A 55,885-nucleotide genomic window follows, 5' to 3' on the forward strand; every position below is an offset into this window, starting at 1 on the left:
CGCACTTTGGTGCCTTTTCCCGGCGCTGAAGTGATTTCCACCTGGTCCATAAAGTTTTCCATAATCGTGAATCCCATACCCGAACGTTCAAGTTCAGGTTTGGAGGTAAACAGCGGTTGACGCGCCAATTCCACATCGTCGATTCCTACGCCTTCATCTTCAATAATCAGTTCGACCATCGTATCCTTGATGATACAGTGGATGTTCACCATTCCTTCCTGATTTTCATACCCGTGAATGATCGCATTCGTCACCGCTTCAGAAACGACAGTCTTGATTTCCGTCAACTCTTCCATCGTCGGATCCAATTGCGAGACAAAGGCCGCAACGGCCACACGCGCGAACGATTCATTTTCCGACTTACTACTGAAACAAAGATGCATTTCATTGTGAGTGCTCATAATTTCACCTCCCCTATTTCTGCCAAGGCATGAGTTTCACTGTCATAGATTCGTAAAATCTTTTGAATACCCGATAATTCAAATAATCGCAACAACGTGTCATTGACAGAGCAAAGGGCCATTCTCCCTCCCATTTGTGAAACACGTTTATACCGTCCCAAGATTACCCCGAGCCCGGAACTGTCCATAAAGGAAAGACCCTCCAAGTTCATGATGAGGTGGGGAGTCAAATCTTTATTTAATTCCCCTTCCACCCGCTCGCGTACAATTTCGGCGGTGTGGTGATCCAATTCCCCTTGTAAACGAACGACCAGCGTGGATCCAATTTTTTTCGTTTGCACTTGTAGACTCAACGGTCTCACTCTCCTATCCCTTGCTTACTCGTACTTGGGGTATTCGATTGAGAAGAAAGCTTTTCCTGCATCTCGACAAAACTACAGGATTTTCGTGGAAAAACGACAAAAAAAGAGGGCGAACGCCCTCTTTCAGGATGTATCACGATGCTTGACCGAATGTCAACCAACTATCCACCGTTCGTTTAAACATCTTCCAAAAGCCCGCTTTGCCGATGTCATTAGCTGCCACGATACTCGTGCGTCCCACTTCTTTTCCGTCTTTGTATATGACGACCGCCCCTAATACTTGCCCCTTTTTCACGGGAGCCTTACATTCTTTGAACGTAATCTGTTTCGTGTAGGCGTCCGATTTCTCGCCTTTTTTCATCACAACTCCCAGTGTATCGGCCGCGACTAACTGTACACTCGGTTCGTTGCCTTTGTCCAGCTTCACCTTTTCAACGACTTGACCGGCTTTGTAGAACGTTTTGCTGGTAAACTGGGAGAATGCCCAATCCATCATTTGCGAGATTTCCGCGTTTCGCTGAGGGGAAGTCGGTTCTCCCATGACCACTGTGATCACGCGAAAATCGCCTCGTTTCGCCGTTGCCGACAGACAGTATTTCGCCTCGCCCGTAAAACCTGTTTTCAATCCGTCCATTCCCGGATAGTAACGGATCAACTTGTTGGTGTTCACCAACCAAAAAGGTTTTTCGCTGTCTTTGCGCAGATAATCGCTGTAGATCGACGTCCACTTCAATATCTGTTCATGTTTTAACAATTCACGCGACATGAGCGCAATATCGTAAGCGGAGGTGTAATGACCAGCGACAGGAAGTCCGTTCGAATTCTTAAAATGGGTGTTCTTTAAGCCCAATTGTTCCGCTCTTTCGTTCATCATTTTTACAAATTCCTCTTCCGACCCGGCGATATGTTCAGCCATTGCGACAGTCGCATCATTGGCTGAGGCGACGGCGATGCCTTTCATCATCTCATCCACCGTCATTTGTTCACCCGGCTCGAGAAAGATCTGCGATCCACCCATGCTGGCGGCATGTTCACTCGCACGCACCCTGTCAGTTAATTTGATCCTACCGCTTTCAAGTGCTTCCATGATCAAAAGCATGGACATGATTTTGGTTATGGAGGCGGGAGGCAACTTTTCGTGCATGTTTTTTTCAAAGAGTACCTGTCCGGTCGCCGCATCCATAACGACTGCGGAGACCGCACTTTTGGCTAAATCCACTCCCGCTTTCTGCTCGGCTTTTCCCTTAGGTCTGTGTTCGGCAGCCCACGTACTCGGAATCGATATTACGGAAGACAGGAGCAACATAAAAATAAGGACAACGGATTTGAGCATTCTATTATGTACAGCGCTCCTCATTGTCTTTTCCTTCCCTCCTTCGTGTTGAAACACTCATAGTGTGCCCTAGGAATAGGAAGATATGACAATAAATCGAAGCTTCCATTACAAACTGCTCGATCCCGTTTGTCCTTTTTTAAACCTGTTCTTACACGTAACGTTCTTCTCTCTCGTCTGTGACTACACCGTAAATAAAGGGTTGTTTCTGCAGTCTTTCACTGGTGATTTGGATGGACTGAGACATTCTCTTTTTCACCTCGTCGAGGCGGGTTTCGTCATTCACATGCAACACGCATAAAGTGTCACCTTTTCTTACCGGATCCCCGACTTTTTTCGTCAACACGATTCCCACCGCGAGGTCGATTGTGGACTCTTTGGTTTCCCGTCCGGCCCCTAAAAGCATGGCACATGTGCCGACTTCTTCCGCATGGATCTTCGCTACATAGCCATCCTCTTGTGCATACACGGGAATCTGTTTCTTTGCTTGAGGCAACAATCGCGTATCATCGATGATGCGCGAATCCCCGCCTTGCGCTTCCACGAAACGTTTGAACGTCTCCAGCCCTTTTCCGGAGTGGATTAATTCTTGCAACTGTTCTCTCGCCCTTTGCGAGTCGGATGCGGCGCCTGCCAACATCAACATGTGCGACCCGAGGACTAGACAGAGTTCCGTGAGATCTTCCGGACCTTCCCCACGCAACGTATCGATAGCTTCTTTTACTTCAAGGGAGTTACCGACGGCGAATCCGAGCGGCTGATCCATATCGGAAACGATCGCAACCGTTTTTCTTCCGACTGCCGCTCCGATTTTCACCATGGCGCGTGCCAATGCGAACGACCCTTCAAGCGTCTTCATGAACGCTCCTGCTCCCGTTTTCACATCGAGCACGATCGCGTCCGCCCCTGCGGCGATTTTCTTGCTCATGATCGAGCTGGCGATCAGAGGAATCGTATCGACGGTGGCCGTCACGTCCCGTAATGCATATAGCTTTTTGTCAGCGGGAGCGAGATTGCCTGTCTGACCGATGAGAGCCATTTTGATTCGGTTCACTTGTTCGATGAAGTCCGTTTGACTGAGTTCAACAGAAAACCCCGGAATTGACTCCAGTTTATCGATCGTTCCTCCCGTATGCCCTAATCCGCGCCCAGACATTTTTGCGACCGGTACACCCGCAGCTGCCACGAGAGGAGCCAAAACCAGACTGGTTTTATCCCCTACACCTCCTGTCGAATGCTTATCCACTTTCGTTCCTGCGATCGCAGATAAATCCAGGATCTCACCCGTATGTACGATCGCCATGGTGAGATCGGCCGTTTCACGGTCGGTCATCCCTCGTAAGAAAACGGCCATCGCCCATGCAGACATTTGATAATCGGGAATGGAACCATTCACGTACCCTTGAATGGCAAACTCGATTTCCTCTTTCGTTAATTCCTCTCCGTCACGCTTCTTGCGAATGATGTCATACATACGCATACGAATTACACCTCGGCAATGATACCTTTGACCAGATTGATAAATTTCGGACGCGTTCGTTCCGCCACTTCCACCACGCGATCATGCGTCAAGGGCTCCAGCTCCTCGCCGATCGCCATATCGGTGATACAAGCGATGCCTAACACCCGTAGGCCCGCATGGTTCGCGACGATCACTTCAGGTACGGTCGACATGCCAAGCGCATCGGCCCCCAAATTGCGCAGCATGATTAACTCGCTCGGCGTACAATACGTGGGACCAGAAATGCCAATGTAAACCCCTTTTTGCACGTTCACTCCCTGTTTCAATGCAACCGTTTCTGCCAAACGGACCAATTCCCGATCGTACGCTTGCGACATATCGGGAAAACGAGGACCCAGTTTCGGATCGTTTACACCGATAAGCGGATTGTCCCCTGTAAAATTAATGTGATCGGTGATCAACATCAAGTCGCCCGGTGCGAACGCACGGTTCATCCCTCCGCATGCGTTTGTTACCACGAGCGTTTTACATCCCAAAAAGCGCATGACATATACGGGCATCGTGATCTCTTTTTGCGAATAGCCTTCATAAAAATGAAAGCGACCTTGCATGGCGATGACGACCTTGCCGCAAAGCGTGCCAATTACAAGTTTTCCCGCATGACCTTCGACCGTTGATACGGGGAAATGAGGAATATCCTTATAATCGATGATCACGGGATTTTCGATCTCGTCAGCCAATACACCGAGACCCGAGCCAAGGATCAGCCCTACTTCAGGCACCAGATCGGTCTGCTTTTGTATGTATGAAACGGCTTCTTCAATCTTAGCGACGTAATTCAAAATGATACCTCCTTACTTCAACCTGGATACGATTTCACGTACCAAAGCGACGAATTGGCTGCGAATCCGCTTTGTAATTTCGATCACTTCATCATGGCTGAGAGGCGTATCCAAAATTCCGGCCGCCTTATTGGCGATGCAAGAAATCCCCAATACGCGAATTCCCATATGGTTCGCCACGATCACTTCAGGAACAGTTGACATCCCGACCGCATCCCCGCCCAGTAAACGGAGCATACGGATCTCTGCCGGCGTCTCATAGGAGGGGCCGGTCAATCCCACGTAAACGCCCTCGCGCAATTCGAGCCCTTGTTCTCGCGCCACTTCATGCGCGAGTGTGCGCAATTCAGGTGCGTATGCGTTTGACATGTCGGGAAAACGAGGACCCAAGCGATCGTCGTTCGGACCGATCAATGGATTACGGAACATCAGATTCAAATGGTCTCTGATCACCATTAAATCGCCTGCTTCCCATTCCGGGACAATGCCTCCCGCCGCGTTGGTAACTACGATCGTCTCGATACCGAGCGCCTTCATCACACGAACTGGGAATGTCACCTGTGAAAGCGTATACCCTTCATAGTAGTGAAAGCGACCTTTCATGACAGCAACCGGTGTTCCCGAAAGCTTTCCGAAAACGAATGTACTCGCGTGCCCTTCGACCGTAGAAACAGGAAAATGCGGAATTTCGCTGTACGGAATTTCTACAGCATCCTCTACTTCGTCCGCCAATACACCGAGTCCTGATCCCAGTATAAGGCCTACTTTCGGAGCGATTTGAATTTTGGATGCAATGTAGGAACGTGCCTCTTCCATTTGTTTGGCCAGCTCGATTGACATATGGATCCCTCTCATTCCTTGATGATTTCTTTATAAAAACTCGTCCCTATTCCAGGATTCGGGACACCGAAGTTTTCTGCAATGGTGGCCCCAATATCGGCGAACGTCTCACGCGTTCCAAGGTCAACCCCCTGTTTCGTTTGTTTGCCGTAAACGAGAAGCGGAACAAACTCACGCGTATGATCTGTACTTTCCGTCGTCGGATCGCACCCATGATCGGCAGTCAAGATCAGAAGATCATCCTTCCGCAGCATGGCTTCTATCTCCGGCAAACGTGCGTCAAAATCTTCGATCGCTTTCGCAAACCCCTTGGGATCATTGCGATGTCCGTACAACATGTCAAAATCCACGAGATTTGTAAATATTAATCCTCGTTCTACTCGATTCATATAATCGAGTGTTTTATCAACACCGTCCATATTTCCATTCGTATGCGTGCCGCCCGTGATGCCAGATCCTCCGTAAATATCTTCGATTTTACCGATCCCGATAACATCCAACCCCGCTTCTTGCAACTCATTCAGTACTGTGCGGCCGAAATTTAATGAATAATCGCGCCGGTTTGCCGTACGCGCATAATTCCCTTTCTTACCGACGAATGGGCGAGCAATTACCCGACCTACTCCATGTTCTCCAACGAGGAGTGCTCGGGCAACTTCACACATGTGATAGAGCTCTTCGAGAGGAATGACTTCCTCGTGCGCAGCGATCTGGAAGACAGAATCGCCCGACGTGTAAACGATTGGATAGCCCGTTCGTACATGTTCATCACCAAGCTCCTTGATGATCTCAGTACCTGACGCCGGTTTATTTCCGAGGGTCTTACGTCCGATTCGCCGTTCAAATTCATCCATAATCACGCGTGGAAATCCGTCCGGATACGTAGGCAACGGTTTTTCCAAACGGACGCCCACCATTTCCCAGTGCCCGTTCGTAGTATCTTTTCCGGCAGATTGTTCCGCCATTTTCCCGTAACAGCCCATCGCAACATCTGCCGAAACACCTTCAATTTCATGGATGCGTCCAAGTCCCAAGCGCGCCAAGTTGGGCACACGAAGCCCGCCAACCGCTTTTGCTATGTTTGCGAGCGTATTCGCTCCGGTATCCCCGTACTCGGCAGCATCATACATTTCACCGATCCCACAACTGTCAAGAACAATGAATATGATCCGGTTGAACCTATACATCAGTCATCACCTTCCGTTTTCGTCCTCTGTCTGCATCGGTCTATTTTTCCTAAAAAAAGCTTACCCTAAACATACTCTAAAGGACAGATGTCTGACAACCTCTTTTTGAAGAAAGATGTTCAAAAAGGCTGCATCTGTATATCATATGATCATCCAAGCTACACACAAATGAATCCTTTTTGAACAGTCTCTATATAAAAGAATCACACGACTTACTTGAAACATTTCTAAGCGCGTGGATGGGTTTGTTCATACACTTCTTTAAGCCTTGTTTTCGTGATATGCGTATAAATTTGCGTCGTCGATATATCGGCATGTCCCAGCATTTCTTGTACGGAGCGAAGATCCGCTCCATTTTCGAGCAGATGCGTAGCAAAAGAATGACGTAACGTGTGAGGCGTAATCTCCTTATCGATCGCCGCCAGTTTCGCATATTTCTTGATAATCTTCCAAAATCCCTGGCGAGAGAGACGACGTCCGTGATGATTCAAAAATAGTGCAGGTTCATGGATATCGCGCACAAGTTTCGTGCGTGATCGAGCCAGATATTGATGAACGTATCTTTCAGCGACAGAACCTAAGGGAATGATCCGTTCTTTGTTCCCTTTTCCTGTACATTTAAGAAATCCCATATTTAAATTCACGTCTTCAACATTTAAGGAAACAAGCTCCGTGACGCGAATTCCCGTCGCATAAAGCAATTCAAGCATCGCTTTGTCGCGCAGACCGGAAACCTTCGAGATATCAGGGCTCTGTAAAAGCGCTTCCACCTCTTCCACGGAAAGGACTTTCGGTAAGCGTTTTTCTATTTTCGGAGATTCCAGATTTGCCGTCGGATCACCGTCGATAAATCCGTCCCGCAAGAGAAATCCGAAGAAGGTACGAATGCTTGCCAAGTTGCGGGAAATGGTGGAATTCGCTTTCCCTTTCCTTTGCAAATCAGCGAGAAATGAAATGATCGTAGCGCGACGCAGTTGATTCACATCTGTAATACTGTTTTGTCTTACATGGTTCGCAAAGTTTGTCAGGTCACGCCGGTAAGACTCAAGCGTATTATTCGCAAGCCCTCGCTCCACGGCGAGATACTGGATAAAGCGGTCGATCAGCTTGTCCATGAATCAAACTCCTTTATACTCGGAACCGTTCTTGCGTTCTGCATAAATGATTCGACGAAACGTTCGCAAATCCTTCCCTCTATATGAAGGAAGGTATTTCGCTCTTTTACGGGGCCCGTTTTCGGTAGCTCGAACTTACGGGTAATGGTAGTTTACTTACGGTGCGAGGGCCTATTCGCCGGTCATGTAAAATTCCACCAAACGCTCCAACCATGATTTCCACCATGGTCCCTGCTGATCGTTTAACGCGTGCACTTTTACAGCGTCTTGACGGGGTTCACGGTAAGGATCAGTGTGTTGAACCATCTCTTGAAAGACGCCGAATAATTTAAAAAGGACAAAACTGAACAGCACGATATAGACGGTCATTCGCAAGTAGCGGATCCATCTGCGAACGGATATGATCATCCGGCCTCTCTCCTTCCTACCCTAATCATATGAAAAAGGTTGGGAGCATATGCTTCCCAACCTTTTTCATTTAAAAGAGAACTGCTACTTTATATATTTTTCAGCGGTGTATACATTTGACCCAAAGCGGCCGCTACCGCTTGATGAGTCACTTTCCCCTCAATGACATTAACTCCTCTTGCAAGTGCCTGATTGTTTGTGATCGCTTCACGATATCCTTTATTGGCAATTTCCGTTACGTAACTCAGCGTTGCATTGGTCAGGGCCATCGTGGCTATACGTGGTACTGCGTCCGGTATATTGGCAACAGCGTAGTGGATCACTCCAAACTTTTCGATCTCCTTTGGAATGCCCACAATCATACGACGGAATCCCCCTTAGTCGCCCAAAGTCGAATCCTCTTGCAAGCAATCCGCACAGTATCCGAGAAAACTCACCCGATGATCGACGATCTTGAAGTTATGCTCCCGTTCCACCTTAGCCTCCAGACTGTCCAGCAAATCTTCGATCTCAAACAGTCGATTGCACTTCAAACAGATCAGGTGATGGTGATGATGCGGATGATCGTCCGAACGAAACTCATAACGCGCGACACCATCACCAAAGTTCAACTTTTCGATAATTTTAAGTTCAGAAAGCAAGTCGAGTGTCCGGTAAACGGTGGCCAATCCGATATCAGGCGCTTTTTGCTTCACAAGCATAAAAATTTCCTCAGCCGATAAGTGGGCTTCCTCATTTTCGAGGAGAACTCGCAAAGTCGCTTCTCTTTGAGGGGTTAGCTTGAACGATTCGGCATGCAATTGTTTCTTGATCCGTTCGAGCTTTTCGTGCATGCAGACCCCTCCTCTGCCGCTGCAAATGTGACTGTCACCATTATATTGTATGCCATTTTGCAGTGTCAAACCCGGCTCATGATCTCCAACATCTTCTCAAAATTATCCGGTTGGACGGGATCTTCCAGCGCCAATTTGTTTTTCACAATATGACCGCATCTCTTGCAACGATGGACGACCATATAGCCTTTTTTCGAATGTTTTTCAATAGCAATCGGTTCCAAAATCCCTTTGCAATCGGACAACCGGTCTCCGGGATTCACATCTAAATGAAGGGAATAAAAACATTCAGGACAATGGTTGCGACACCCTCCCGCGGCGAGCGGCTTCACGTACGCACCGCAATTCAGACAGACGAATGACTCGTTCCGAACCGTAAATTGGCGTGTCTTCCCGCCCATGTAAACACCTCTCACTTACAAATATGGAGTAACTAATTTCATCAAAATCGGTGAGATATATCCTTCTATAAAAGAAGAGATGGTCAGTACAACCGCTACGACGAGCATCAAACCGGAATACGTGAGAAACGAATGGTAGATCGGCAAGTTTCTCTGTGAAAAACGTGAACGCACGAGCATTAATGAAAATGCGATCCCTGCCACGCCTGCAACAATCAACGCGGGCACTGCGATGAGATTTTGCGGAAAAACGGCCAAGATCGCGAACAATAACCCTTTTCCTGAAAATTGTTCCACCAGAAAACCAACGGTGAATCCGATCATGAAACCTTTGAAAAAAATAAGTACGACGATTAAGGGCAACCCGATAATCGATAAGCCAAGAATCCAAATCAACCCCACCATTTTTAGGTTCTTGGCTATAGAATCCCAAGTGACGATGGTGGAATTGGCCAATTGATTATCGTTAACCGCCGTAATAAACCCATGCAATTGATTATAGAGTTCAACTTTTTGATCTTGCGCAAGTGCGTTGACAACGATCGCCCCGAAGATGATGCCCACAAATATTAGAACAATCGTGTAAATATATAGTTTGGCGTGTTCCTGCACATATCTCGTCGCATGGACTTTGAACCTACGGGCCATCACGGCTTCCCCCTCTTGTCCAACTTCAACAACATGTATATGTTGGACAAAAGGAAGTTATCACTCTATCAATGATTTCCTCCCACTCTTCCGTATTTTCCGCCTCCCCCCGTTACCAAAGGCAGACGCCCTGTGCGCGCAAGCACGATATCATTCGCGATCCTCTCTCCGACGATACGTGCCAGGTCGTCCTCTGTCGCCCGGTGGAGAATATTCATCTCCGTCCCAAATTCAGCAAGTAATTTGTCGATGGTGCGTTTACCGATCTTTGGTATGAATTCGAGCGGTACCTGATAATAGTATGGCGGACGATGGGCCGGGTGAACCGGCTTCTTGCGATCGGCGATCTCATGAATGCGATCGATCACCCCGAGAACGACATGCGCACTCTCGCATTTTGGACATTGAATGACAGGAGGTGGATTCGTGGCGATCTGTTTACATTGCAGGCAATACGTACGGTGGTACTTGCCAAGCGCGGGCGTCAATCCGTAATTAGCCGTGACGCTTCTCCCTTCTTGTCGCAGAAGCGATTTTTTCACTTCTTCAAAAGAAGGAGACTGTATGATGATCCTGTTATATTCTCGTCCGATTTTCGCCAATGAATGTGCATCAGAATTCGATACAAATGTGATATCCTGCAGTTCGGATAACAGATCGGCAAGATCCGAATCGGAGGATAGCCCTAACTCCAAGGCGGTTACACGCGAGAGATCAAGCATCTCGCGGGCTGACGCGACACAGTTCCCATATACGCTTTTATGGGGGGTAAAGGCGTGATTGATGATAAACATCCCCCCGAAATCGTCAGCCACGCGTTGAAGTTCACTCGCAGTGGTATTCGCTCTCTGTGAAGACAAGACGGGATTGGTCACCCGATCGGCAAGCCACCGGGAGAACTCTCCCATTCGCTCGAGATCCGGCAACCATATACCGAAATGTGCCGTTCCGCCGGATGGGCCCGATGTCTCTACCTCAGCTCCCAGCAAGATGGTCACTTTTCCTTGGTAACTGAGACCCCCTCTATCCAAAGGAGTTAGTTCTCCACGCTTAACCAGTTCGCGAAACTCATCCAGCACAGGCGGGGATGAAGCGTCAATAATTCCAATGATATCGATGCCTTTTCGTTCTGCTGCTTCCCTAATAATTGAAAAGAGGGTCAGATCGCGGCTGGCCGTTATTTTGACCGCTTGTCCCCCTTTCGTTCGTCCGATATGAATGTGTAAATCCAGAAAATACTCTTTCATTTCAGCCACCTGTACAGCGCGATCAACGTTTTTGCGTCATGAATCATATCCTTCTCAATCATCTGCATCACTTCCTCACGGTCTGCCTCAATGAGGTCAAGAAACTCGTCAGGATCCAATTGTCTCGTTCCTTTCGTCAAATCGCGGGCCATATAGAGATAAATCTTCTCATCGGCAAATCCCGGCGATGTATAAAAACTGTGTACAAATTCCCAAGTACCTGCTGTATAACCCGTCTCCTCGATGAGTTCCCTCTTCGCACATTCCAAAGGCTCTTCCCCTTTTTCCAACTTCCCGGCCGGAATTTCAATCAGTACTTCGTCGCAAGGTTTGCGATACTGTTTCACCAGTATGATTTTATTCTCGGAGGTAACCGCCAACACAGCTACCGCCCCCGGATGCCGAACGATTTCTCTGCTTGTCTTTTTGTTGTTGGGCAGGCGCACCGTTTCGATTTGCAAACGAATGATGCGTCCTTCATAAATCGTTTCCGTTTTACCGTCTCTTCCCGCAGATGTTCATCCATTCTCCCGCCCCCGATTCAATCAAGTATAACTTGTCCCTTCTCTGAATACGCTAGAAACAAAAAGCAAACGATAGGAGATCTGATCATGAAAATATACACCTCAAACCAACAGATTCGGTTAGTAGGAAAAGGGTGGCAGATTCGCGCATATCTTCGACAATTTAAAAACAGTAAAACTACATTACAGAAATATTTGTCCATGAGTCACGCACGTGTGACTTCGCAAAATTAAATGCCCGTCTTTTGCAAAAGCCCCACGCGACCAAGCCAGCAGCGCCGCAAGAAAGGAAAAATTCCGGGTCTTTTTCCGGCGGGCGTCCCATGGTCTTCAAGCTTACATTATATCTTTCCGCTGCCCGTTTGACTACCGATCCATCCGCTGTGACAAGACGATGGCCACGCGTGATACCGGACTCCCGAAGTTGTTTCTCCACGTAACCGGCTTTGTTTTCATCCAATAAAGGTAAGGCGACCCATGCCGGTTTCAACGCTACGCGGGAAAGTGCCGTGAGACTGTGATGGCTCACCCCCCAATGCCGTTCACGCGAATCGGCAAAGCTCATGCGAAGGCATGCGATTGGCCGTCCTCCCAATGAATGGATCGCGTTGAGTACCTGGCCCTGTTCGACTCCCGAATGTCCGAAGCGCGTACCCGTTCCCACGACACCAGGTCCCATCGCTGCAACGATCACATCTGCTTTTAATATGTGACGGGCGGCTAATAACCCCGAATACAGGTTGACCGCTTCCAGATCGCCGCCGAAAGCGTGCCCGACTGTCACTGTACCTGTGAGCAACCCCTTTTCCTTCAAATCTGCGACCGCATGAGAAAGAGCAAGCGGTAACGCAGCTCCGTCAGTCATCACGTAAGCGATCTTTGCTTTTCCGTTACTCAGATAAGCGATCGTGGCAGTAATCGCAGACACCATAGAATGGAGTTCCGCCGCGACAACAGGTATACCTTCCAAAGTGGACGCTTCCTTCATGATTTCATGTGCGGGATGAGCCTCTTCTTCCACAGCCAATATGCGCATTTGATAAGGGGTATAGCGAAGTTTCATGATGTGACCTTTGGGTGATTGGTCAATAAACCCTTTCTTTTCGGGAGCTGCTACAAAATGATAACCACCGGTACCGAGCCCCAGACGCACGGCCGTTGTATTTAGATACACCTGTTCTCCTCTGTGCAGTCTTCGACCGATATTCGGATAATGTACAGCCCTTTCCAGTTCGCCGTTCTCGAGGGAAACGACTATTTCCTGATAACCTTCACGTTCCTGGATAATGGAGACAACTGTTCCACGTTCCCAATCGATCATGATTCATCCACCTTTTGGTTTCTGTTGAAAGACATTGTTATTATTCCCTAATCGAAATGATCTTCAATCCCAGAAGGCATGAAATTGCTCAAACCGGAACCGCAGATGGTTTTTAGGTGGGGTTCTTCTTCTCCGGGAATCGCAGGCATTATGAAGTGAAAAGAGACACGGAAGTGCAATCCCCCCCGTGTCTCATGAGCTCCTAGTAAACGGGCACAGTTTTACATACCCTTGTATAACCTGGAACGAGTAAGAAGAATAAGACGAAAATGATCAGAAATACAACAGCCCAACGTGTATAAGCTCCGAAGACGTACATGTGGCTACCCCCTTTCCTGATTCCCTCAATGGGACAGGGATTCCTTTTTAAACGATACTCTCATCAGGGATCGACAACGCCGGGTGCAGCTCCCGCTCCATAGTAGCCGGGAACAAGCAGGAAGAACAGGACGAAAATAATCAGGAACACAACAGCCCAACGCGTGTAAGCCCCAAAGATACCGTACATGTGACATCCTCCTTTTGTAATCTCGCTTTTAGTTAATGAAATTGAGTACAAATGAGAAACGTACATCCGTCTAAGGGCATTCAAACATTCTCAAATTTGGGCGTCGGTTCTGCAGTCCGTTTCATCGGCTTCCTTAAAGATGGTTGTCGCTTCGCAGCACTTCATAGAACCACAAGGGATCGTCTTCGTCCTTCTTTCTTTCCCTCGCTTCGGTGAGATAAAAGTGGATCAGTAGAAATGCATCCAGTTCATGAATGGAGAAGAATGTATCCAATCCGTAACTCTTCGCAATCTCCAGTCTTTTTTCCTGTCCTTCCCGTTCCCGATTGGAAAGTAACCCTCTAAACAGTTTGGCATGAACGAGATAAGGTGAGACCGTGTATAAAACGATCTTTTTCTTTTCGAGAAAACGAATGAGCTTGCGTTCGAGCGGATGTCCCCGCGTCTTTTCCACGAAAACACAGTCCGGCGGATCCGCGACCATCAACCGTTCGAGGATGATAAAAAGCTCTTTCTCTTTAAAAAAACCGTGTTCCAATAATTTGAATTGATTTCTCTTCCATTCCCCGTATATCAGTCCTGTCGAATATCCCGGATCCAAAGCAAGAAGCTTCATAATCGATAATAACTTCCTTCCGTCAAAATTAACCCCTGGTGTACGCGTCGTTCATCCAGTGAGAAGTGCATCAAATCCAAGCAAAATCGATGATCCAAGCGTTGACTTTGAGAGATACATACAAAAAAGGTGGCCTCCAAGTGCCACCTATCTTTATACCGCTTGCGTGATCGCCACAAGAAAACGAGCCGCATCGATCAGATCCTGAATGCGAATGAATTCTTTGACCGTATGGATATTTTCATAACCGATCGCAATATTGACGGTTGGGATCCCTTTACCGTTCAAAACATTCGCATCGCTTCCGCCTCCGGAAGCCATGGTTTCCGGTTCAAAACCAATGGAACGAGCTGCCCGCATCGCAATCTGCACCACTTCGTCCGATTCCTCATAAGAGATATTCGGATACATGTTTGTTACTTTCACATCGACAGTTGTCTCGAATTTTTTTGCTGCAATCTCAAAGCATTCCCTCATATGAGCGGTCTGATTTTCCAATTTAGCCATGTCGATCGAACGAGCTTCAGCAAGAATTTCCACGCGATCCGTCACAATATTGGTCGCGGTTCCTCCCTTGATTATGCCGATGTTCGCGGTTGTTTCTTCATCGATGCGCCCTAATTTCATCATCGCGATCGCATGTGCGGCTACCTGTATCGCAGATATCCCCGCTTCCGGATTTACGCCGGCATGTGCGGTGCGCCCATGTACAACAACTTCCAACTTATTTTGTGCGGGCGCTTTCGTCACAATTTTACCGATAGGTCCATTGCTGTCGAAAGCGAAACCGAATTTAACATCTTTTACCAGTTCGACATCAAGTGCGCGCGAACCGAGCAATCCGGACTCTTCCCCAATTGTGAAAAGAAGAACAATGGGGCCGTGCGGCAGATTCTGTTCATGTAAAACGCGTACCATTTCGAGAATGCCTGCCACACCCGCTTTGTCATCCGCGCCAAGAATCGTCGTGCCATCTGAAGTAATACGATCCTCCAGAATTTGAGGACGGATTCCTTCCCCTGGTGTAACCGTATCCATATGGCAAGTAAAAAGGATCGTCGGTTTAGAAGGATCTCCTGGTAGACGGCAAATCAGGTTACCGGCATTTCCTCCGACCTTTTCCCCTGCACGGTCTTCATGAATCTCGATCCCATACGGTGTAAGTCTTTCGATCAAAGCATCCGCCATCTTTCTTTCCTGGCGGGAAAGAGAATCAATTTGTACCAATTGTACAAAGTCGTTGATCAAACGCTCCCGATTGATTGATATCGTCATCGTTAAACTCCTTCTCGACATTCTTTGTTACTTCAGCCTTTTTACGAATGCCTTGACGCATCTTTATAAACTGGCATCTCGCATTCCAACTGTCTGTGCTCGCTGTCAACCGACTAGAGCATTGCAAACGTTTGGTGACTATATTCCATGTTGCTTCTTTTCTCTGGGGACAGAATTCCACCTGATAACGCTTCGGTTCCCAAAACAGTTGTTCAGCTAACCAATCGCTTCCATCCGATTTCCTAGTATGCGTCATGATGTCCTCCACTATTTTCCCATAGTATTCCTCTGATGACAACGGGACTCGGCCATGTTTACCTACTGCCCAATCGTATTCTATAGCATGATTAGACTCCAAACGCTCTCTATGTTAAAAAAATTTAAAGGCTCATACCTTATTTTAACACGATCAAACAACTGGACAACTAGCAATTTTTAAACCTTACAAGCTGCCAACTATGAAGCATGGAAACTTATGTACATTTTTTCACTTAATCAAAAATAAAAAGACAAAACTCTTGCAATTACTTCGGATATCTTTCACCCTTTAGATATGTCGGATGAACTTAAAAAAACACTCCCTGAATGTCTGGGAGTAGTCATCATTTAAAACATCTTCTATTGAAAAATCTCCACAACGCCCTGAGGCGCACGCATACTATTTTGGATTGCTCTTATCTGTGCGTTTGTGAGTCTGCGGGCGACAAGCACGAATGAGGACATTTCATCGTTAAAGTTTATCGTTCTTAAGTCTGCAACGTTCTGACTTCCTCGAAACACACGGAAATCACCTTGATAGTTGATATCCTCGAACAGAACTAATGTCACTCGATTAGGGTTCATTCTGTTCTGGACACGGAAACTTGACAATAAATCGTTGAAATCCAAGGCTCGAGCGTCCCGTACGGCTACTTCCCCACCGCGGAATACGATACGCCGTCCCATGAAATTGATATTCTCAAACAATTCAAGCATCAGACCTCGTCCACGTCTCTGGCTGGCCTGCGTATTTGTTTGCACCATGTTCTTCACCTCCTGATAGTAGGAGATGAAAAATAGATTATAATTGAACCGGGCAAGCACCTTAGACGATTCGTTTGTTTTAAGAACGTTCGTTAAGCGAAAGATAGAGTCACAAAAAAAACCGGCGCTTGCCTAATAACAATGGGCTTTTACGAATTCCCAAAATGAGTACCTCCCTTTCCCATTTTTCATGGAGAAGGGAGGTACTGATTACAACGTTTACTCGATAAAATAGGGACGTTCACCTGTCTTTACATTCGAGAAGTTTTTTACAACGGTATATTACCATGTTTCTTCGGCGGTCTGGTCTCCCGTTTGTTGCGCAGCAATTCGAGGCCCTCAAGCAACTTCATTCTTGTCTCGCGCGGGTCGATCACATCGTCGACCATACCAGCCGCCGCTGCCACATAAGGATTCGAGAATTTTTCTTTGTACTCTGCGATCTTTTGCGCACGGGTTGCCGCCGGGTCATTACTTTCCGCAATCTCTTTCGCATAAATAATGTTGGCGGCACCTTCCGATCCCATGACGGCTACCTCACCGGTCGGCCATGCATAGACGAGATCAGCACCGATCGCCTTGGAGTTCATCGCGACATAGGCGCCGCCGAACGCTTTTCGCAAAATGACTGTAATTTTGGGAACGGTTGCTTCCGAGTATGCATAGAGGATTTTCGCCCCGTGACGGATGATTCCGCGGTGTTCCTGCAGAACTCCCGGGATAAATCCGGTAACGTCTTCAAACGTGATCAAAGGAATGTTAAATGCGTCACAGAAGCGGATAAAACGAGCGATTTTATCAGAAGAATCGATATCCAGGCCACCGGCCATAAATTTCGGCTGGTTCGCCACGATGCCAACAGGCTGCCCTGCCATACGTGCAAAACCGACAACCGCATTCTTCGCGAAGTTCGCGTGAATCTCCATGAAGTCTCCATGGTCAACGACTAAATGAATGACATCACGGACATCATACACTTTCGTTCCTTCCACTGGGACTACATGCATGAGTTCATCCCTGTAGTCATCTTCAAAATCGGATGTATAAGGAATTTGCGGCGGATCCTCAAGGTTATTCTGCGGCAAGAAGGAAAGGAGGCGACGTACATCATTCAGCACCTCCTCTTCACTTTTAGCGGTAAAATGAGCCACACCGGAAATACTCGATTGCGCACGGGCACCACCGAGATCTTCACTTGAGATTTTCTCCCCGGTCACCGTTTCAATCACTTTAGGACCTGTGATGAACATTTGCGAAGTTTTTTCCACCATGAAGATAAAATCTGTGATCGCGGGACTGTACACGGCACCTCCCGCGCAAGGCCCCATAATCACAGAAATCTGCGGAATAACACCCGAGTAAATCGAATTGCGGTAAAAGATGTGTCCATATCCGTCTAATGATGCCACACCTTCTTGGATGCGCGCACCGCCGGAGTCATTCAAGCCGATGATGGGCGCCCCCGTCTTCGCAGCGAGATCCATGATCCGCGCGATTTTCAATGCATGCATTTCGCCCAGGGCACCGCCAAACACGGTAAAATCTTGAGCGAACACATATACCGTGCGTCCGTTGATTTTGCCCCATCCCGTAACGACCCCTTCACCGGGTGCTTCTTCGGTAATGTGAGTGCCACGATGTTCGATGAACGTATTGATTTCGCGGAATGTCCCTTCGTCTAGCAGAATATCTAAACGCTCCCGTGCGGTTAATTTCCCTTTTTCATGTTGTTTCATGATCCGCAGATCGCCGCCACCAAGTTCAATCTTGCGACGGCGTTCTTGCATTTCAAGAATCTTGGATTCCACTGCTTTTCCTCCTATCTTGAAAACTAGTGCTTGGGTGGGTGTATCGCTTTCGTCCCGCCCGGATTCTTAACAGAAGTTGCGGGACGACCTTCAACTCACCTCTGCGCTGCAAAGCGATATAACCCACCCAAAAGCCACTCCGATTATTTGGGCAGACTCAATCCTCTATTTCCACTCAAGAAAGTTTTCTTCTTCTCATGGTGACGCTTGGGCATGTGTGGCTTTCTTGATAACTATTACTTAGGTGCGATGAGGTTGGTCTTGTCTGGATTCTTACCAGAAGTTGCGAACGACCTTCCACTCACCTCTTCGCTGCAAAGTGATACAACCCACCCAGAAGCCACTCCGACTATTTAGGAAGACTCAATCCTCTATTTCCACTCAAGAAAGTTTTCTTCTCATGGTGCCGCTTGCGGCATGGGCGGCTACTTGCAAAACTGCTTCTTGGAATAGGTGACTATTCCCCATGTACACGCTGGCAATACTCAGTCAGGACGCCGCCTGTGTCTTTCGGGTGCAAAAAAGCAATCAGTTTACCATGCCCTCCAGGTCGCGGTTCTTCATCGATCAGGCGGATGCCCGCCTCTTTTGCCTCCCGCAATTTTGCGCGAATATCCGCTACGGCGTAAGCGACATGATGAATCCCTTCACCGCGTTTCTCGATAAATTTGGCAATCGGGCTGTCCGCAGAGGTGGGTTCAAGCAGTTCGATCGTACTTCCCCCCACTTGTAAAAAAACGGCACGTACCTGCTGATCGGAAATGACCTCTTCATGTACGACTTGCAAACCAAGTGTACTTTGATAAAAAGGAAGCGCTTTCTCTACGGATGTGACCGCAATTCCCAGATGATCGATCTTTTCCGGGCGCATCGCCCTTACCCCCTTCGTACATGCTCACGAATGAAATCAACCGTCACAGAAATCGGCGTACCGGGCGTAAACACGGCGGCGATACCTTCCTTTTTTAACAGCTCGACATCTTCATCCGGAATCACTCCGCCACCGATGACGAGAATATCATCCGCCCCATGTTCTCTTAATAAGCGAACAACCTGCGGAAACAACTCCATATGTGCACCGGACAACGAGCTCAAACCGATGACATCCACATCTTCCTGGATGGCGGCAGCAACGATCTGGGCCGGTGTTTGACGGAGACCAGTATAGATGACTTCCATTCCCGCGTCACGCAGACCTTGAGCAATCACAAGCGCCCCCCGGTCATGACCGTCAAGTCCCGGTTTGGCCACAAGCACACGTATCTTTCGTTCTATCATCATAGGTATCCCCTTTCGTTAACCCTATACCTTAGTTAGAACTGCGTTGGACGATATTCTCCAAAAACATCGCGGAGTGTATTACAGATTTCTCCGAGTGTTGCATATACTCTCACTGCATCAAGAATAAACGGCATCAAATTATCCTGTCCTTCAGCTGCACGTTTCAAGTCCGCCAGTTTCGTCGCCACTTGCTCGTTATTGCGACTGCTGCGCAACTCACCTAACTTCCTCGCTTGAATCCGCCCCAACTCGGGGTTCACCCTCAACAACTCCGGCTGCTTCTCATTTTCAAGAACAAATTTGTTCACGCCAACAACTACTTGTTCTCCCGATTCGATCGCCATTTGCGCCCGGTAAGCCGATTGATGGATTTCCCTCTGCATATATCCTTGTTCAACCGCTTGAACAGCACCGCCCCTCTGATCGATCTTCTCAATGTAAGCCATCACTTCACGCTCGATCTGATCGGTCAAGGATTCTACATAATACGACCCTCCAAGCGGATCGACAGTATCCGCCACACCGCTTTCATAAGCGATGATCTGCTGTGTGCGTAAAGCAATTCGCGCAGATTCTTCCGTAGGAAGCGCCAATGCTTCGTCGCGCGAATTGGTATGGAGTGACTGCGTCCCCCCCAGAACAGCCGCCAATGCTTGGATGGTGACGCGAACGATATTGTTATCCGGCTGCTGAGCCGTTAAAGTGGAGCCGCCGGTTTGCGTGTGGAAGCGCAATTGCCAGGATTTCGGATTCTTCGCTTGAAAACGCTCTCTCATCAATTTCGCCCAGATTCTCCGAGCCGCCCGAAACTTCGCGATCTCTTCAAAGAAGTTGTTATGTGCGTTGAAGAAAAATGAAAGTCTGGGTGCAAACTCATCGATCTCAAGCCCGCTGCGGAGTGCCGCTTCCACATAAGCAATCGCGTTCGATAACGTAAACGCCACTTCTTGTACTGCTGTCGATCCTGCTTCTCGAATATGATAACCAGAAATGGAAATGGTGTTCCAATGCGGAACATGTTTCGAACAATACGCAAAAATATCGGTAATCAATCGCATGGAAGGCTTCGGCGGGAAAATATAAGTTCCGCGCGCCACATACTCTTTTAAGATGTCATTCTGAATCGTGCCTTTCAAACGTTTGCTTGATACACCTTGCTTCTCGCCAACGGCGATATACATAGCCAATAGAACGGAAGCTGGCGCATTGATGGTCATCGACGTACTGACTTGATCCAAAGGTATGCCTTTAAACAGGAGCTCCATATCCTGTAACGAATCGATGGCTACTCCCACTTTCCCTACTTCTCCCTGTGCCATAGGATCATCGGAGTCGTAACCGATCTGTGTGGGTAAATCAAACGCAACTGACAAACCTGTTTGCCCCTGATCGAGCAAATAACGAAACCGGCCATTCGTTTCCTCCGCAGAACCAAAACCCGCATACTGTCTCATCGTCCAAAAGCGGGAACGGTACATGGTTGGCTGAATGCCTCGCGTATAAGGAAATTCCCCTGGGAACCCTAGTTTTTCCAAGTAATGCTCATCCGTAGATACGCCGTCATGATGCGTGTATAAACGTTTCACATCGATATCGCTCGAGGTTGTAAAAACTTTTTTTCGTTCGGGAAATTTTGCCGTCGCTTTCTCCGCTTTTTTCTCCCATTCATCATTTTTTGATAGAAAATTGGACATCTTTGTGCCCCCTCTCCCTGAATCTGACTGTCCAAAAATGAATGGTCACTCAGTATGTTTCAATTATAGCACAAATTCTTTATATTTAAGATATCGCTCAAGTTTAATTACTTATAGATATGACAAGGGGGCTTCATTCGCATGAAGCCCCCTTGAGCGGTTGTCAAAAAATATACGTACGCTTGTCATTTGACGTTACAATCAAGCCTGTGTTCCCGCTTTCTCGACTTGTTCATGCGCATGATAAGAAGAACGAACCAACGGCCCGGACTCGACGTGTTTGAATCCGCGTTTCATTCCTTCTTCTTTCAAAGCTGCAAATTCTTCAGGTGTCCAATATCGGGAGACAGGCAAATGTTTTCTTGTCGGTTGCAGGTATTGTCCGATCGTCATGATGTCGCAATCAACCGCTCGCAAATCGTCCATCGTTTGCAAAATTTCTTCCCACGTCTCACCTACACCGATCATAATACTCGATTTGGTGGGAATGTGAGGTTTCATCTCCTTCGCACGGCGAAGCAACTCAAGTGAGCGGTCATACTTAGCCTTGGAGCGGACTTTATCGGATAGGCGGCGGACGGTTTCGATGTTATGATTCAGGATATCCGGCTCTGCATCCATGACCACTTGCAAAGCATCCCAGTTGCCCATGAAATCGGGAATCAAGACTTCTACCGAACATAATGGTACCCGTTCGCGAATCGCACGGATCGTAGCAGCGAAGATGGAAGCTCCTCCGTCGGCCAAATCATCGCGGGCTACCGATGTGACTACTACGTGCCTCAACCCCATGTGTTCCACAGACTCGGCCACACGTCCTGGCTCTTCAAGATCCAATTCGGTCGGCAAACCGGATGTTACTGCACAAAAGCGACAAGCTCTCGTACAAATATTTCCAAGAATCATGAAGGTAGCCGTCCGATTGGCCCAACATTCGTAAATATTGGGACAACGCGCTTCTTCGCATACCGTGTGCAACGTATTGCCACGCATTAATTTTTTCAATTCCCGAAAATTATCTCCGGTATTGAGGTGAATCTTAAGCCACTCAGGCCGTCGACCTGGTCTTGGATTCTCATCAGTCGTTGATACCACTTGCAATTCTTCCAACAGATGCACCTCACAATCTATTAATGGTTCAGATACACGTTCTAATAGAGGCGAATGGAATCGGCGCTCATGTTCTCCAACCGCTTTTTAACCGCGGCGAGGAATTTCCCACATACCAACCCGTCCAACACGCGATGGTCAAGCGATAAGCACATATTCATCATGTGTCGGATAGCAATGGAATCATCCGGCATGATGACGGGTTTTTTCACGATCGCTTCCATCGTCAATATCGCGGCCTGCGGAGAATTGATGATCGGTTGAGAGAGAATTGAACCGAAAGCACCCGTATTATTCACCGTGAACGTTCCGCCTGACATATCGGCGGGTGTCAGTTTACCGGCCCGCGCCCGTGTCGCTAAATCATGGATGGCATGTGCGAGTCCCAATACTGATAGACGATCCGCATGGTGAATGACGGGAACAAACAATGCATCGTCACTGGCGACAGCGATTGAAATATGGATTTGCTTCTTGAGAATAATCTTATCCTCTGCCCACTCGGAATTCAAGATTGGATATTCTTTTAATGATTCGACGACCGCTTTAATGAAAAGAGGCAAATACGTAAGTGAAAATCCTTCTTTCTTCTTGAACTCGTCTTTGACTCGTTCGCGGAATCGAACCATATTTGTGACATCCACTTCCACCATCGTCCATGCATGGGGCGCCTGATGTTTGGATTCCAACATACGTTTCGCGATCGTGCGGCGAATCGGTGTGACCGGGATCGCTGTTTCATCTTCTCTTAAAGAACGGCCTGTTAACGTTTGCGCCAGTTGATTCTGGGGCTGTGCGGAAACTGTTTCCGACGGCTGAACAGTTTCATTGAACGTTATAGGTCCTGTTGCCGGTTTTGTGGGTGCCGCGACACTGGAAAGGTCTTCTTCTGTCTTGGTCAACTGCACGCGACCTGTTATTTGTCTATTTTCAAGGTAAGCGAGTACATCTTTACGCGTAATCCGCCCCCCAAGTCCCGTACCCGAAATTTCAGAAGGATCGATTCCATGTTCTTGCAACAAATGCATCACTGCTGGTGAAAAGCGCGGTCGCGCCACATCCACGCGTGAAGTTTGTTCCTTCACTCTCGAAAGTCCTTCCGTTGTAACACGCGCTTCTGCCGACTCCCCATTTTCCGCCTGAACTTCTATACTCTCATCCGCATGAACAGGCTGTTGACCCGCCTCTTCAATCTGCGCGATTGGAGTACCCACCGCTACAGTCGTTCCCTCTTCGACAAGAATTTTTGTGAGCACGCCTTCAAAATCTGAAGGTACCTCTGCATTCACTTTGTCGGTGATCACTTCGGCGATCGGCTCATATTTTTGTACAGAATCACCCACTTGTTTTAACCATTTTGCGATCGTTCCTTCGGTTACGGATTCCCCTAATTGAGGCATGAGAATCTGGGCCATGTAAATTACCTCCTGTACAGCGATTAGAAGAGGTTGTTCAATACGTTCTCTTTATGATTTGAACACACTCTAGAATTCAGCCAGTTTGCGCATAGCATCGGCAATTTTGTTGGGATTTAACATATAAAATTTCTCCAGAGGGGGCATGTAAGGCATCGCCGGAATCTCTGGACCGCAAAGCCGCGCGATCGGTGCGTCCAATTCAAACAGGGCTTCTTCGGCAATCATGGCAGAAACCTCTGCACCGATCCCCCCCACTTTATTGTCCTCGTGAACAATCAAGACTTTTCCCGTTCTGGCTGTACCTTCAAGAATCGCGTCTTTATCCAAAGGCTTGAGTGTGACCAGGTCAACGATGTGAGCGGAGATTCCTTCTTTCGCTACGATATCGGCCGCTTCCAGGCAGTAATGCACCATGAGACCATAGGTAAATACAGTGATGTCCGTCCCTTCCCGTTTCACGTTCGCCTTGCCGATCGGTAGCGTATAATCCCCTTCGGGAACATCGCCCTTAATTAAACGATAACAACGTTTATGTTCAAAAAAGAGAACCGGATCCTCATCGCGAATGGCCGCTTTTAAAAGGCCCTTCACTTCATACGGGGTGGAGGGGGCAACGATCTTCAAGCCTGGGACATGATGAAATAACGCCTCCACGCTTTGCGAATGATAAAGCGCACCATGTACGCCTCCACCGTAAGGTGCGCGTATCACTAGCGGACAATCCCAATCATTGTTTGAACGATAACGGATTCTTGCCGCTTCGGAAACGATTTGATTAAACGCGGGCATAATGAAATCGGCAAACTGAATTTCGGCCACCGGACGCATCCCCGCCATTGCGGCTCCGATCGCCACACCGACGATCGCAGATTCGGCAAGAGGTGTATCCATCACTCGATCTTCACCAAATCTTTCGATCAATCCTGCTGTCGCCCGGAAAACGCCTCCTCGAACGCCCACGTCTTCCCCGAGAACAAAGACGCGAGGATCAGCCTCCATCTCTTCGGCGAGGGCTTCCGTCACTGCTTCGATATAGGACTTGATGGCCATGCTTTTCTCCCCTTTCCTCTATTCCTCTTTGTACACGTGCAGAAGCGCTGTTTCCGGTTCTGCAAAAGGCGCTTTTTCCGCCGCTTCTGTAGCCTCATTGACTTCTTTCATGATCGCGTCCTGGATTTCACGGTCAAGTTCGTCTGTCAGGATTCCTGTCTCACGCAGATATGCGGAGAAGAGAATGATCGGATCTCGTTTCTTCGCCGTCTCGACTTCCTCCCGCGAACGATAGCTGCGATCATCATCATCGGAAGAGTGGGGAACTAGGCGATAAGTCTTCGCTTCGATGAGCGTTGGCCCTTCGCCTGCTCGTGCACGTGCAACCGCTTCTTTAAACACGCGATAGACTTCAAGTACATCATTGCCGTCGACGACCACGCCTGGAAATCCGTAAGCAATTGCACGGTCAGCCACATTCTCGCAAGCAAGCTGCTTGGCTTCGGGTATCGATATCGCATATTTGTTATTCTCACAATAGAAGATGACAGGAAGCTTATGAACGCCGGCGAAATTGCAGGCCTCATGAAAATCTCCCTGGTTCGTCGAACCTTCACCGAGGGACGTGAAAGCCACCGACTTTTCTCCGCGAAGCTTTCCGGCAAGCGCAAACCCTACTGCATGGGGAACCTGGGTCGCCACTGGTGAAGAGCCTGTGACGATATGGAATCTCTTGCCGCCATAGTGTCCGGGCATCTGCCGTCCGCCCGAATTGGGATCCCCCGGTTTGGCGAAAGCGGAATACATGATATCAGTAGCCGTTTGTCCGAAGACCAAAACGATACCCAGATCACGATAATACGGACACATCCAGTCCAAATTCCTGTCAAATGCGAAAGCCGCTCCCACCTGTGCAGCCTCTTGTCCCTGACACGAAATGACGAACGGAATTTTGCCCGCGCGGTTCAAGATCCACATCCGTTCATCGAGCCGACGTGCTAGCAGCATATATCTGTACATCTCAAGCACTTGCTCTCGCGTTAACCCCAGTTCTTCATGCTTATAAGTCATTCCACTTCCTCCTTTACGCATAATGGATCGCAATCCCATCGACAGCGAGTGCCGCTTCCCCGATCGCTTCCGAAAGTGTCGGATGCGGATGAATGGCGATACCGACTTCCCAGGGGGTCGCATCGAGCAATTTTGCAAGACCGGCTTCCGAAATGAGATCCGTCACATGGGATCCGATCATATGCACTCCGATCAGATCATTCGTTTGCGCATTGGCCACCATTTTGACGAAACCGTCAACTTCCCCGTTGACCAGCGCTTTTCCAATCGCCCGGAAAGGGAATTTACCTACTTTAACATCGATTCCTTTTTCCCTTGCCTCTTTTTCCGTCAATCCTACCGAAGCCACTTCAGGCCGTGAATAGGTACATTTCGGAACTTGCGTGTAATCGAGAGGATGAGGATTTTTTCCCGCGATCGTTTCGACAGCAATGATTCCCTCATGGGAAGCGACATGTGCCAATTGCAAACCTCCGATCACATCCCCGATCGCAAAAATATTCGCCTCTTTCGTACGGTAATATGGATCCACTTTGATAAACCCGCGCTCCACTTCAACTTCTGTCGCTTCCAATCCGATGTCATCTACGATTGCTTCTCGTCCGACCGCCACCAAGATTTTTTCAGCCGCAAGAGCTTCCGTCTGACCATTTCGTTCCACGGAAATCGCCACATGGCCGTCACGATGTTCCAATGTTTCCGGCAGCACTTTCGTTCCCGTCATGAGTTTGATCTTGCGTTTTTTGAAATTCCTTTCAAGCTCAGCAGCCACGTCCTCGTCTTCTAAAGGTAAAATCTGAGGCATATACTCAACGAGCGTTACTTCCGTTCCAAAATCAGCCAACATAGAAGCCCACTCCACACCGATCGCACCTGCGCCGATGATGATGACCGACTTCGGAATCTCACTGAGTTCCAGCGCTTCATCTGAAGTGATCACCGCCCGCCCGTCGATGTGTAAACCTGGAAGCGTTTTTGGCCGTGATCCTGTCGCGATGATCACATGGCCCGGATTGAGAATTTCCGTTTCCCCGTTCTCTTTTTCCACACGAACGGCCCCTGCGCGAGGCGAAAAGATGGATGGCCCCATCACCCTTCCTGTACCTTGAATCACATCAACCTTGTTTTGTTTCAGAAGGTGTTGCACGCCTTTATGAAGTTGTCCGACGATTTTTGATTTTCGCTCCATCACTTTTGAAAAGTCGAGCTTCACATCCGGAGCCATAATACCAAATTCTTCTGACTTTTTCATGGTGTTGTAGAGTTCCGCACTTTTAAGTAACGCTTTTGAGGGTATGCACCCCCTATGCAAACAGGTTCCGCCCACTTTATCCCTTTCTACCAGCGCGACTTTAAGCCCTAACTGCGCGGCACGGATGGCTGCTACATAGCCACCCGTGCCTCCGCCGATCACAACGATGTCATACTGTTCCGCCATGTATGAACTCCCCTTTGTGCCGCAGATATGATCACTTCAGAAGATTCTTTTCCGTGCGAATAAACGAAGAACGAACACGTCTCATTTGTTCAATGCGCTCTTCCGCCATGCGGTCGGCTGCCTTGTATGTCGGAATGCCGTCGCGTTTAGCGATCTCATATACGTTCAACATGATGTTGTAGATATTTTCCACTTTCTTTTGCGCTCTTTCTGCGTTGTACCCTTCCAGTTCATCGGCGACATTGATGACTCCGCCTGCGTTGATCACGTAATCTGGAGCGTAGAGTATCCCTTTCTCATGCAAGATATCCCCATGCCGTTCTTCCTTTAACTGATTGTTGGCCGAACCGGCAACGATCTGACATTTTAATTGCGGGATCGTTTCATCATTAATGATCGCTCCCAATGCGCAAGGAGCGAAAATATCACACTCCACGCCGAAAATATCGTTCGGAGCGACCGCTTCCGCATGGAATTCCTCAACCACTCGCTTCACGTTTTCGTCATTAATATCGGTCACAATGAGTTTAGCACCTGCATCATGCAAATGTTTGCAAAGATAGTACCCTACGTTCCCTACCCCTTGAACCGCTACCTTTTTATTTTCGAGCAAATCGGTTCCGAACACTTCCTTCGCGGACGCCTGGATCCCGCGGAATACGCCCAGTGCTGTCATCGGAGACGGATTGCCGGAAGAACCGTACGTTTGTGATACACCTGTCACATAATTGGTTTCCTGATGGATAATGTCCATATCCGTAACAGTTGTACCGACATCTTCCGCAGTGATATACCGTCCGTTGAGACTTTCCACATAGCGGCCTAACGCACGGAACAACGCTTCCGACTTGTCGGTGCGCGGATTACCGATGACAACCGTCTTGCCGCCTCCGAGATTCAAACCTGCAGCCGCATTCTTATAAGTCATTCCGCGTGCGAGACGCAGAGCATCTACAATCGCATCCTCTTCTGAAGCGTATGTCCACATGCGGCAACCGCCAAGTGCAGGTCCGAGCGTGGTATCATGTATGGCTATAATCGCTTTCAAGCCTGAAGCTTCATCATGGCAAAACACCAATTGTTCATAATCGTATGTTTGCATGTACTCGAAAATTTTCATGTGTAGAGTCCTCCTTGCAAATCGATACTCTTTTTTGATGACCAGGTACTAGGACTTCCTCTCACCATTTTTCAGCATACCACGTTTTCACTCCAAAAGAAAGCAAAGCCATCCAAGAAGTGTCAACGTGATCATGCCTTTCTTTCACGCAGAATATTTATTTGCAAACGGCATGCCAAAAACAGCCGGTTCATCCAACGGGGATTTTTCGACAAATGTAATGTTCCCCCGTTTTTATATATGCATTTTTTTGCATGGTGCCTGCAGTTTTTTGCAGGCAAATTCATTCATATATTCTGTATGCCATATTTCTCGAGTTTGTAATACAGACTGCGGATCGCGATCCCAAGAATTTTAGCAGCTTCCGTTTTATTCCCTTTCGTACGTTTCAGAACACGTCTGATATGAGCTTGCTCCACTTCCTCGAGTATTTCCGCTAATGTTCGCGAGCACACATGTTCTTCGTTCGCAATTTGTTCTTTCTGTACACTCGGAGAATCGTCTTCTTTTTTTCTCTCTGGCGGAAGATCCGGCAAGTGATGAGGTTCGATCACAGTTTCCGTAAACTGCATATTGATGATCGCCCGTCCCAACACATTCTCCAATTCTCGAACATTCCCCGGCCAATGATAGGCCATCATGCGTGCGATCGCGCCTTCCGATAGTTTCTCCACATTCCGCCCATATTCTTGGTTAAATTTCTGAATCAGTTTGTGAGCGATCGGCACGATATCTTCTTTGCGATAACGCAAAGAAGGGATGATGATCGGCAACACGTTCAGACGATAATAAAGATCTTCACGGAACGTTCCTCGCTGAATCGCCCTTTCCAGATTGACATTGGTCGCAGCGATGACGCGGACGTTTACGGGAATCGCTTGCGATGATCCCACGCGTACGATTTCCTTTTCTTGCAGGACGCGCAAGATCTTGGCTTGTGTACTCATCGTAAGTTCACCGATTTCGTCCAGAAAAATCGTTCCGCCAGACGCTTCTTCAAACAATCCTTTCTTTCCGCCGCGTCTCGCTCCTGTGAAAGCGCCTTCAACATATCCGAACAATTCGCTCTCGAGCAGGGTCTCGGATATTGCGGCACAATTCACGCGGACGAATTGTTTATATTTGCGCGCTGAAGCGTTGTGAATCGCGTGCGCGAACAACTCTTTTCCCGTTCCCGATTCGCCGCGCAATAGAACAGTGGCCGACGTGTTTGCCGCGATGCGCGCCTGTTCCAATGCCATCACCATTTCGGCGGATGAGCCAATGATGTCGTCAAACGTGTATTTCGCCTGTAGTGTGCGGATCAATTGCTTTGCCTTATCCAGTTCATCCGACAGCATCTTGATTTCCGACATATCATGAATGACACCCACGGAGCCTTTTAAAACCCCATCGACGATGATCGGTGCCACATTCACTATGACATCTCGCCGTTTGGGGCCCACTTTCATATGAACACCCCTTACAGGCTGCTGGGTTTTCAAGACACGCAGGTGCATGGATTCACCTTCCGCGATATCCACCGTAGCCGGTTTGCCGATCACATCCTGTTCTTTCAGGCCTGTCAGGCGCGTATAAGCAGGATTGATCAAGATCCCATGCCCTTTTTCATCGACAACGGAAATCGCGTCATGGGTCGAACTGATGATCGCTTCCAGCATCGAGCGCATCTCTTTTAAATTGGTGACTTCTTCAGCCAGGGCTAGTACTTCCGTTACATCGCGAAAAACAGCAACCGCCCCGACGATCGTACCGTTTTCATCACGAACGGGAACGCGATTGGTGATGATCCGGTTGTCGTGCAAAACTTGCAATTGATTGATTTCGGGAACACCCGTTTCCAAAACGATATGCAAGCGGGAATTCGGTATTTTGTCTCTGACTAAATAACCGATGACTTCGTGCGCTTTCAAGCCGGTTAATCGTTCCGCGGCCGCGTTGAAGAGAGTGATGACTCCGTCCGCATTCACAGCGATCATCGCATCATGCGTAGAGTTTAAAATGACATCCAGCTCTTTGCGCTGCAAAGATAAACGGTGAATCAACGCCTCTTTTTCATCGATCAACGACATGATTAAGGAAGCTACCGTCCCAGGGATCAAAATCGCACGGGGTGGTTTTTTCTCTAAGATTTCCTCATACACGTCCATCTTTCCGGTAGCTTCGATAATCATATCCACATCGTTCGTTAAGAAGTCGGTAAAATCCCTTCCTGTCATGATTCCCATTTTTCTCGCTAGGCGCAATCCGGGTGCCTCTTCATTCACATCCACGATCGCGATCACTTGTACTTTGGCGAGATTGCGAAAGGCGCGAAGCACGGCAGAACCGCCTTTGCCTGCACCGACGATCAAGATACGTATCGCTTTCATCTTCGTAGTCTCCTCGCGTTTTTTCAATTCAAATGGTTCGCTCATGCTTTTGCAAATCCTTTTTTGAATGATCAGGAATGTGTATGCAACAATCATACGTATCAATAATAACAGCAATTGTAGAAGAAAGGGGGAAACCCCGGTTTCACATGATAACCGGGGGACTGTATGGCGCGTATCATGTCCTGGAGCATCCTGACCGCGATCTTCCTCATCGCCGGTTACGGTTTGAATCTTCTGCGAGATGCATTGATGGATAAATTAAGCGATCCCCAAACGGTCATCTGGTGGCGTGTACTGCTCGGTTTTCTGCTCATGTCTAGCGGAATTTCTTACCTTGGCGGTTTTATCTATTATCGTGACAAAAAACGGGGAAATGTCAAAAAACCGGCTTGGGTGTTACGGAAGAATACAGAGATTGATAAAAGGGGATATTTTGATCATTCGGAAGAAAAAAGAGTGCGATGACAAAAGAATTCGCACTCTTCCATGGATTACCGCGAGTGGATGATTCCTGGAGTCTTCTGACGGATGAGCGAAAGGATCTTTTCTTTCAATTCAGATACTGTATCCGCAGTCACCAGCTCGTCGTCCACAAAAGCGTAAGGTTTTTGGCTGCATTCCCCGCAATTGGCCAGACAGCCATAGCGGTTGACCCGGACTTGGGGTTCCAACGCCCGCAATTCTTCAAATAGCTCACTTGTAAACGCGTCCACGTTACTTCTGCAGAAATCGATACGTACCACGCGATCCCTCTCCCGATTTATTTATTGCCGTACTGTTTTTGTTTCACATAACGGTCCCGTTCCGACTTTTTCAAGTATTTCTTGCGCAGACGAATCGATAAAGGGGTCACTTCGCAATACTCGTCTTCATTCAAATATTCGAGCGCTTGCTCCAACGTTAATATGCGTGCAGCTTTCAAGCGTGTCGTCTCTTCCTTCGTCGCCGAGCGGATATTCGTGATGTGTTTTTCCTTGCATGGGTTTACAGTCAAATCATGGTCACGCGTATGCTCCCCGACGATCATCCCTTCGTATACTTCCGTACCCGGAGTGATGAACATCACACCGCGATCTTCTAACGCTTCAATTCCGTACGTCGTGGCAGTGCCTGTTTCGCTTGCGATCAACACGCCTTGATGGCGCCCCTGAATGTCCCCTTTGGTCGGACGATAGGAATCAAAACTGTGATTCATGATTCCATATCCGCGCGTCTCTGTCAAAAATTCGGTACGGAATCCGATTAAGCCACGTGCCGGAATGAGAAATTCAAGTCTCACATGACCGGATCCCGAATTCACCATATTGATCATGTCTGCTTTCCTCGTCCCCAGGCGTTCCATCACAGGTCCCATATACTCTTCGGGCACATCCACCACGAGGTGTTCATAAGGCTCCAGCTTCACGCCGTTTTCTTCTTTGATGATCACTTCCGGTTTCGATACTTGCAATTCGTAACCTTCACGTCTCATCGTTTCAATCAATATCGCAAGATGTAATTCTCCGCGTCCCGAAACGATAAAAGCGTCGGGCGAATCGGTCTCCTCCACACGCAGAGATACATCCGTCTCCAATTCTTTCAGCAGGCGTTCCCGCAGTTTGCGCGAAGTTACGTATTTCCCTTCACGCCCGGCAAAAGGAGAATCATTCACCAGGAATGTCATCTGTAAAGTCGGTTCGTCGATATGCAAGAGCGGCAATGCTTGAGGATGTTCGACATCCGCAACCGTCTCTCCTACATTGATTTCCCCCAGTCCTGCGAGCGCGACGATATCCCCTGCCTCCGCTTGTTCAATTTCCACCCGATTCAAGCCGCGAAATCCGAACAGCTTGCTGATGCGTACCCGTTCGATCATGCCGTCTCGTTTGATCACTGCAACCTGTTGTCCCGCTTTGACATGTCCGCGATGGATTCGCCCGATCGCGATACGCCCTATATACTCATTGTAGTCCAATAAGGTAACCTGATACTGCAAGGGAGCGTCCTTTTCCCCCTGAGGGGCGGGAATATGACTGATGATCGTTTCAAACAAAGGTTTCATGTCGGGGCCTTGCTGATGCGGATCCGTACTTGACGTTCCCTGAATGGCGGACGTATAGACAACAGGAAACTCAATTTGATCGTCATTCGCTCCCAATTCGATAAATAAATCAAGGACTTCATCCACAACTTCTTCCGGCCGCGCGTTAGGGCGGTCAACTTTGTTGACAACAATGATCGGAACCAAGTTTTGTTCCAGTGCTTTACGCAAGACAAACTTGGTTTGCGGCATAACGCCTTCAAATGCATCCACCACGAGCAACACGCCATCGACCATTTTCATGATGCGTTCCACTTCACCGCCAAAATCGGCGTGTCCAGGTGTATCGACAATATTGATACGATACCCGCCATACTCAATCGCCGTATTTTTGGCGAGAATCGTGATTCCCCGCTCACGTTCCAAGTCGTTGCTGTCCATGACCCGTTCTTCCACATGTTCGTTTTCTCGGAAAATCCCCGATTGCACGAGCAGTTGGTCGACCAATGTGGTTTTCCCGTGGTCGACGTGTGCGATGATCGCGATATTCCGTAGATTTCGTGTATCACTCATGAGATGTAAGACCTCCTGATTTGCCAGTACGTAACCTTTTAATTATATCATTGATGGATAATGGCAGGAAGCTGTAGTAGCAAAAAACGGCTCCCTCGGGAAGCCGGTTCTCATAGCATCTGAATCGTCAGGAAAAATCCTCTGCTCTCAATTTCGATCGCTTGCTCAAGGATGTTGACCTCTACGTCGTCTGGGTCGACCGGGATCGCGATTGACTGGCTTTCTTGCATACCGTCGTTTGACGTCATAGAATCGAAAAGAAACTCTAATGCGATTTCCTCTCCATGTTCACCGATGACCACATCGCACAAATCGTATGTACCCGCAAACTGCGCAAGCACGTATTCTCTTTCATGCGTTTCTTCCTGTTCAAACATCTCCAAACGCACGAAAAGATCCCGGTCGCGCAGGAGATCATCCAACAATTGCACAAGCTCGTCCAATTGTGTTATCTGTTCTTGTTCCATCCGAAAAGAATCTCCTTCTGTCTGATTTCATTACTTACTATATCCAGAAAAAAATCAAATGAAAAGGGTACTTCTTGCAGATTTCCTCGATCTTTTGTAGACTGATGCAAACAGGAGGGGATATACGAAGATGCTCGCTAAGGAAAAACTCGAACGGATTAACGCATTGGCGCGTAAAGCGAAAACGAGCGGTTTGACAGAGGCAGAAGCCCGCGAGCAACAAGCTTTACGCCAAGAGTACCTTGAAGTGTTCCGCCGTGAATTCCGCAAACAACTGGAATCCATCCAGTTTGTTGATGACGTTCCGGTTCAATGAAAATTCTAAAAATCCGCAGGCTGCCGTAGAACGCCCCAGCTTCTCGGCAGCTTCTTCCTAAGCGGCCATTTGCGTATTCCTTCGCGCGGATACTAGAAAAAAGCCACCCCGTTGGGTGGCTTGAAGAAGTTGTTACTTTATGTTTCTGGCGATGATTTTTCTTGCGAAATCAATCATCCTGCGCCTTCTTCTTATAAAATCGTTGAATGCGAGTACCCCAGCCACCACGTTGAGAATACCGGACGCGATCTTGAAATAACGCCAAAGCGTCATGGCCATGCCTCCTAGGCTACATCCGTTTCTCTCCTAGTGTGACCAGCGAAAACAGAAACATGTGTTAGAATGATTCCGTTTCCCGCTGGAACACGACCGTTTCGGTTTTCTCCACCGCTTCCTTGACAAGGGATTCGATGTCTAGATTCTGCTCCGCCTCAATCGCTTCATCGACACGAGGACGCGTTTTCGGTGACTTCGGCAGGAATATCGTGCAACAATCTTCATACGGGAGGATCGATGTTTCATATGTCCCTATTTCCTTAGCAATGCGCATGATTTCCGTTTTGTCGAGGGCGACCAGCGGTCTAAGCACAGGCATCGTGGTGACATGATTGATGGTGTACATACTTTCCAATGTCTGAGAAGCCACTTGTCCCAAACTTTCCCCTGTGACTAATGCCAACGCCTTTCTCTGATGGGCAATTCGGTCAGCTATACGGAACATGAATCGTCGCATGATCGTTATCGATAGTTCTTCCGGGCAATGTTGCCGAATCGCTTTTTGAACTTCCGTAAAGTGAACGACGTGCAAACGAACCTTTCCCGCGTACCGTGCCAAGATCTTTGCCAAATCCTCCACCTTTTGTCTCGCCCGCTCGCTCGTGAAAGGAAAAGAGTGAAAATGGATTGCTTCCAGTTCAGCTCCACGTTTGAGAGCCATCCAACCGGCTACCGGTGAATCGATCCCGCCGGACAATAGAAGAAGCACCCGACCTGAAGCCCCCACAGGTAATCCTCCCGGACCAGGAATCACTTCTGAGTAAATGTACGCTTCGTTTGCACGTACCTCACACCAAAGAACCAAGTCCGGCTCGTGCACGTCCACTTTGATGTCTGGAATATGCCGCAGCAAATGTCCTCCTAATGTTCGCGCGATTTCAGGAGAGCTCAAAGGAAACTGTTTGTTCGCGCGTCTCGATTCCACCTTAAAAGTAACTGGCTTTCGCGAAGTATGGATCAGTCGCTGCATGATCTCAACTGCAGACTTCTTGATCTCTTCCAAATCAAGAGGAACTTCCCGGACGGGCGATACGGAAACAATGCCGGGGACAAAGCGCAATCGTTCAATGACTTCTGCGTAGTTATCGCGCTCGCCCACTCGTACCCATATTCTGCCATCCGCCCTCATCACCCGAACATCCATACCTTTGAGCATCTGTACAATATTTTCCACGAGCTTTCTCTCGAAATCGGAACGGTTCTTTCCTTTGATCCCGATTTCCCCAAAACGAACCAAAATAAGACTGTACATCATCCATTACCTCCGTGATAACACACGTAAATCGTTAACGATTTTTTTCAGTAATTGCACTGTGGTCTCCACTTCTTCCGGTGTATTTTCTTTTGCGAACGACAAGCGGATCGAACCGATCAGTTCCGGCTCTGACAAGCCCATGGCTGCCAGGACATGGCTGTATTTATCTTCTTTCGACGTACAAGCCGAACCCGTCGATACATAGATTCCTTCCGTTTCCAAAGCATGTACCAAAACTTCACCGCGAACACCGGGAAACGAAACATTGACGATATGCGGTGCCGCATGTTCTCCTAATGGCGTATTGATGCGAGCATCCGGAATCTCCCTCCGAATCCCTGCAATCAAAGCATCACGCAGTTTACACATGTGTTTCCGCGTTTCTTCAAGGTTTTGGAATGTCATCTGCACAGCTTTTGCGAACCCGGCAATACCCGCAACGTTCTCCGTCCCGGAACGCACGCCGTGTTCTTGCCCGCCGCCGAAAACGAGCGGTTGCAAGTGAACGCCGGAACGGACATACAAAGCACCGACACCTTTGGGTCCGTGAATCTTATGAGCGGACATCGTTAACAGATCGATTCTGTTTTCTTTCAACCGAAGCGGAACTTTCCCGTATGCCTGTACAGCGTCGACATGAAAAAGAACTTTGCGATGACGGGTCAAAATTTCCCCAATTTCGTCAATCGGCTGTATAGCCCCCGTTTCGTTGTTCGTGTACATAATGGAAACCAGAATCGTGTCATCCTGCAGTGCATTCGCCAAATCGCTTGGCCGCACTCGCCCTTCTTCATCCACAGGCAGGTATGTCACGCGATAACCTTCTTCTTCCAGATGTGACAATACATCGAGCACCGATTTGTGTTCGATTTGCGAACTGATGATATGTTTTCCTCTCATCCGGTAGGCTTTGGCTATCCCCTGAACGGCCAGATTGTTCGCTTCGGTGCCGCCTGAAGTAAAAAAGATTTCCTGTTTCTTAACACCTATTGTTTTGGCGATGATCTCTCTCGCCTGTTCAATCTTCCTTTCACTTTCCAGCCCTTTTCTATGTAATGAAGACGGATTGCCGTATGTATCCGTCAGCGTTTTGCACATCTCCTCAACCACTTCCCTATAAGGTTGGGTCGTGGCACTATTATCCAGATAGATCTCCGAGGCCATCTTGTTCACCCTCTCACTTGAAAAATTCGTCCACATAGTATCCCCGTTGTTCGAACCTCATTATAGCTTTCCCTTCTACCGTCAGCAAGGTGAACAAAAAAAATCCCGCAAACATGCGGGAGAGGCATATCAGTGCATGAGCACCGGTTCTTTTTGATACATTTTTTGTCCGACCATCCGGGCAAGGTCAACGACCCGGCAGGAGTATCCCCATTCGTTGTCATACCATGCCAGTACTTTAACTGTGCGTTCACCCACGACCATCGTAGAAAGACCGTCAACAATCGAAGAAGCGGAATGGCCGACAAAATCAACAGACACCAGCGGTTCATCCGTAAAGGCGAGAATATCTTTCAATTCACCTTCTGCCGCTTCGCGAAGCGCCTGGTTCACTTCTTCGGCTGTAATCTCTTTCTCCAGTGTAGCCACCAAGTCAACGATCGATACATTGGTGGTGGGGACACGCAATGCAAGCCCGTTCAATTTTCCTTTCAATTCGGGGATCACGAGTGCCACCGCTTTGGCCGCACCTGTTGTCGTAGGAATGATCGACGTGGCGCATGCGCGTGCTCGGCGCAAATCTTTGTGCGGGTTATCAAGATTCTTTTGATCGTTCGTATATGCGTGAACGGTCGTCATAAGTCCTTGTTGAATACCGAAACGTTTGTGCAGAACTTTTGCGACCGGCGCCAGACAATTGGTCGTACAGGAAGCGTTGGAAATGATATGATGATTTTCCGGATCATACGCTTCTTCGTTGACCCCCATCACGATCGTAATATCTTCATCTTTCCCCGGTGCCGTGATAATCACCTTCTTGGCACCTTTTTGCAGATGTTTTCCGGCGGTTTCCTTCGAACGAAATTTACCAGTCGCTTCGATGACGATATCGATTCCCAAATCTCCCCAAGGAAGATTCAATGGTTCGCGATCGGAAAGGATTTGTATTCTCTTATCATTTACAATCAGTGCATTTTCTTCTGCTTCGAGTTTGGCATCCAGTCGTCCATGTATCGAATCATATTTCAGTAAATGTGCAAGCGTATGTGCATCAGCCGTACCATTGATCGCAACGATATCCAAGTCGGGGTCGTTCATCGCTCTACGGAAGACCATTCTGCCGATTCGACCAAAACCATTAATTGCTATCTTGATTGCCATACTTCAACCCCTCCCAACATACTTCACAAGTATGTTTTACCACTGTTTGTTTTCACGTATATTTTACATCATTTCACCGATTTATTCTATACTAATTTATGCTCTTTTCGAGAAAAAGTATGTCACATTTTCAGGCAATGGTCACTAAATGTGCGCATTCCTTATTGATATTGTGCGAAAAAAAAGAGCCACAAATACTGTGGCTGTTAATGAAAATATATGAACTTCAAACCAAGGGCAAAAAATATCGCTCCGATGACCATCAGCGTAACGGAAAGCCTTTTTAACATGCCATTCCTCCTATCTCCGCTTCCCCTTCTGCGTTCGAGTCAATCGTTTTCTCTTCGCTCTCCCGCCTGACCTGTTCTTGTCCGCGTATGAGGAAACTGCAGGCTTTTCTTTCGTCTTCTTTTTGTACTCTTTTTTTGTTTCTTTTATTCCTGAAGATTGCAGAGATTTCTCTGTTCCTTCCAAAATTGCTTCCGCTATCAATTGATGGCCTTTATCATTCGGATGAATCGGATTAGCCCCCAAGAGGCGCATATCCGACAGGAGTCCTTTTTTATACCCGTCGATTAATGCTGATTGACGACCTTCAAATTTTGGAAACAGGTCAATATATAGTGCTTTATAAGAAGCGGCAGTCTGGCGGATCGCATCATTCATCCGCAATACCGCTCGTCTGGCGAAATCGGAGTTCGGCAAAGGATTGTAGAGACCGACTAGAATGAGCTTACCGCGGATCAAGGGGGTGATGATCGAACAGATGGAGTGGAGGTTCTTTTCGTACTCCTTGATAATTTTCTGAAGGGCTTTTTCTCTCGTTTTGACGGTTAGAAAGTAAGGCAGACTCCAAACCAGATCATTCCCGCCAATGAGTATCAATACATCTTCCGCAGCTTTCCACATTCGCTCCGGCTGCTTCCTCACTTCTTTGAGCAACCGCTTTGAAGTCCATCCGTCTTTCGCAATGACTTTGGCCGGTCCAAGCCTTGCGGTATAGCTAGCGAGCGGATGCGATGCCCCTACCCCTACTGAAATCGAGTCCCCAAGAACAACCAAGATCCCCAAGATCCTCCCCCCTTCATACAGTGCTCTTTTAATGTATGTCGGGCGGGCATGGTAAGGCTCTACACATTTATTCTTTGTTGCACGAGAACTTGAAACGCGGTTCCCATCACGCCTGGCAGAATCAAATGTTTAATCGCCATATTCCGTTTCAAAACTTCATCGCGAAAAGGATCATTCCCTTCATTCACGCTCAGTCTCTCAAGGATTCCCGCTTGGATCAAAAATTCGGCCTGGCTGCCGAAAAATGTGGTCTCTAAACCAATCGATTCCCCGTAATTCATCAGTGCCGTAAAATTCACATCATGTGTAAGATCCGTCTCTCCGGGAGATTCAAAGGGATTCTCAATCAGCCGGTGTTGACGAAACCCTCTTAACGTACCTTTGATGCGCGACGGGTGGTAGAGCATTTCCGCTGTATAACCGTAATCGATCGTGACAACATGACCACATCTCATCGATTGGCCCACTTCGGCAAGCCACGCAAGTGCATCCAGGTTGATTTCAATCTTTTGTCCGTTGATGAGATGGGGGACATAAGCGGAAATGTATTCCTCGATCTCCGGTTTCGAGAGATCTCCTCGTTTTTCGAAGAAACGGTTTCCATCCACATCGACGTATAACTCTTGGAGTCCGTTTTTCGTTTTCTCCACGAGATGTACGGGAAATGCATCGATCAACTCATTTGACACAACACAACCGTCAAAAGGAGCGATCTCCGAAGGAGAATGGATCCAACTGACTGGGTAACCTTGCAGCTTTTCTTGCTGTATCGAACGAAGTCTTGGGGATCGTTCGATGATACAATAACGAAATACGGTGCGAATTGGTGAATCACAGCGTGCAACTTCACTGAGAATTGCATGCGCCATATTTCCGGTACCCGCACCATATTCGACGACTGTATAGACGGAAGGCTTTCCGATCTCCTCCCACTTTTGCAGTAGAAAACGGGCGATCGTTTCCCCGAACACCGGATGAACAGAGGGAGACGTATAAAAATCGCCCTGCTTACCGATCTTATGACGCGAACTGTTATAATAACCGTGTAGCGGGTGATATAAACAATACTCCTGAAAACGATAAAATGTGATCGGTCCTTGCTCTTTGATCTCTTGACTGATGATCTGTTCCAAATCGTTCATCTTTTCATCCCTCAAGAAAAAAGCGGCAAGTTCTCCTCGCCGCCTGTTTCGTTGATTATTTACCGATTTTTTCAATGACCTGGTCGATTAACCCGTATTCTTTCGCCTCTTCAGCACTCATGAAATAATCACGGTCGGTATCCCGTTCGATTCGCTCGAGCGGTTGTCCGGTCCGTTCCGCGTAGATTCGGTTTAACTTGTCGCGCATCTTGATAATCCGTTCCGCATGGATTTTGATATCGGAAGCTTGACCGCGTGTACCGCCAAGCGGCTGGTGAATCATTACTTCAGAGTTAGGCAGCGCATAGCGTTTCCCTTTCGCGCCTGCCATCAAGAGAAAAGAGCCCATGGAAGCGGCCAATCCTACACAGATGGTTGAAACGTCGGGCTTGATATACTGCATCGTATCATAGATAGCCATTCCTGCCGTAATCGACCCCCCCGGAGAATTGATATACAAGCTGATGTCTTTCTCCGGATCTTCTGCCGCAAGGAACAGCATTTGTGCAATGATCGAATTTGCTACTGTATCATCTATGGGACTGCCTAAAAAGATAATTCGGTCTTTCAACAGCCGGGAGTAAATATCGTACGATCTTTCTCCACGGCTGGTTTGTTCCACCACGATCGGCACTAAATTCATTGATTTTACCTCCCATCTTCAAGGTGATCCCGCGCAACTATATTTTTACACAACAAAATTAGGATGTGCAAGTAAAATTCGGTTCATTCAACCTCTTTGCATTTTGATCAAGCTATGGTAGAATCCTATTTCAAAGTAAGATAGGCTGCTCGTATTGAATGTATTGGGGGATGATTCACGTGAAAAACTTATTAAAACGTTTGAAAGCATCGACACAGAAGAAAGCCCAAAACTGCCTCGCCTGTGGCAAACCCATACAAGAATATAAAGAAGAATTTTATCTCGGAGAAAACTTGCTTGGAGAAAGGGCGTATGTTTGTTCGGAAACATGTTATGAACCATTAAAGCAAAAATAAAGTACCACCTGCGAGGGTGGTACTTATCTGACAAAACGGTTAATCGGAGCGAAAACGAACCCCGAATTTTCCCCGTCTGGTTCGATACAATTCCACTTCCCGCGGTGGCCGATTCCCATAAATACGTTTATCCCCTTCTACCCACATGACCGCACAGTATGCCTCAAACTTGCTGTCATAAAGACCAGCCCAATAGACCCAGGACATCTCGCCCACCCCCGCAGCCGTTGTTGTTGGTAGTGTTGCCGGAGTGGACGCTCTGCAACCGATACAAAAAAACCCTGTTTTAACCTAAATCGGGAGCGTGCCCAGTGCCCGTTCAAAGCCAAACGCGATCCCCACCAATACTGAGTACATTCTCGTCGCCGAGAATATGGCGCATGATTGTCGTCGCTTCCCATCCGCGCGTGAAGTAAGAAGCAAGAAGTCGTTCCAAAATCTGTACTTCGTACCCCAAATCCAACAGGTGAAACATAGTCGCCATGATCGTCGCTTCCGCATCCATTCCCGCCAGATGAACTCGATGAATCTCATGGTTTTCAAGCAATCCGCGCACTTCTTCATTAATCGCCGAATAGGTGGTTTTCTCTATGATTTTCGCATGAGGATGTGATAGCATGAGAGTGTTTGTATTTTTATTCTCTTGATGTTTCCAGTGCGTCAAAATGACGAGATCATATGCTTCTGCAAACGTATTTAAGTATTTTTGACAGAGCGGAACGATATAATCGCTATTGCCCAAAAAATCTTCTTGCACATCGGTGATAATCAATGCTTGTTTCATGACCCCTTCCACACTCCTGATCAAGATTCACGAGGTATATGGTATAATTAAGTGGAGTGAGACCAATTTAGAACCATTTCGGAGGATGACCCATGGCTCTGCACCAGATACTTTTCGACGAAACGGAAGCGACGACCACCCGGTACATCGGCTTCTTTGGGGAAACCACCCGGTTTGACTTAATGATTACAACCACTGAACATTTTTATGGAAAAAAAGTCGTTACCAATCTGCAAACTGGACGCACCGCCATTTTAAATGAAAAAGACGCCGCCAACGTTCCCTACTTGTTGGAAACGTTCCAGTTACATACGGAAGAGGAAGCCAATGAATTATCGGAATTCCTTCTCTCGATCCTTTGAACGATTCGCGTGAGGAAACAACCTCTTTAAGAAGGAAAGAAGGTATGAATCGAACTTCATACCTTCTCTCGCTTACTCCAGCTCACCTCGGTTGCTGAAACTGAAAAAATCGGCGTACTGATTCATGAATGTTTCAGTTACTTCGCGATGTTCCTCTTCATCTTCAACCACTTGAAGCCCATATCCGTTTCCGTCATCAATCACGCGGAAAAAGATCAACTCGGGTGGTTGGTCGCTCTCATTTTTTTCATAATAGACCCCATACGGCTGTTCACCGATCACAAAATAGACACCGAGTGCGTATTTCCCTTCACGTTCCCCTTCTTTTACCGTCACGAAGAATATATTTTCGATCACATGCAAAACCTGTTCAACAAACAAGTCCCCCGGATAATCGAGAACAAGTGTATCTTCCTCTTGTCTCTCGATGCGGTAGATCTCCTTTTTCAAATCTCGATTCCAGGTGATGAGCAACAAATGAACATCTTCAAAGAAAAACGCGTAATAGTTGGCTTTCGCGAATGTAATTTTCGGCTGCATCAGCGATCTCCCATCCAAAAATTTGATGCACGGGCCAAGTCTGCCCGTTCCTTTATCCATGATTCATCCTCTGTTATCGCTTAATCGTGATGCCAAGCCTTATATTGTTTTCTCACAGCCGCTTCCACTTTCTCCCGCGAAAGTGATGCACACATAAACAACAGGAAGAAAAAACCCGCAACAGCAGCCAACATTCCAATCATCAAGAAAGCCCCCTTTCTATATTTTTCAGAAAATTTTGATTTAATAAATTGTGCCCTCGAATGAAGCTTTTTTATTTGCATCTAGGATAAATTCATGCCAAACATGCGTCAAGTATTCCCAATTTGTATTGCAAGTCCTTTTCATCATGCAAGATCTTCTATATGGATATGTACTTCAATTTGCGGCAGACCAGATATATTGCGCACTTCCTTCTGAATCTGTTTCGCGAGGGAAGTCATCATATCGTATACGCGTTTGTCGTATCGAACAATCAAATGGATCATGACGTGAAGCCCCATTTTCGCGTCTACTTCCGTAGAAACATGTTTCACTACATAAGGATGAGCCCGTACGATGCGAGCAACGATCGCTTTAAAAACGCGATCGTGAATAAAGATACCTCCCTGCGCAAATCGCGGATGAACGATTGTCATTTCGAACGGTTTCTGTTTTCGTTTACGGCTTCCCTCTGTCAAAATCGCCCGGACATCCCGAATCCATTTCCCCAATCCGGCTTCCTCCACCTGGATTCTTGGCAGGGGTATCGCATGATTTCCCGCACTTCTAAACTTACGCGCGATTTCGATATCGTTCTCAGACGCAATGTCCTCGATATAGATGCGTTCGCTCACGGAAGGCAATGAAAGGGCAGCGGCGATGCGGTCGACCATCTTGTCCGAGATACCGAGTACCAGGATTTTGTCAATGTGATGATTCTCTATCGCCGCACGTACTTCCTTCGCGTGTTCATCGTTCAAGAAAATCGCCCTTTTTACCGACGCCATCTTTGTAAGCTCGTATTTTCCCGAATATCCCGCCGCGTATTGGCCGTCAACAATGAATAATCCGTCGTCAATAATCGCTCGGATCCCTCGTTCCCTGGCGATTTGTAATGCATGATGACTTTTTCCCGTACCGCTTTCCCCGATCAATGCGTATACCTTCATGATTTCATACCTCCAGTTCCTCGGGAATGATCGATTCCCGCCACGAAAACGTCTATGGAACGAACGTTTAATCGTGTAACCTGCTTCATCTCTTCTCCAATTTTTTTACGGATTGTTTTAACGATTTCAGGAATTGATGAACCATAACAGATTGCCACAGACAACTCAATTTCTATCTCTTGATTATTCCGCCTGACAGACACCGTTCTCTTAATTTTGGCTTCCTTAATTTCCGTGAAGACACGTTGAATGACGCTTCGGATCGCTTTGTTCGAGAAAGTGACACACGTTTTCGCATTCATCTGTGAATCTCCCGTCCCTTATATTTTTTCGAACGAATGGTCGAATCGTATGTTTTACGTTATACTAAAATTAACTTCCAAAGACCGTTTCAAAGGAGGAAAAGCATGAGACGCGAAACCCGTTATTTCTTTTTTACACTGATCTTTGTTCTTATTATTGCAGGTCTTGTTTCACAAAACTATACATTTCTAGGTATAACTTTTCTCCTCGGAATTTTGATCGGTGGGATCGTCGATACGTACGATAACCGTCGTGATGAGAAACATAAACATGTGAACCGGAATTTTAATTACCATCATTAAGCGCATATGTAAGCCCCCGTCTCTTCTATAACGGGGGCTTTGTGTTATACTTTCGGTAGAAAGTAACAGGAAGGAGAATGTCATCGTGTTAGATCGCAATGAAATTTGGGCACAAGCGGCTGAACTCGGTCAATTGATTTCCGAATCTCCAGTCGTTCTCGCATATAAGGAAGCGAAAGAGACGATGGAAAGTCATCCGGAGATCAAACATCTTCTTTCCAAATTGCGTGACATGCAGGAGCAATATGAGCGACTCTCCACATACAGTACGGGTCCTCATTTGAAATCCCTTGAAGAAAGTATGAAAGAAACGATCGCTAAACTGGATGAATATCCGGAAGTGCAAAATTTCCGCAAGAGAACGCATGAAGTGGATCAGCTGCTAAAAGCGGTCACTGATGTACTTTCCACCAGTGTAACTGAACGTGTGAGCCAGGAGTGAAGCATTCACATTTGACAGTCTCTTTTTCCTGTTGTATAATTTAGCACATTGACTTTACTAAGAGATGAGGGTTGCTGGCAATGACAGATCATAATCACATCCATGATGAAAATTGCAATCACGACCATGAACACGATGTGGTCATACTTACAGACGATGAGGGAAATGACCATGAGTTTATAATCGTTGAAGTCATGGAAATGGAAGATAAACATTATGCAGTTCTCGTTCCTCACGATGACGAAGATGGCGAAGGAATTATCATGCGCGTCGAGGAAGACGGGAATGGTGAGGAATATCTTGTTGACATCGAAGACGACGAAGAATGGCAACGCGTCGTTTCCGCATACGAGAAGTTTCTTGATGAACATAGCGAGTAATAAAAAAACCGAGGCTGAATGCCTCGGTTTTTTTATTGGCGGAGTGAGAGGGATTCGAACCCTCGATACGGGTTATCCCCGTATACTCGCTTAGCAGGCGAGCGCCTTCGACCTACTCGGCCATCACTCCTAAACGAGTGGAGCCACCTGCCGGGCTCGAACCGGCGACCTGCTCATTACGAGTGAGCCGCTCTGCCAACTGAGCTAAGGTGGCAGATGGATAACATGGCGGAGAGAGAGGGATTCGAACCCTCGAGGCGCGTTATCCACGCCTACACGATTTCCAATCGTGCTCCTTCGACCACTCGGACATCTCTCCAAACATGGTGCGCCTACCAGGAATCGAACCTGGGCACCCGGTTCCGGAGACCGGCGCTCTATCCTCTGAGCTATAGGCGCCTGACGAAGACATGTTTTAATATAGCATGTTCGTCTGTACCTTTCAAAGAGGATATGATCCCATTTTAAAACAAAAATCTCGTTCATTTATTTATGTCTAATTCTCGCTTCATCTATCATGCAAAAAAAGCCTCTCGTGCAAAAATACGCACGGGAGGCTATCCTATCATCATACTCGTACCGTTTGGCTGTATTTTTCAATGATCTGCTGATGTGCACGCATTTCCCAAGTATCATCAAGCGGAATGAGTACCGGATCTTCCGTATGACGATACAGGGCTAAGCGCAGGAGAAAATCTGCAAAATGGGGATTTTTCGATAAGAGCGGGCCGTGCATATACGTACCGAAAACCGTCCCTTGTGCCACGCCCTCGAACCGATCTTCTCCGTTATTCCCGAAACCGTTTGTCATCACCGCTAGCGGTTTAACCCCTTCACCCAGGTACGTCCTTCCCGAATGATTCTCATAGCCGACGATCGTGTTCCCTGCAAGCCCTTCGATTTGCAAGTTCCCGATCGTATTCCCGACCAATCGCTTCGTTCCACCGACCGTAAAGAAGTCGACGAGACCGAGACCTTCGATCCTTTTTCCCCCGATCGTTTCAAAATAGCGTCCTAACAACTGATAGCTGCCACAAATCGTGAGAATCACCGTTCCCTCGGCGATCGCTTTTTCAAAAGCGGAACGTCTTCTCAATAAATCATCAGCGACTATCGATTGCTCTCTGTCCTCTCCCCCGCCGGAGAATAGAATATCATATTCGCTTAAGTCGGCCGTATCGCCGATCGAGATCGCTTTGACCTCGACGTCAAATCCCCGCCACTCGGCTCTCCTCTTTAGTACGGTTACATTTCCACGATCGCTGTACACCTCAAGCAGATCCGGGTACAGATGCGCGATTTTTAGCTTCAACTTCAATCCTTCCCTTCGCAAGCAAATGATCTCTGATCGCATAGAGTGATGTATACGTTGAAAGGATGTATAATAAATGTCCCTCAGGAAGTTCAGCGAGCGCATGATCGACTGTGCGGATATCGCCTTCCATCACTTCCGTTATATCACCGAATCCGGCGTATTTTAAACGCACGCCCATATCGAATGCGCGCGTCCCCGTCGCCCAAATCCGTTGCAAACGGCTCATCTTGCGGAGTTTCTCGATATTCGTGTCCCAAATCCACGATACATCCGTACCGTCAGCATAATGGTCATTCAGAACGACGACGAGGTGAGCGGGACGCGTTTCCTGTTGGACTACCGACAAAACCTGATTAAAACCGGTTGGATTCTTAACAAGCGTCAACATAACATGTTTCCCTGCAATATTCATTCTCTCCATACGTCCCAAGCCGGTCGCCATAGACGACATTTCTTCCCGCAGAACCTCTCGCTTCACGCCCATGAGATTCGCTGCCGTAATCGCCGCCAAGGCGTTGTAAACGTTATACAGCGCAGGAGAATTGATGCGGCCAACATCCCCTTTTAATTCAAAGAGAATGCCCTCTTCATGCAGACGCACGCGTTCCGCCGCATAATCCGGATTCGCACGCTGAAAACCGCATGTCAAGCATCTATAAAACCCCAATTGCCCATAATGATATTGCGTATAGTGGAGGGGAGAACTGCATGTCCGACAAAACTTTCCGTCTTTCACCTCGTTATGATCCTCCGCAGAGAAATCACTTGAATTAATTCCGTACCAGATCACACGTTTTCCTTCCGGAGCGATGGAAGAAACGAGAGGGTCATCCGCGTTCAGGATGAGCATCGTATGATCGGGTGCTTTTTTCAAAGCGTTTCCTACCAATTCTACAACCGTGTCCACTTCCCCATAGCGATCCATTTGATCGCGGAAAAAGTTTGTCACGACCACAGCATTCGGATGGAGCGGTTGTATGACTTTTCCGATCGTTGCTTCATCGACTTCCAGCACGACGGCTTGTCCATCTGCCGCTTTGCCTTTGTAGCCATCGAGGAATGTTGTTACAATCCCTTGAATCAAATTGGCGCCAAGGCTGTTGGAAATGATCGCACGTCCATCTTTGCGTAAAAAATGGGTTAACAGGTTACTCGTCGTGGTTTTCCCGTTCGTTCCTGTGATTAAGACGACATTACCGTTCAGTTTGCTGCCAAAATGCGAGAGGATATCCGGACAAATGCGCAGGGCAATCGCTCCCGGCAGTGTCGTTCCCTTCCGTCCAGTCAAACGTAAAATCTGTTTGACAAACTTGGAAACGTTGATGGCCAGAAAAAAACGTAAACGATTCAACAATAAGTCCCTCCAGTATTTCAGTTCATAAGCTTTATCATAACGCTTATCTCAAGCGATATCTACCATTACATATATCCCTTTCATTTCACCTGAATCTGACTCCAAAATCCCTGCCCGCTACATTATATCGCATCATCAAAAGGATTTCACCGGCCATTCCCACAGTTGAGCTCCGGATCACCCTTCCTCTTCAGAAAAAACAAGAAAGACGCCAACCGACGGCGCCGTCAATTTTACTCATGAATGTACTCTCTCTTGAATCCATCGTCAATGTATCTATTTCCAAAGAACACTGTTAAGGATCATCAATATCAACCGTTATTGTTTTTGGCGAAGCGTTTTTTTGTATTCTCTGAGAGAACCTAGCAATTCGTGAAAGAATGGCCCTCCAAAGGAAACGAGCACGCCCGTGACAAAATAATCAAACCCGTTGGCGAGCCATGCAGGAAAAGCTGTCCATACCGGCTTCATCTGTAACATCTGTAAGGGATGGACTTGCCCAAGCCAGGCAAGTACTCCGCCGACCACCCCGGCAACCAGGTGAATATTCACTTGATAGACATCCTTTCTTTTCTTAAGGGACATCTCATCTTCATTTTCGTTCTCGACAAATTGTAGAAGCTTGAATCGTTTCCGTATCTGCAATGTAATCGTCTGTGTAGAAGCGGATAGTGCTGTCATTACTCCGAGAAAATGGATCATCTCATCCATGCAGCCATCCCCCTTCGCCTCTCTCATTCCTACTATATCTGGGGGACAAGATTGCTAGAACTACACAAAAAAGACCTCCTTGCAAAAAGCAAAGAGGTCGCGATACGATCATTGATTGTGTTGTGTACTGTTTGGCGGTGTACCGTTTGGTATCGCACCGTTTTGTTGATTTCCTCCATGTGATGTTCCATTCTGATTGGTGCCGTTTTCCGGTGTCTGAGAAGTGTTGTTTTGTGTCCCGCCAGTCGGTTTCGTTCCGTTCGACGTCGTGTTTTGCGATGTTCCTTCTTGTGTAGTTACATCATTCGTATTTGTTTGTGGAACAGGGTTTTTCTCAACCTTTCCTCCCGTATTGGATTCGGAGAGAGTTGAGGAACCACTGTCTACCTTCGACGGGCTCACAGGTTTGGGTTGCGGTGGCGGATCATCTCTCTTCGGTTCCGGTAGGGACTCCGTAGACTGTTGTGTCTGCTCAAGAGGATACTGATCATCGCCAGGTTTTTCCACGACATCCGTCATTCCAAGTGCATCATGAACGGCTATGCGGCATTTATAGACGTCTGGAATCAGCACGCTCATCCCGTTCATATTATCGTTGATCACGAATGCATCTGTCGGAGGAATCTGCATCGATTTCATGTCTTTCATATTCACATCGGACACCAGTGAGCCCAGCTTGATCATGTCGTCAATTTGCATATTCGTATCGACATATGGACGAATGGTTTCCAGAATCGAAGGCAGTTTGACGAGCGAACCGGGTGTTTTCAATTTCTCAGCCAAAGCGGTCAAAAACTTTCGCTGTCTTTCTGTACGGGCAAAATCACCGAGCGCGTCATGACGAAAACGCACATACATCAATGCGTGTTTTCCGTCGAGAACCTGTTCCCCCTTGTGCAGCAAAATATCGTAAACCCCGTCGTCAGGATAGTCCATATCTTTCTCCACATCGATCTTGACACCGCCTACAGCATCAACCAATTTCTCAAAGCCCTGAAAATCGGTTTTTACATAATAATGTATCGGAATCTGTAAAAAATTCGAAACGGTTTGCATCGCCAAATCCGGGCCGCCCAAAGAAAATGCAGCATTGATCTTTTCGAAACCGTAACCGGGGATTTTGTACCACGTATCTCTCATCACAGAAAACATACGAGCCGTTTTGGTGACCGGATCGATACTTACTACAATCATACTATCCGATCTTGGATGAGGATCGTTGTTACGATTGTCAACCCCCAAAAGGAGGATATTCACTCTGTCGGTTCCCGTCCAAGTCGGAGCCGCCTGAGCGACAGAACCGTTCTGCGGCGTATGAATTCCTTGTAAAAAACGAAATACAGAAAATCCGTAGTATCCCACAATCGAAATCAGAAGAATTCCGATCGTAATCAGTGTCCAAAGAAAGCCTTTCCGTTTATAAAATTTCATCTTGTTTGCAGCTCTTTGCTGCTGAATTCGTTCCATCCTTGTTTGCATAGAATCCATCCTTTATTTAGGATCAAAGTCACATTGAATTCTATTATATCATAGAAAAATTAGCAGTTCCTTTACAATTTCGTAGCAAATCGAGAGTCAAACGACAAAAAAAGACTGCCCTTGTCCACTTATAGGAGGAAAGGGCAGTTCACATTCACCTCATGCTTCCAGTTGAAAGACAGTCTGTCGTAATGCACGCAACTTGTGGTTACATTCGTTCCATTCATGTTCCGGAACGGAATCTGCCACGATTCCTGCTCCCGCTTGAAAATAGGAGACACCGTTTTGATGGATGATCGTCCGGATCACGATTGCCGTATTCATATTGCCCAAAAAATCAAAGCAACCGATGACCCCGCCGTATGGACCTCGATTCACCATTTCCAGTTCATCGATGATCTCCATAGCCCGTACTTTCGGTGCACCCGAGAGCGTTCCTGCCGGAAACGTGGAGAGGAACACATCGAATTTGGAAATGCCGTTTTCCACGCGTCCTTGAACAGTTGATACAATATGGTATACATGGGAATATTCTTCAATGACCATGAAATCTTTGACACGAATGCTGGCCGCTTCACACACGCGTCCGAGATCGTTACGGCATAAATCGACGAGCATCAAATGTTCTGCTCGTTCCTTTTCATCTTGTAACAATGCATCAAGCAAGACGCGATTTTCCTCTGGAGTCTTCCCCTTCCCTTTCGTAGTGCCCGCGATCGGTCTCATTTCGACAATCCCATTCTCCAAACGGACTTGCAATTCGGGACTCGTGCCAAATATACGATAGGAACCGTAATCGGCATAGAACATATATGGGGATGGATTCACTTGTTTCAGACGGTAATACACTTGAAGAGGATCGATATTCCCGATCACGCGATCCCTCTTCGAGAGGACAACCTGAAAGATATCCCCTTCACGGATATAATCCTTAGCGCGAAGAACCCTGTTGATAAATTCTTCACGTGTCACATCTTCTTCGACTATAAGATCCCTCGGGTTAAATCCTGTGAACGAAGGCTCATCATACTCATGGAGAAATGCGGCGATCTCTTCAAGTGAAGGTGTGGAGACCCCCTCAATCTCGTTAATAATGACGTAAATCATATCTCCTTCAAACTGCAGAACCACTTGGTGAACCTGCAAATGGATATCATCGATGTTTCGATCATCTTGAGTGGTGTTCGGGATTTTTTCAAAATAACGAATGGCGTCATATGAGAAGAAACCGAGAAAGCCGAACGAATAAGGACGCATCCGTTCAGGTTCGTACAATGAAAAACATTCATTGACATGATCAAGGATTGCAGAAACAGGAACACCCGTAATATCGTCGAGTGGAATTTCGTATTGACTTAGAACATCAGAGACATAACGAGTGAGAAGGGCATGCCCTTCCAAGCGTAGAGCAGACCCTTTAAACCTGCACGACAATACCGGAAAAAGACCGATGATAGAAGTACAATACCGGCTCTTGGGGTCTCTTACGGAATCGAGCAGAAATACTTGTTCTGCCCCGAATGTTTCAGACATCGATTTAAAAACCTCAAACGCTTCACACACGCGAGGATATGAGTAAACATGTGAACGGACGCAAAGCCCTTTTGCTTTCGTTTTCATACTTCCACCGCCTCTTTCAGAGCGAGGAAGTTGCGAATCATCTGCTTGCCGCCTTGGGTCAGTATGGATTCGGGATGAAACTGAACGCCAATGATCTCAAACTGACGGTGGCGGATCCCCATGATCTCCCCTTCTGATGTCTCGGCTATGATCTCAAAACAGGGAGGCAAACTTTCACGCTCGACAATCAGGGAATGGTAACGGGTGGCTGTCAACGGACTTTCGAGACCGGCAAATAACCCTTCCCCTTGATGAAAGACCAATGACGTTTTCCCATGCATCATTCTCTCCGCTTTAACCACTTTCCCCCCGAACGCTTGCGCGATCGATTGGTGTCCTAAACACACTCCAAGGATCGGAATGTAGCCCGCGAAATGTTTGATCGCAGCCAGCGAAATCCCCGCTTCATTCGGCGTGCACGGACCGGGTGATATCAAGAGATGCGACGGCTTGAGGCGTTCCATTTCTTCCAGGGTTACCTGATCATTTCGAAAAACGGCGACTTCTTGTTCCGCTTCACGTAAATACTGCACGAGATTGTAAGTAAATGAATCATAATTGTCAATCACGACGATCATCTCGACTCCACTCTCCTCATCTCATCTCAGCTTGACCTTATTGTTGCCAGCGAAAAGAGAAACTCTTTTCACTTATCAAATATTAGATTCATCGTATCAGGGTGGTCATAGATTGTCAATCTTTCATATGATATTCATTTTCCTGTCGCCAAGATGATTCTCTAAAACATTGAGTACCCTTTCGTGCATGATAGGCCTCCGCTTTTTCCAAGATTACCGTCGTGTTATATTCCGGCATCCCTGCATCTGGATCGTATATACCTTTTTGAAAGAGGATATTTCCTTCCGGCCAATACACTTCGAGATTTCCTGATTTTACGTTCGCAAATTTTGCGCGCCCTTGGAAGCATCCAAACTCATTATGAAGGACGATCGCTTCACCTTCAATGATATCTAGTGTTTCCGCATCTTGAGGATGGATTAACACATCGAAACGTTCCGCATGGTTAAACGGATCGATTTCACTGTATATCATCGAGTTGAACTGCTTTCCCCGACGGGTTGTAACATAGAAGTGGCTCTTCGCCTTTCTGAGTTCAGGCAATTCAATGGGGATCAAATGGCCGCGCCCATTTTCTGTCGGGCAAATCCCACCTTCACAAAGCCATGCCCCTCCCCATTGAAAAACATCGCCTTTCTTTTTCAAATGCTGAATGCCATCGTAATTGGGAGCAGCTTTTGCGATTTCGTCACGAATTTCTTGTGTGTCATTGAACCAGATCAGATGTTTCTGTTCCGGCTTCACACGAGCAGCCAAATCGATATAGATTTGCCATTCAGGGCGAGCCTCACCAATTCTGGGACCTTCAATTTCCGGAGAATAGTAGACCATTCTTTCCGTGGAAGTCGATGTAACGCCACCGGGTATCTCGTACCTGGTCATTGCAGGTAACACGATGACAGCTTCTTTGGCATCGACCAAGGTTGACGTATTCAATATAATATCTTGGTGAACGCGAATATCAATACTCTCCAAACACAATTTTATGAAATCAGGATGCGGCATCGTTTCCAGTAAATTACCCCCGGAGGTATAGAAAAGTTTCAACTTTCTTTCGTGTCCTTCGGGGAGAAGTGCATTTTCAAGAGAGACACCGACGATATCTCCTTGCCACTTTGGCAATGTGAAACCCCATACCCGTTCGATACGTTCGATATCTTTTTCTTTAAAATCACCTCCCGGTAGACTGTACGGATCAACGCCCATTTCCCCTGCTCCTTGAACCCCGGAGTGGCCGCGAATCGGCATGAGGCCACAATGCTCACGTCCCAAAAAACCGCGAAGTAAAGCCAAATTTACCACCTGGGAAACATTATCTGTACCGAAACGATGTTGCGTTAATCCCATCGACCATACAAAGACAGCCGAATTCGCTTTAGCGAGTAATTCAGCGAATTCGCACATGCGTTCTCTCGATATCCCCGAGTGCGTCTCCAATGTTTCCCAATCATATTTCATCACATGTGATCTTAATTCTTCTAAACCGTCTGTGTGTTCTCGCACAAATGAATGATTAATGGCTGAACCGGGTACTTGTTGCTCCATCTCAAACCAGCGTTTCATCACTCCGTTCATGAACGCGATATCGCCACCGATATTCACTTGATAGAAATCATCCGCTATCTTGGTTCCGAAAAGGGCGGACTCCGGAATCGAAGGTATCCAATATTTTTCCATAGCAGGTTCATGATACGGATTAATCACAATAATTTTTGTTCCCTTGCGTTTAGCTGCGTACATGTACTTGGTGGAGACCGGCTGATTATTCGCGGCAACGCTTCCCCAGAATACGAGCACATCTGTACCGATCCAGTCTTTATAGTTACAACTCGAGGCTCCAATTCCCAGAGAGCGTTTCAACGCTATTTTCGATGAAGAATGACAAATCCGTGACGCGTTATCGATATTGTTAGTCCCAAGGAATCGCGCCACTTTTGCTGCCACATAATACGTTTCGTTCGGGATCCCGCGAGAAGTCAAATAAAAAGCAAGTTGTTTCGGGTCGATGTTCTTGATTTTCTCGGCAATGAAGTCTAACGCTTCATCCCAGGAGATTCGACTGAATGTCCGCTCTCCCCTTCTCCGTATCAATGGATACGGGATCCTCCCCAATTTCCTGAGAGAAGTACTGTCCATTTGACGCAGATCTTCAATATCTGCATGGATGACTTCCTCTCTCATCGCCGGCATCGTATTAAGACGTAGCACTTGTAAACGTGTCGTGCAAAGATGAGGACCCGTTAATGTTTGATCATAGAGCCCGGAAACGCCAAGTGCACATCCATCGCATACGCCCTGTGTCAAAATGCGAAAAGCGTATGGGAGATTATCGCGATTCTCCCAAATGACCTTCAGCGTATCGCGTACATGATGTGGCTTGACTTTTCCCAGGCCAAATGGAACAGGGGTGACCCAGAGTGTAGGATCGGGAATTTTCGGAAGCGAAATCGGTCCAGTATGTTTCGTTTTTCCCATGTGTACTCCTCCATTCTCAATATGCAATAAAAAACAATCGGACGAATAAGAACATTCCCTGTTTATATTGGAAGAATCGTTGTATAATTGATACAAAAAATATTCTAAATATTATATATAAATAATAACACAATTCATCTTGTATTTGTTAGTCCGAAAGGTGTTGAATTGGTTATGGAGGTTACTAAAAAGAGGAAAATTTTAATGTATCGCGGAGATTCTCCTTGTATTGAAAAAGAAGATGAAATTGCAACCGAGTATCCCCTTACCATCGTCTTAAACGGCGAGGAATTTGCCACATTGGTCTGCACACCCACCGACTTAAAGGATCTAGCCGTCGGGTTTCTCGCATCAGAAGGGGTCATTCGGCTACCTGATGAAATCATCTCTGTTTCAATCAATGAGAAACGTGGATTCGCATATGTGGAAACCATCAATAAACAACCGGTCAGTCTTGAATTCTACGCGAAAAGGTTTATCGGTTCCTGTTGCGGAAAAAGCAGGCAATCGTTTTATTTTCATAATGATGTAAAGACAGCTAAAACGATTACCACTCGCTCGCAAATCACTGTCGATCAATGTTTTCGCTTGATCGAATTACTGCAACAACAGTCTTTCTATTTTCAGACGACAGGTGGCGTACATAATGCAGCCTTATGCAGTCAAGACGATATCATCGTGTCAAGAACAGATATCGGCAGGCATAATACGTTAGATAAAATTTACGGATATTGGATGTTTCATCGGATTCCTCTAAAGGATAAAGTGATTGTCTTCAGCGGCCGAATCTCCTCTGAAGTCCTATTAAAGGTGGCAAAAATCGGAGTCGGAATGATCGTATCAAAATCAGCGCCAACAGATCTTGCGTTAGATATGGCTGATGAATTGGGCATTACGATTGTCGGCTTTGTACGCGGTGAAAAAATGAACGTCTATACACATCCGGAACGAATGATACGTTAAAATAAGCCGGCTTCTTTTATGAAGGCCGGC

Annotated in this window: 64 protein-coding genes and 4 tRNA genes (1 of these 68 running past the window's edge); 9 read left to right on the top strand and 59 right to left on the bottom strand. The window is 47.3% G+C overall.

Annotated features, from left to right (window positions below; all coding sequences use genetic code 11):
• The 15 genes from spoIIAB to DNHGIG_RS19645 all read right to left on the bottom strand — a co-directional run.
• A protein-coding gene (spoIIAB, locus tag DNHGIG_RS19575; RefSeq protein WP_282201176.1) for an anti-sigma F factor crosses the window boundary here: on the bottom strand, nt 1–401 show its 5' portion. Its footprint begins 43 nt before the window's first position; only the first 401 of its 444 coding nucleotides appear in the window; it begins with the start codon at nt 399–401; the stop codon falls past the left edge of the window.
• Nucleotides 398–754 carry an anti-sigma F factor antagonist gene (gene spoIIAA / locus DNHGIG_RS19580; protein ID WP_282201177.1) on the bottom strand — a complete coding sequence of 119 codons (357 nt, stop codon included), beginning with the start codon at nt 752–754 and terminating at the stop codon, nt 398–400. Before spoIIAA ends, spoIIAB begins: the two co-directional genes overlap by 4 nt.
• A 142-nt stretch (nt 755–896) precedes the next feature.
• Entirely contained in the window at nt 897–2,096 is a 1,200-nt protein-coding gene (locus tag DNHGIG_RS19585) for a D-alanyl-D-alanine carboxypeptidase family protein (RefSeq protein WP_282201487.1), read from the bottom strand.
• Nucleotides 2,097–2,247: 151 nt separating this feature from the next.
• Nucleotides 2,248–3,576 carry a pyrimidine-nucleoside phosphorylase gene (locus DNHGIG_RS19590; protein WP_282201178.1) on the bottom strand — a complete coding sequence of 443 codons (1,329 nt, stop codon included), beginning with the start codon at nt 3,574–3,576 and terminating at the stop codon, nt 2,248–2,250.
• Nucleotides 3,577–3,581: 5 nt separating this feature from the next.
• Nucleotides 3,582–4,403, bottom strand: coding sequence for a purine-nucleoside phosphorylase (locus DNHGIG_RS19595; protein ID WP_282201488.1), 822 nt, complete (start codon nt 4,401–4,403; stop codon nt 3,582–3,584).
• Between the two features lie 9 nt (nt 4,404–4,412).
• Nucleotides 4,413–5,216, bottom strand: coding sequence for a purine-nucleoside phosphorylase (locus tag DNHGIG_RS19600; protein WP_439647785.1), 804 nt, complete (start codon nt 5,214–5,216; stop codon nt 4,413–4,415).
• Nucleotides 5,217–5,251: 35 nt separating this feature from the next.
• Nucleotides 5,252–6,427, bottom strand: a complete 1,176-nt coding sequence (locus DNHGIG_RS19605) for a phosphopentomutase (RefSeq protein ID WP_282201180.1) — start codon at nt 6,425–6,427, stop codon at nt 5,252–5,254.
• A gap of 227 nt (nt 6,428–6,654) precedes the next feature.
• On the bottom strand, nt 6,655–7,542 hold the full coding sequence (gene xerD, locus DNHGIG_RS19610) for a site-specific tyrosine recombinase XerD (protein WP_282201181.1): 888 nt from the start codon (nt 7,540–7,542) through the stop codon (nt 6,655–6,657).
• A gap of 171 nt (nt 7,543–7,713) precedes the next feature.
• Nucleotides 7,714–7,950 (bottom strand): DUF4227 family protein, encoded by a 237-nt coding sequence (locus tag DNHGIG_RS19615; RefSeq protein WP_282201182.1) that lies wholly within the window; start codon nt 7,948–7,950, stop codon nt 7,714–7,716.
• An 89-nt stretch (nt 7,951–8,039) separates the two neighbouring features.
• Nucleotides 8,040–8,312 (bottom strand): Rossmann-fold NAD(P)-binding domain-containing protein, encoded by a 273-nt coding sequence (locus DNHGIG_RS19620; protein ID WP_282201183.1) that lies wholly within the window; start codon nt 8,310–8,312, stop codon nt 8,040–8,042.
• Between the two features lie 15 nt (nt 8,313–8,327).
• Entirely contained in the window at nt 8,328–8,783 is a 456-nt protein-coding gene (gene fur, locus DNHGIG_RS19625) for a ferric iron uptake transcriptional regulator (RefSeq protein ID WP_282201184.1), read from the bottom strand.
• Between the two features lie 65 nt (nt 8,784–8,848).
• Nucleotides 8,849–9,184 (bottom strand): RNHCP domain-containing protein, encoded by a 336-nt coding sequence (locus tag DNHGIG_RS19630; RefSeq protein ID WP_282201185.1) that lies wholly within the window; start codon nt 9,182–9,184, stop codon nt 8,849–8,851.
• 15 nt (nt 9,185–9,199) lie between these two features.
• On the bottom strand, nt 9,200–9,832 hold the full coding sequence (spoIIM, locus tag DNHGIG_RS19635; RefSeq protein ID WP_282201186.1) for a stage II sporulation protein M: 633 nt from the start codon (nt 9,830–9,832) through the stop codon (nt 9,200–9,202).
• 68 nt (nt 9,833–9,900) lie between these two features.
• The gene (locus DNHGIG_RS19640; protein WP_282201187.1) at nt 9,901–11,079 is read right to left on the bottom strand and encodes an endonuclease Q family protein; all 1,179 of its coding nucleotides are present in this window, start codon (nt 11,077–11,079) and stop codon (nt 9,901–9,903) included.
• Nucleotides 11,076–11,540, bottom strand: coding sequence for an NUDIX hydrolase (locus DNHGIG_RS19645; protein WP_369414740.1), 465 nt, complete (start codon nt 11,538–11,540; stop codon nt 11,076–11,078). Before DNHGIG_RS19645 ends, DNHGIG_RS19640 begins: the two co-directional genes overlap by 4 nt.
• Nucleotides 11,541–11,690: 150 nt before the next feature.
• Here DNHGIG_RS19645 and mciZ point away from each other — a divergent pair, with 150 nt between their 5' ends.
• Nucleotides 11,691–11,837, top strand: a complete 147-nt coding sequence (mciZ, locus tag DNHGIG_RS21135; protein ID WP_369414741.1) for a Z-ring formation inhibitor MciZ — start codon at nt 11,691–11,693, stop codon at nt 11,835–11,837.
• Here mciZ and DNHGIG_RS19650 read toward each other — a convergent pair.
• The 17 genes from DNHGIG_RS19650 to DNHGIG_RS19730 all read right to left on the bottom strand — a co-directional run bounded on the left by DNHGIG_RS19650 (nt 11,782) and on the right by DNHGIG_RS19730 (nt 30,648).
• Nucleotides 11,782–12,924: a DUF3866 family protein gene (locus DNHGIG_RS19650; RefSeq protein WP_282201188.1), complete on the bottom strand. Its 1,143-nt coding sequence runs from the start codon at nt 12,922–12,924 to the stop codon at nt 11,782–11,784. The genes mciZ and DNHGIG_RS19650 overlap by 56 nt on opposite strands.
• A gap of 382 nt (nt 12,925–13,306) precedes the next feature.
• Nucleotides 13,307–13,432 (bottom strand): hypothetical protein, encoded by a 126-nt coding sequence (locus DNHGIG_RS19655; protein WP_282201189.1) that lies wholly within the window; start codon nt 13,430–13,432, stop codon nt 13,307–13,309.
• A gap of 133 nt (nt 13,433–13,565) precedes the next feature.
• Nucleotides 13,566–14,048, bottom strand: coding sequence for a hypothetical protein (locus DNHGIG_RS19660; protein WP_282201190.1), 483 nt, complete (start codon nt 14,046–14,048; stop codon nt 13,566–13,568).
• A gap of 153 nt (nt 14,049–14,201) precedes the next feature.
• Nucleotides 14,202–15,323 carry a M20/M25/M40 family metallo-hydrolase gene (locus tag DNHGIG_RS19665; RefSeq protein ID WP_282201191.1) on the bottom strand — a complete coding sequence of 374 codons (1,122 nt, stop codon included), beginning with the start codon at nt 15,321–15,323 and terminating at the stop codon, nt 14,202–14,204.
• Nucleotides 15,262–15,579 (bottom strand): hypothetical protein, encoded by a 318-nt coding sequence (locus DNHGIG_RS19670; protein ID WP_282201192.1) that lies wholly within the window; start codon nt 15,577–15,579, stop codon nt 15,262–15,264. Before DNHGIG_RS19670 ends, DNHGIG_RS19665 begins: the two co-directional genes overlap by 62 nt.
• Nucleotides 15,580–15,941: 362 nt before the next feature.
• Nucleotides 15,942–16,346, bottom strand: a complete 405-nt coding sequence (locus DNHGIG_RS19675; protein WP_282201193.1) for a beta/gamma crystallin family protein — start codon at nt 16,344–16,346, stop codon at nt 15,942–15,944.
• Between the two features lie 269 nt (nt 16,347–16,615).
• Nucleotides 16,616–18,133, bottom strand: a complete 1,518-nt coding sequence (locus DNHGIG_RS19680; protein ID WP_282201489.1) for an acyl-CoA carboxylase subunit beta — start codon at nt 18,131–18,133, stop codon at nt 16,616–16,618.
• A gap of 478 nt (nt 18,134–18,611) precedes the next feature.
• Nucleotides 18,612–19,025, bottom strand: coding sequence for a methylmalonyl-CoA epimerase (gene mce / locus DNHGIG_RS19685; RefSeq protein ID WP_282201194.1), 414 nt, complete (start codon nt 19,023–19,025; stop codon nt 18,612–18,614).
• 5 nt (nt 19,026–19,030) lie between these two features.
• Nucleotides 19,031–19,432 carry a cobalamin B12-binding domain-containing protein gene (locus tag DNHGIG_RS19690; protein ID WP_282201195.1) on the bottom strand — a complete coding sequence of 134 codons (402 nt, stop codon included), beginning with the start codon at nt 19,430–19,432 and terminating at the stop codon, nt 19,031–19,033.
• Nucleotides 19,433–19,467: 35 nt separating this feature from the next.
• Nucleotides 19,468–21,129 (bottom strand): acyl-CoA mutase large subunit family protein, encoded by a 1,662-nt coding sequence (locus DNHGIG_RS19695; protein WP_282201196.1) that lies wholly within the window; start codon nt 21,127–21,129, stop codon nt 19,468–19,470.
• 201 nt (nt 21,130–21,330) lie between these two features.
• A complete protein-coding gene (lipA, locus tag DNHGIG_RS19700) occupies nt 21,331–22,230 on the bottom strand; it encodes a lipoyl synthase (protein WP_439647786.1) in 900 nt (299 codons plus the stop codon).
• A 50-nt stretch (nt 22,231–22,280) separates the two neighbouring features.
• On the bottom strand, nt 22,281–23,654 hold the full coding sequence (locus DNHGIG_RS19705; RefSeq protein ID WP_282201198.1) for a dihydrolipoamide acetyltransferase family protein: 1,374 nt from the start codon (nt 23,652–23,654) through the stop codon (nt 22,281–22,283).
• Nucleotides 23,655–23,723: 69 nt separating this feature from the next.
• Nucleotides 23,724–24,707, bottom strand: a complete 984-nt coding sequence (locus DNHGIG_RS19710) for an alpha-ketoacid dehydrogenase subunit beta (RefSeq protein WP_282201199.1) — start codon at nt 24,705–24,707, stop codon at nt 23,724–23,726.
• 18 nt (nt 24,708–24,725) lie between these two features.
• Nucleotides 24,726–25,718: a thiamine pyrophosphate-dependent dehydrogenase E1 component subunit alpha gene (locus DNHGIG_RS19715; RefSeq protein WP_282201200.1), complete on the bottom strand. Its 993-nt coding sequence runs from the start codon at nt 25,716–25,718 to the stop codon at nt 24,726–24,728.
• Nucleotides 25,719–25,731: 13 nt separating this feature from the next.
• Entirely contained in the window at nt 25,732–27,156 is a 1,425-nt protein-coding gene (lpdA, locus tag DNHGIG_RS19720) for a dihydrolipoyl dehydrogenase (protein ID WP_282201201.1), read from the bottom strand.
• A gap of 31 nt (nt 27,157–27,187) precedes the next feature.
• Nucleotides 27,188–28,276, bottom strand: a complete 1,089-nt coding sequence (locus DNHGIG_RS19725) for a Glu/Leu/Phe/Val family dehydrogenase (protein WP_282201202.1) — start codon at nt 28,274–28,276, stop codon at nt 27,188–27,190.
• Between the two features lie 287 nt (nt 28,277–28,563).
• Nucleotides 28,564–30,648: a sigma-54 interaction domain-containing protein gene (locus tag DNHGIG_RS19730; RefSeq protein WP_282201203.1), complete on the bottom strand. Its 2,085-nt coding sequence runs from the start codon at nt 30,646–30,648 to the stop codon at nt 28,564–28,566.
• 168 nt (nt 30,649–30,816) lie between these two features.
• Between DNHGIG_RS19730 and DNHGIG_RS19735 the strand changes: the two genes are divergently transcribed.
• Nucleotides 30,817–31,116 (top strand): DUF2627 family protein, encoded by a 300-nt coding sequence (locus DNHGIG_RS19735; protein WP_282201204.1) that lies wholly within the window; start codon nt 30,817–30,819, stop codon nt 31,114–31,116.
• A gap of 26 nt (nt 31,117–31,142) precedes the next feature.
• Here the strand turns inward: DNHGIG_RS19735 and DNHGIG_RS19740 are convergent, their stop codons facing one another.
• From DNHGIG_RS19740 to DNHGIG_RS19750, 3 genes are all read right to left on the bottom strand, one after another.
• Entirely contained in the window at nt 31,143–31,394 is a 252-nt protein-coding gene (locus DNHGIG_RS19740; protein ID WP_282201205.1) for a YuzB family protein, read from the bottom strand.
• A 17-nt stretch (nt 31,395–31,411) separates the two neighbouring features.
• Nucleotides 31,412–33,244, bottom strand: coding sequence for a translational GTPase TypA (gene typA, locus DNHGIG_RS19745; protein WP_282201206.1), 1,833 nt, complete (start codon nt 33,242–33,244; stop codon nt 31,412–31,414).
• Nucleotides 33,245–33,354: 110 nt separating this feature from the next.
• A complete protein-coding gene (locus tag DNHGIG_RS19750; RefSeq protein ID WP_282201207.1) occupies nt 33,355–33,711 on the bottom strand; it encodes a hypothetical protein in 357 nt (118 codons plus the stop codon).
• A 130-nt stretch (nt 33,712–33,841) separates the two neighbouring features.
• On the opposite strand from DNHGIG_RS19750, the gene DNHGIG_RS19755 reads away from it, so the two are divergent.
• On the top strand, nt 33,842–34,027 hold the full coding sequence (locus DNHGIG_RS19755) for a DUF896 domain-containing protein (RefSeq protein ID WP_282201208.1): 186 nt from the start codon (nt 33,842–33,844) through the stop codon (nt 34,025–34,027).
• 132 nt (nt 34,028–34,159) lie between these two features.
• Here DNHGIG_RS19755 and DNHGIG_RS19760 read toward each other — a convergent pair whose 3' ends face one another.
• The 7 genes from DNHGIG_RS19760 to clpP form a co-directional block, all read right to left on the bottom strand.
• Nucleotides 34,160–34,300, bottom strand: coding sequence for a hypothetical protein (locus tag DNHGIG_RS19760; RefSeq protein ID WP_282201209.1), 141 nt, complete (start codon nt 34,298–34,300; stop codon nt 34,160–34,162).
• A gap of 64 nt (nt 34,301–34,364) precedes the next feature.
• On the bottom strand, nt 34,365–35,558 hold the full coding sequence (thiI, locus tag DNHGIG_RS19765; RefSeq protein ID WP_282201210.1) for a tRNA uracil 4-sulfurtransferase ThiI: 1,194 nt from the start codon (nt 35,556–35,558) through the stop codon (nt 34,365–34,367).
• Nucleotides 35,559–35,561: 3 nt separating this feature from the next.
• On the bottom strand, nt 35,562–36,722 hold the full coding sequence (locus DNHGIG_RS19770) for a cysteine desulfurase family protein (protein ID WP_282201211.1): 1,161 nt from the start codon (nt 36,720–36,722) through the stop codon (nt 35,562–35,564).
• Between the two features lie 129 nt (nt 36,723–36,851).
• Nucleotides 36,852–37,883 carry an ArsJ-associated glyceraldehyde-3-phosphate dehydrogenase gene (locus tag DNHGIG_RS19775; RefSeq protein ID WP_282201212.1) on the bottom strand — a complete coding sequence of 344 codons (1,032 nt, stop codon included), beginning with the start codon at nt 37,881–37,883 and terminating at the stop codon, nt 36,852–36,854.
• Nucleotides 37,884–38,183: 300 nt separating this feature from the next.
• Nucleotides 38,184–38,954 (bottom strand): SGNH/GDSL hydrolase family protein, encoded by a 771-nt coding sequence (locus tag DNHGIG_RS19780; RefSeq protein ID WP_282201213.1) that lies wholly within the window; start codon nt 38,952–38,954, stop codon nt 38,184–38,186.
• Nucleotides 38,955–39,013: 59 nt separating this feature from the next.
• On the bottom strand, nt 39,014–40,096 hold the full coding sequence (locus DNHGIG_RS19785; RefSeq protein WP_282201214.1) for a class I SAM-dependent methyltransferase: 1,083 nt from the start codon (nt 40,094–40,096) through the stop codon (nt 39,014–39,016).
• A 55-nt stretch (nt 40,097–40,151) separates the two neighbouring features.
• Nucleotides 40,152–40,739: an ATP-dependent Clp endopeptidase proteolytic subunit ClpP gene (clpP, locus tag DNHGIG_RS19790; RefSeq protein WP_282201215.1), complete on the bottom strand. Its 588-nt coding sequence runs from the start codon at nt 40,737–40,739 to the stop codon at nt 40,152–40,154.
• 179 nt (nt 40,740–40,918) lie between these two features.
• On the opposite strand from clpP, the gene DNHGIG_RS19795 reads away from it, so the two are divergent.
• Nucleotides 40,919–41,095 carry a hypothetical protein gene (locus DNHGIG_RS19795; RefSeq protein WP_282201216.1) on the top strand — a complete coding sequence of 59 codons (177 nt, stop codon included), beginning with the start codon at nt 40,919–40,921 and terminating at the stop codon, nt 41,093–41,095.
• Nucleotides 41,096–41,134: 39 nt separating this feature from the next.
• Here DNHGIG_RS19795 and DNHGIG_RS19800 read toward each other — a convergent pair whose 3' ends face one another.
• Together DNHGIG_RS19800 and DNHGIG_RS19805 are read right to left on the bottom strand one after the other, a co-directional pair.
• On the bottom strand, nt 41,135–41,302 hold the full coding sequence (locus DNHGIG_RS19800; protein WP_282201217.1) for a hypothetical protein: 168 nt from the start codon (nt 41,300–41,302) through the stop codon (nt 41,135–41,137).
• Nucleotides 41,303–41,414: 112 nt separating this feature from the next.
• Entirely contained in the window at nt 41,415–41,879 is a 465-nt protein-coding gene (locus DNHGIG_RS19805) for a cysteine hydrolase family protein (protein ID WP_282201218.1), read from the bottom strand.
• Between the two features lie 92 nt (nt 41,880–41,971).
• Between DNHGIG_RS19805 and DNHGIG_RS19810 the strand changes: the two genes are divergently transcribed.
• On the top strand, nt 41,972–42,241 hold the full coding sequence (locus DNHGIG_RS19810) for a DUF3055 domain-containing protein (RefSeq protein WP_282201219.1): 270 nt from the start codon (nt 41,972–41,974) through the stop codon (nt 42,239–42,241).
• A 72-nt stretch (nt 42,242–42,313) separates the two neighbouring features.
• Here DNHGIG_RS19810 and DNHGIG_RS19815 read toward each other — a convergent pair whose 3' ends face one another.
• From DNHGIG_RS19815 to DNHGIG_RS19830, 4 genes are all read right to left on the bottom strand, one after another.
• Nucleotides 42,314–42,841 carry a hypothetical protein gene (locus DNHGIG_RS19815; RefSeq protein ID WP_282201220.1) on the bottom strand — a complete coding sequence of 176 codons (528 nt, stop codon included), beginning with the start codon at nt 42,839–42,841 and terminating at the stop codon, nt 42,314–42,316.
• Between the two features lie 20 nt (nt 42,842–42,861).
• Nucleotides 42,862–42,984: a hypothetical protein gene (locus tag DNHGIG_RS19820; protein WP_282201221.1), complete on the bottom strand. Its 123-nt coding sequence runs from the start codon at nt 42,982–42,984 to the stop codon at nt 42,862–42,864.
• A 144-nt stretch (nt 42,985–43,128) separates the two neighbouring features.
• A complete protein-coding gene (locus tag DNHGIG_RS19825; protein ID WP_282201222.1) occupies nt 43,129–43,932 on the bottom strand; it encodes an Asp23/Gls24 family envelope stress response protein in 804 nt (267 codons plus the stop codon).
• The gene (locus DNHGIG_RS19830; protein WP_282201223.1) at nt 43,929–44,234 is read right to left on the bottom strand and encodes an Asp23/Gls24 family envelope stress response protein; all 306 of its coding nucleotides are present in this window, start codon (nt 44,232–44,234) and stop codon (nt 43,929–43,931) included. The genes DNHGIG_RS19825 and DNHGIG_RS19830 overlap by 4 nt, the downstream gene beginning before the upstream one ends.
• A gap of 105 nt (nt 44,235–44,339) precedes the next feature.
• Between DNHGIG_RS19830 and DNHGIG_RS19835 the strand changes: the two genes are divergently transcribed.
• From DNHGIG_RS19835 to DNHGIG_RS19845, 3 genes are all read left to right on the top strand, one after another.
• Nucleotides 44,340–44,537 (top strand): hypothetical protein, encoded by a 198-nt coding sequence (locus tag DNHGIG_RS19835; protein WP_282201224.1) that lies wholly within the window; start codon nt 44,340–44,342, stop codon nt 44,535–44,537.
• A gap of 85 nt (nt 44,538–44,622) precedes the next feature.
• Nucleotides 44,623–44,979 (top strand): YlbF/YmcA family competence regulator, encoded by a 357-nt coding sequence (locus DNHGIG_RS19840; RefSeq protein ID WP_282201225.1) that lies wholly within the window; start codon nt 44,623–44,625, stop codon nt 44,977–44,979.
• Between the two features lie 80 nt (nt 44,980–45,059).
• Nucleotides 45,060–45,359: a DUF1292 domain-containing protein gene (locus tag DNHGIG_RS19845; RefSeq protein ID WP_282201226.1), complete on the top strand. Its 300-nt coding sequence runs from the start codon at nt 45,060–45,062 to the stop codon at nt 45,357–45,359.
• A gap of 36 nt (nt 45,360–45,395) precedes the next feature.
• Here DNHGIG_RS19845 and DNHGIG_RS19850 read toward each other — a convergent pair.
• The 11 genes from DNHGIG_RS19850 to DNHGIG_RS19900 all read right to left on the bottom strand — a co-directional run bounded on the left by DNHGIG_RS19850 (nt 45,396) and on the right by DNHGIG_RS19900 (nt 54,892).
• A tRNA-Ser gene (locus DNHGIG_RS19850) sits at nt 45,396–45,489 on the bottom strand.
• Between the two features lie 8 nt (nt 45,490–45,497).
• Nucleotides 45,498–45,573: transfer RNA gene (locus tag DNHGIG_RS19855), tRNA-Thr, on the bottom strand.
• A gap of 12 nt (nt 45,574–45,585) precedes the next feature.
• Nucleotides 45,586–45,678, bottom strand: a tRNA-Ser gene (locus tag DNHGIG_RS19860).
• 5 nt (nt 45,679–45,683) lie between these two features.
• Nucleotides 45,684–45,758 (bottom strand) — tRNA-Arg (locus tag DNHGIG_RS19865).
• A gap of 169 nt (nt 45,759–45,927) precedes the next feature.
• Nucleotides 45,928–46,671, bottom strand: a complete 744-nt coding sequence (locus tag DNHGIG_RS19870) for a type 1 glutamine amidotransferase (RefSeq protein ID WP_282201227.1) — start codon at nt 46,669–46,671, stop codon at nt 45,928–45,930.
• Nucleotides 46,631–48,025 (bottom strand): MurT ligase domain-containing protein, encoded by a 1,395-nt coding sequence (locus DNHGIG_RS19875; RefSeq protein ID WP_282201228.1) that lies wholly within the window; start codon nt 48,023–48,025, stop codon nt 46,631–46,633. Before DNHGIG_RS19875 ends, DNHGIG_RS19870 begins: the two co-directional genes overlap by 41 nt.
• A gap of 321 nt (nt 48,026–48,346) precedes the next feature.
• Nucleotides 48,347–48,739, bottom strand: coding sequence for a hypothetical protein (locus DNHGIG_RS19880; protein ID WP_282201229.1), 393 nt, complete (start codon nt 48,737–48,739; stop codon nt 48,347–48,349).
• Nucleotides 48,740–48,847: 108 nt separating this feature from the next.
• The gene (locus DNHGIG_RS19885) at nt 48,848–50,218 is read right to left on the bottom strand and encodes an LCP family protein (RefSeq protein ID WP_282201230.1); all 1,371 of its coding nucleotides are present in this window, start codon (nt 50,216–50,218) and stop codon (nt 48,848–48,850) included.
• Nucleotides 50,219–50,377: 159 nt separating this feature from the next.
• Complete coding sequence (locus DNHGIG_RS19890; protein ID WP_282201231.1) at nt 50,378–51,838, bottom strand: anthranilate synthase component I family protein; 1,461 nt, start codon at nt 51,836–51,838, stop codon at nt 50,378–50,380.
• A complete protein-coding gene (locus DNHGIG_RS19895; protein WP_282201232.1) occupies nt 51,835–52,416 on the bottom strand; it encodes an anthranilate synthase component II in 582 nt (193 codons plus the stop codon). The genes DNHGIG_RS19890 and DNHGIG_RS19895 overlap by 4 nt, the downstream gene beginning before the upstream one ends.
• Before the next feature lie 115 nt (nt 52,417–52,531).
• On the bottom strand, nt 52,532–54,892 hold the full coding sequence (locus DNHGIG_RS19900; protein WP_282201233.1) for an FdhF/YdeP family oxidoreductase: 2,361 nt from the start codon (nt 54,890–54,892) through the stop codon (nt 52,532–52,534).
• Nucleotides 54,893–55,096: 204 nt separating this feature from the next.
• On the opposite strand from DNHGIG_RS19900, the gene fdhD reads away from it, so the two are divergent.
• Nucleotides 55,097–55,855, top strand: coding sequence for a formate dehydrogenase accessory sulfurtransferase FdhD (gene fdhD, locus DNHGIG_RS19905; protein WP_282201234.1), 759 nt, complete (start codon nt 55,097–55,099; stop codon nt 55,853–55,855).
• Nucleotides 55,856–55,885: the final 30 nt, after the last annotated feature.

Source organism: Collibacillus ludicampi (genome assembly GCF_023705585.1).
Taxonomy (GTDB): domain Bacteria; phylum Bacillota; class Bacilli; order Tumebacillales; family BOQE01; genus Collibacillus; species Collibacillus ludicampi.

Bases quoted from the DNA above. Each gene is read 5' to 3' on its own strand.
- DNHGIG_RS19710 (WP_282201199.1), bottom strand. From the start codon at position 24,707: ATGGCCATCAAGTCCTATATCGAAGCAGTGACGGAAGCCCTCGCCGAA.
- DNHGIG_RS19800 (WP_282201217.1), bottom strand. From the start codon at position 41,302: ATGTCCTGGGTCTATTGGGCTGGTCTTTATGACAGCAAGTTTGAGGCA.
- lpdA (WP_282201201.1), bottom strand. From the start codon at position 27,156: ATGGCGGAACAGTATGACATCGTTGTGATCGGCGGAGGCACGGGTGGC.
- DNHGIG_RS19760 (WP_282201209.1), bottom strand. From the start codon at position 34,300: ATGACGCTTTGGCGTTATTTCAAGATCGCGTCCGGTATTCTCAACGTG.
- DNHGIG_RS19690 (WP_282201195.1), bottom strand. From the start codon at position 19,432: ATGATAGAACGAAAGATACGTGTGCTTGTGGCCAAACCGGGACTTGAC.
- DNHGIG_RS19805 (WP_282201218.1), bottom strand. From the start codon at position 41,879: ATGAAACAAGCATTGATTATCACCGATGTGCAAGAAGATTTTTTGGGC.
- DNHGIG_RS19845 (WP_282201226.1), top strand. From the start codon at position 45,060: ATGACAGATCATAATCACATCCATGATGAAAATTGCAATCACGACCAT.
- fdhD (WP_282201234.1), top strand. From the start codon at position 55,097: ATGTATCGCGGAGATTCTCCTTGTATTGAAAAAGAAGATGAAATTGCA.
- DNHGIG_RS19725 (WP_282201202.1), bottom strand. From the start codon at position 28,276: ATGAAAATTTTCGAGTACATGCAAACATACGATTATGAACAATTGGTG.
- DNHGIG_RS19820 (WP_282201221.1), bottom strand. From the start codon at position 42,984: ATGATTGGAATGTTGGCTGCTGTTGCGGGTTTTTTCTTCCTGTTGTTT.
- DNHGIG_RS19830 (WP_282201223.1), bottom strand. From the start codon at position 44,234: ATGAATGCGAAAACGTGTGTCACTTTCTCGAACAAAGCGATCCGAAGC.
- DNHGIG_RS19825 (WP_282201222.1), bottom strand. From the start codon at position 43,932: ATGAAGGTATACGCATTGATCGGGGAAAGCGGTACGGGAAAAAGTCAT.
- xerD (WP_282201181.1), bottom strand. From the start codon at position 7,542: ATGGACAAGCTGATCGACCGCTTTATCCAGTATCTCGCCGTGGAGCGA.
- DNHGIG_RS19585 (WP_282201487.1), bottom strand. From the start codon at position 2,096: ATGCTCAAATCCGTTGTCCTTATTTTTATGTTGCTCCTGTCTTCCGTA.
- thiI (WP_282201210.1), bottom strand. From the start codon at position 35,558: ATGATGTACAGTCTTATTTTGGTTCGTTTTGGGGAAATCGGGATCAAA.
- DNHGIG_RS19600 (WP_439647785.1), bottom strand. From the start codon at position 5,216: ATGGAAGAGGCACGTTCCTACATTGCATCCAAAATTCAAATCGCTCCG.
- DNHGIG_RS19650 (WP_282201188.1), bottom strand. From the start codon at position 12,924: ATGATCGATTGGGAACGTGGAACAGTTGTCTCCATTATCCAGGAACGT.
- DNHGIG_RS19885 (WP_282201230.1), bottom strand. From the start codon at position 50,218: ATGCAAACAAGGATGGAACGAATTCAGCAGCAAAGAGCTGCAAACAAG.
- DNHGIG_RS19695 (WP_282201196.1), bottom strand. From the start codon at position 21,129: ATGTCCAATTTTCTATCAAAAAATGATGAATGGGAGAAAAAAGCGGAG.
- spoIIM (WP_282201186.1), bottom strand. From the start codon at position 9,832: ATGGCCCGTAGGTTCAAAGTCCATGCGACGAGATATGTGCAGGAACAC.
- DNHGIG_RS19705 (WP_282201198.1), bottom strand. From the start codon at position 23,654: ATGGCCCAGATTCTCATGCCTCAATTAGGGGAATCCGTAACCGAAGGA.
- typA (WP_282201206.1), bottom strand. From the start codon at position 33,244: ATGAGTGATACACGAAATCTACGGAATATCGCGATCATCGCACACGTC.
- DNHGIG_RS19775 (WP_282201212.1), bottom strand. From the start codon at position 37,883: ATGGCAATCAAGATAGCAATTAATGGTTTTGGTCGAATCGGCAGAATG.
- DNHGIG_RS19735 (WP_282201204.1), top strand. From the start codon at position 30,817: ATGGCGCGTATCATGTCCTGGAGCATCCTGACCGCGATCTTCCTCATC.
- DNHGIG_RS19590 (WP_282201178.1), bottom strand. From the start codon at position 3,576: ATGCGTATGTATGACATCATTCGCAAGAAGCGTGACGGAGAGGAATTA.
- DNHGIG_RS19750 (WP_282201207.1), bottom strand. From the start codon at position 33,711: ATGGAACAAGAACAGATAACACAATTGGACGAGCTTGTGCAATTGTTG.
- DNHGIG_RS19715 (WP_282201200.1), bottom strand. From the start codon at position 25,718: ATGACTTATAAGCATGAAGAACTGGGGTTAACGCGAGAGCAAGTGCTT.
- DNHGIG_RS19670 (WP_282201192.1), bottom strand. From the start codon at position 15,579: ATGACGCATACTAGGAAATCGGATGGAAGCGATTGGTTAGCTGAACAA.
- DNHGIG_RS19900 (WP_282201233.1), bottom strand. From the start codon at position 54,892: ATGGGAAAAACGAAACATACTGGACCGATTTCGCTTCCGAAAATTCCC.
- DNHGIG_RS19785 (WP_282201214.1), bottom strand. From the start codon at position 40,096: ATGAACGATTTGGAACAGATCATCAGTCAAGAGATCAAAGAGCAAGGA.
- mciZ (WP_369414741.1), top strand. From the start codon at position 11,691: ATGAAAATATACACCTCAAACCAACAGATTCGGTTAGTAGGAAAAGGG.
- DNHGIG_RS19895 (WP_282201232.1), bottom strand. From the start codon at position 52,416: ATGATCGTCGTGATTGACAATTATGATTCATTTACTTACAATCTCGTG.
- DNHGIG_RS19620 (WP_282201183.1), bottom strand. From the start codon at position 8,312: ATGATTGTGGGCATTCCAAAGGAGATCGAAAAGTTTGGAGTGATCCAC.
- DNHGIG_RS19835 (WP_282201224.1), top strand. From the start codon at position 44,340: ATGAGACGCGAAACCCGTTATTTCTTTTTTACACTGATCTTTGTTCTT.
- DNHGIG_RS19680 (WP_282201489.1), bottom strand. From the start codon at position 18,133: ATGCAAGAACGCCGTCGCAAGATTGAACTTGGTGGCGGCGATCTGCGG.
- DNHGIG_RS19630 (WP_282201185.1), bottom strand. From the start codon at position 9,184: ATGGGCGGGAAGACACGCCAATTTACGGTTCGGAACGAGTCATTCGTC.
- DNHGIG_RS19890 (WP_282201231.1), bottom strand. From the start codon at position 51,838: ATGAAAACGAAAGCAAAAGGGCTTTGCGTCCGTTCACATGTTTACTCA.
- DNHGIG_RS19880 (WP_282201229.1), bottom strand. From the start codon at position 48,739: ATGGATGAGATGATCCATTTTCTCGGAGTAATGACAGCACTATCCGCT.
- DNHGIG_RS19815 (WP_282201220.1), bottom strand. From the start codon at position 42,841: ATGGATAAAGGAACGGGCAGACTTGGCCCGTGCATCAAATTTTTGGAT.
- DNHGIG_RS19660 (WP_282201190.1), bottom strand. From the start codon at position 14,048: ATGAAGCTTCTTGCTTTGGATCCGGGATATTCGACAGGACTGATATAC.
- DNHGIG_RS19730 (WP_282201203.1), bottom strand. From the start codon at position 30,648: ATGAAAGCGATACGTATCTTGATCGTCGGTGCAGGCAAAGGCGGTTCT.
- fur (WP_282201184.1), bottom strand. From the start codon at position 8,783: ATGCACGAAAAGCTCGAACGGATCAAGAAACAATTGCATGCCGAATCG.
- DNHGIG_RS19615 (WP_282201182.1), bottom strand. From the start codon at position 7,950: ATGATCATATCCGTTCGCAGATGGATCCGCTACTTGCGAATGACCGTC.
- DNHGIG_RS19810 (WP_282201219.1), top strand. From the start codon at position 41,972: ATGGCTCTGCACCAGATACTTTTCGACGAAACGGAAGCGACGACCACC.
- DNHGIG_RS19755 (WP_282201208.1), top strand. From the start codon at position 33,842: ATGCTCGCTAAGGAAAAACTCGAACGGATTAACGCATTGGCGCGTAAA.
- mce (WP_282201194.1), bottom strand. From the start codon at position 19,025: ATGCGCCCGGAAAAGATCGATCATCTGGGAATTGCGGTCACATCCGTA.
- DNHGIG_RS19605 (WP_282201180.1), bottom strand. From the start codon at position 6,427: ATGTATAGGTTCAACCGGATCATATTCATTGTTCTTGACAGTTGTGGG.
- DNHGIG_RS19665 (WP_282201191.1), bottom strand. From the start codon at position 15,323: ATGACGATATCAATCAATCGGGAGCGTTTGATCAACGACTTTGTACAA.
- DNHGIG_RS19655 (WP_282201189.1), bottom strand. From the start codon at position 13,432: ATGTACGGTATCTTTGGGGCTTACACGCGTTGGGCTGTTGTGTTCCTG.
- DNHGIG_RS19770 (WP_282201211.1), bottom strand. From the start codon at position 36,722: ATGGCCTCGGAGATCTATCTGGATAATAGTGCCACGACCCAACCTTAT.
- DNHGIG_RS19640 (WP_282201187.1), bottom strand. From the start codon at position 11,079: ATGAAAGAGTATTTTCTGGATTTACACATTCATATCGGACGAACGAAA.
- DNHGIG_RS19675 (WP_282201193.1), bottom strand. From the start codon at position 16,346: ATGGTGCAAACAAATACGCAGGCCAGCCAGAGACGTGGACGAGGTCTG.
- clpP (WP_282201215.1), bottom strand. From the start codon at position 40,739: ATGAATTTAGTGCCGATCGTGGTGGAACAAACCAGCCGTGGAGAAAGA.